The organism is Pseudomonas sp. 5Ae-yellow (assembly GCF_014077575.1).
Lineage (GTDB): Bacteria > Pseudomonadota > Gammaproteobacteria > Pseudomonadales > Pseudomonadaceae > Halopseudomonas > Halopseudomonas neustonica.
In genome coordinates this window covers 56,172-113,596 of record NZ_JACGWE010000009.1, presented here as the reverse complement: position 1 = coordinate 113,596, position 57,425 = coordinate 56,172, and the positions used below count along the sequence as shown (strand labels likewise).

Here is a 57,425-nt window from a genome sequence, read left to right as displayed (position 1 = left end):
AGTGAAGACACTGTAGCAGTTTAGCCTTTAAGTCGCTAAATCGTTTATGCATCGTTGGCACTGCTTCAACCGAGCTCTTTTTCACTATTATTGGTTGATTCAGGAAGTGATCAGATCTACGTGAATAGGGACTTTCCCGGCTTCCCCTGCAATCTCTCTGACTAAGCGTGGTACGAGATAGCCCGGCAGTCGGGTCAGTAATTGTCCAACCAGGTGTTTGGCCTCTGCGTCGCTACAGTGAAAGTGGCTAGCGCCTCGCACATGGTCAAGAAGGTGGAGATAATAAGGTAATACGCCATTGTCGCCTAGTACCTCACTCAGCGCCATCTGGTCTTCAAGTCGGTTGTTTACCCCGCGCAGCAATACTGCCTGATTGAGTAGGGTGATGTTTGCGCTTTTCAGCTTCTGCGTTGCTGCCAGCATCTGCGCATCAACTTCGTTTGCATGGTTACAGTGCAGCACCATGGTTACCGGTAATCGCGTAGCGCTGAGCGCCTCTATCAGTCCGTCAGTAACGCGCTGAGGGATGACGACTGGCAGTCTGGTGTGCACCCGTAGTCGCTTTATATGCGGGATATCCGCGATCTGACGGGTTAGCCAGGCGATGCGTCGATCATTGGCGGCCAGCGGATCTCCACCACTGTAAATTACCTCATTAATGGAGGAGTCCTGGCGAATATAGTCCAGTGCCTGCTCCCACTCGGCGGTGCTCAGGTTGTTTTCGGCGTAAGGAAAGTGGCGGCGAAAACAATAACGGCAGTTGATCGCACAGCCAGCAGTGACCACCAGTAAAAGGCGGCCATGATATTTGTGGATGATGCCGGGTTGCGCATTACTATGCTGTTCGCCCAGTGGGTCCGTTACATAGCCGGGTTGATCTTCCAGTTCCTCGCCCAGCGGCAGTACCTGACGCAATAGCGGGTCGTTTGGATTGCCTGGTTGCATCCGCAGCAGATACGGCTCAGGGACGCGCAGTGCAAACTCTCGGCCTGCTGCCAGGGCGCCTGCCAGCAGGCCAGGGTCAAGCTTTAGACGTGCGAGCAATACCCTTGGGTCGGTAATGCTGCCAGCTAGCAGATTTTGCCAGCTGGCGGACTCAACACGAACTGAAGAACCATGTATCATTGGTGTTTTTCCGCGCAAGGGTGTCAGGGTATCCGACTGGCTGCCTCCATCTGTTGTCAGAAGGCGCGTTGTCGGATTATCCGTTTAATTGAAAGTGGGAATGTGTGTATGGCCAATTATTCTACCAATGAATTCAAGCCGGGTCTTAAGGTGATGCTCGACGGCGATCCTTGTTCCATCCTGGAAAACGAATACGTGAAGCCCGGCAAAGGTCAGGCATTTAACCGCGTCAAGGTACGTAACCTGAAGACGGGTCGCGTGAACGAGCGTACCTTCAAGTCGGGCGAGTCGCTCGAAGGTGCTGACGTGATGGATCGTGAGATGGAATATCTCTATGCCGACGGTGAGTTCTGGCACTTCATGGCCACTGATGGTTCTTTTGAGCAGTATGGTGCTGATGAGAAGGCAGTTGGTGATTGCAGCAACTGGATGAAAGAGCAGGTTGTATATACGGTAACGCTATTCAATGGCGCGCCTATCGCTGTTTCTCCGCCCAATTTTGTTGAGTTGGAAGTAGTTGAAACCGACCCGGGTGTGCGCGGCGATACCTCGGGTGGCGGCACCAAGCCAGCCAAGCTGGCGACGGGTGCGGTAGTAAAAGTACCCCTGTTTATTAATACCGGCGATGTGCTCAAGGTTGATACGCGTTCTAACGAGTATGTTGGCCGCGCCTAAGCTGCTATCTGTATCGAGAAACCGGAGCCTGGCTCCGGTTTTTTGTGCCTGATTGGAGAGTGTCCATGACAGTTGACTGGAGGCCGAGCGCTTCACTTGAGGCGCTCCATCGGCGCGCCGCTATTATCAATCAGATTCGTCGCTTCTTTGCTGAGCGCGATGTACTTGAGGTAGATACCCCCTGCTTGTCAGCGGCAGCAGTCAGCGATCCGCATCTGTTTCCTTTTTCGACTGACTTTGTGCCGGAAGGGGCTGCCATAGCTCAGCGTTTTTATCTGCACACCTCTCCGGAATACCCCATGAAGCGACTACTGGCTGCCGGTAGTGGTGCCATCTGGCAGCTTTGCAAGGTGTATCGAAATGGTGAGGTGGGCAGCAGGCACAACCCTGAGTTCAGCATGCTGGAATGGTATCGCCCCGGCTTTGATCATCATCGGCTGATGGATGAGGTGGACGATCTGGTTATGCAGGTGCTCGATTGTAAGCCAGCCAGAAGGGTTAGCTATTCAGCTATTTTTGCCGAGCATACTGGGCTGGATATTTACCGCTGCTCAGATCAGCAGTTGCAACAAGTGGCGCTGGAACGCACTGGCTTTAGTGGCGAGCTGTCGCGTGATGGCTGGTTGAATCTGCTGTTCTCACATTGCGTGGAAGTCGAGCTGCTGGAACCGACTATGGTGTATGCCTTTCCCGCTTCTCAGGCGGCATTGGCGAAAGTCGTGGAGGGCGATGACCGGGTGCCGAGCGCGGCGCGCTTCGAGCTCTTTGTTGCCGGCATGGAGTTGGCCAACGGCTACTTTGAATTGACTGATGCACAGGAGCAGGCAAGACGATTTGAGGCGGACCGTCAACAGCGGCTGGCACTTGGTTATCCCGATTTGCCCTTGGATCAGCCGTTATTGTCGGCTCTAAAGTCAGGCTTGCCAGACTGTGCGGGAGTTGCCCTTGGCGTGGACCGCTTGATCATGCTGGCGCTGGGCGCCAGCCGTATTGATCAGGTCCTTGCTTTTGATTTTTCGCGTGCCTGATTACTGTTGAGCGGTGCCCATCAGTTGCCCCATGCTTACTGCACTGCCAGCTTTTAGGTCGGCATGCCAATGGGCTGCTTCGGGTCCAAACAGTACAATGGCGGTAGAGCCAAGCTTGAAACGCCCCATTTCTTCACCCTTGGCCAGGCTCGGCGCGGCCTGACCATATTCAGTAGATCGCAGTTGCCGACTGGGCGGCGCAACCAGGCCAGCCCATACGGTTTCTACCGAGGCAACAATCATGGCGCCAACGAGGACCACTGCCATGGGGCCGGCCTCTGTATCAAACAGGCAGACGACGCGTTCGTTGCGGGCAAACAGCTCAGGTACATTCTCGGCGGTCGTTTGATTGACCGAAAACAGGCGCCCGGGTACGTAAATCATCTCGGTCAGTGTGCCGGAAAAAGGCATATGTACGCGGTGATAATCGCGTGGTGACAGGTAAACAGTAGCGAACTCGCCACCCTGAAAAGCGCTGGCATGATCGGGGTTGCCGCCGAGTAGCTCGGTCACGCTGAAGCTGTGTCCCTTAGCTTGGAAAATGCGGCCGTGTTCAATCTTGCCCAGCTGGCTGATAGTGCCGTCTGCAGGGCAGAGAATACCCTTTTCAGCTGGGTCCAAGGGGCGCGCATCTGCTTTCAGGGCGCGGGTGAAGAAATCGTTGAAGCTACTGTACGCCGTAGGATTTTCCTCCTCGGCCTGGCTCATATCGACTTCATAGCGGCCGACAAACCAGTTGATAAAAGGGTTTTTTACCCAAGGCCACGTGCAGTTTGCCAGGCAACCTGCGAGGCGAGATAGCAAGTGGTGTGGCAGCAGATACTGCATCAGGATGAATAGGCGTGCGGGCATGAAGAGTCCTCAGAGTTCGATAGGGGTTTCTGGATGATTTCCCCATTCAGCCCACGACCCTGCGTAGGCTTTGACATTGGGGTAGCCGAGCAATTTTGCGGCCAGGTAGGTGAAGCCGGAACGGTGATGAGTTTGGCAATGGGTGACAATTTCCTTGTCAGCGCTGATGCCCAACGTCTGCAGGTGCTGAGCAAGATCCTCGCGCAGACGAAGGCCGCGCTCAGGGTCCATGCCGGCCGTCCACTCAAAGTTGATAGCTCCGGGAATGTGCCCGCCTTTGGCCGCAACCACTTTCTCGCCGCGGTATTCCTGCGCAGATCTTGCATCCCAAATGATCCGATCCGGATTCTGCAGATTGTTTTTAACGTTTTGTATATCTACCGTATGGTCACTATTGAGCGTGATGTCCGGTTGGCTGGGGGAGGCATGATTTGCTTGCTGCTCCAGCGCAAGCCCAGATTGCTGCCAGGCTTTCAGGCCACCATTGATATAGCTGTAGTGCGTGTGTCCTATGCTGTCCAATAGCCAGATAAAGCGCCCTGCCCATCCACCACCCTCATCGTCGTAAACGATGTAATGCAGCTGGTCATGGTGACCCAATTCGGCGAACAGTCCCTGCAATACGTCCCGTGTCGGTAATAGGCCAGGTACTGGAGCAGGTGAGGCGATTCTTGTCGGTGCTAAGTGCACTGCTCCCGGGATGTGTCCTTGCTGATATTGCTCGGTACTACACAAGTCGACCAGGCGGCAATGTCGCTGATCCTTTGGTAATTCCAGGTCCGTCGGCTCCAGCAAAAGTGGCAAGGTATTCATCGTCATATTTGGCGCCTCTGCAGACAAAGGGATGGCAAGGTTGCTGCTCAATGCGCGCATTGTAGCGGATTACTGTTGCCGGTCTATTGATCAGGCCTGGAAGGGGTCGATACGTCCTGGCCGCGTTGCTTGAAATTGAGCAAGCCCGTGACAGCGCAGGACGCGGTTTTTATCAGGGCTTTTTGCCGCTGCTGATCCATCAATCGCTGGTTTCCGGGGTTGCAAGCGAACATAAGGCCCAATACCTGGTTTTTGTGGATCATGGGTATTAACTCGAAAGCGCTATCTGGCGCCATCACCTTGAGTGCGCCCGGGAGCAGTGGTCCCAGGCTGGACAAACGTTCTTTGTCGAGGTGATGGCACGGCTCACTGCTAAGCCAGTTGCCCCAAGCTGAGCCACGCGGGTTGCCTAGTTTGGTGCCTACGGCCGTTTGGCCTGCTTCAAAGCCCAAGGCGGCGCCTACAACCAGCTGTTGCGATTTACCGTTGAATAGGGCGATCCAGCACTGCTGCAGCCCTAAGCCGTCGTGCATTGCCTTTAGCGCGCAGTCCAATAGCTGCGGCAGCGTAGTGAAAGGGCTGGGTTGCGTGTTGAGTGTGACGCACAAGTGACGCCACCGCTCCGGACGTATCGGCGCCGGTGGTGTTGGTGTCGACGGCGTGCTGGCGGGCTTGGCGGCTGGCTCTACCGCGGGAGCGTAGTCCGCTGGCCAGGGTAGCGACATTGCGGGTAGCCATGGTTGCCCTGGGCTCCTGTTGTGTTGGGCCCGCGCGCTGTTGGCGGCGCTTTCATGGCTGGTATGTTGTGCCTGAGCGACGCTGCAGCCCAGGAACAGAGCGCTGAGTTGTTGCCAGCGCAGGGTGTGGACGGCGTACCAGTTATGGTGTGATCCCAAGGCAATACCGCTAGCCATCAACAGGCTGTTGGCAGGCTGGGTTAGCCAGCGATACAGTTCGCGATCGGCATCCAGTTGCGCTTGCTGCTCCTGCGGGTTGTTGGCGTTTCGCGCAATATGCAGGGCTTTGACCATGATACGACGACTGGCATTCAGTGAGCGATAGCCTTGCAGTATCCATGGCGGTAGCCACCAATCCTGGGCGACTTGTTGCACTAACAGGAAGCCCAGTGCCGTATTTTCCGCGACCTTGCGTTTGCTCAAGTGCTTAGGCAGTAGGCCGCGATTGAGCTCGTCCCACTGGTCAAAAATATGCGGCTTGATGTAGGCCAATGCCCATAGTGGGGAAAGGAAGAGCAGCGTTGCCAGCGACATTTCATGCCACAAGCGCGCAATGCGCTGTGAGAACAGGCCTTGCGCCTGGCTAACCGCATGTTCGCTTATGCTCAATAGTTGGGTATAGGCCTTCGGCAGCTGCTCCTCTTCTAGCACCGGTATATTGCCCAGGAGGGTGCCAAGGCGCTGTGTGCCAAGCAGGCCGCAGGCCTGTTCCAGCGTAAGTATGTCAATATCTCGATTACGCGCGGCATCGCCCGCGGCACGGCAAATATGTAGCGCTGCTACCGGTACACTGAGAATTTCCTGGGTCAGTTCGCCCATGCTCAGCATCTCGCTGTTAAGCTGATCCAGTAGTCGCTTGCGCTGCGCTGGCGTGATCGGTAGCACGGTGGCATTCAGCTTCTGGCGCAGGCTGCCGATAATGTCGGTATTGCCGGTATGTGTGGGCTGGGCTGTGCTCATTAGACTCGCGGCTTTATACTTGTGGTCTACGCGACTATAACTCGAACAGCGGCTGTTTGCCGCTCCTGCATGCTACGGCATGCCTCCTGCTGCATCGGGGCACTCTGATTTATGCTGAAAATTGCTGGCTTTCTGGTTGTCATTGGCTCCGTGCTTGGTGGCTTTATGGCGTCTGGCGGTCATATAGCTGCACTTTGGCATCCCTTTGAAATTATTATTATTGGTGGCGCCGCGTTCGGTGCGTTCATGGTCGCCAACAGCGGTACCGTGGTTAAAAAGACACTCGCCGCCGGCCCCGCGATTATGTTCGGTCATAGGTTTAATAAGGCCTATTACCTCGATGTATTGGGGGTGCTTTACGAGGTGCTGAACAAGAGTCGACGCGAAGGCATGATGTCGATTGAAGCGGATATTGAAGAGCCTGCGGAAAGCCCGATTTTTAGCAAGTACCCGGCGATTCTCAAAGACAAGCAGATGACGGAGTTCATTTGCGACTACCTGCGCATCATGTCGACCGGCAATATGGCCCCGCACGAGCTGGAGGCCTTGTTCGATGTGGAGATATCCAGTCTAACTGAAGAGCTGCTTGAGCCTGCACACGCGGCCACCCGCGTTTCTGATGCTTTACCCGGTTTTGGTATTGTCGCTGCGGTACTGGGTATTGTTATTACCATGAGTATTCTTGGGGAGGCAGATAACACCGAAATTGGCGAGAAGGTCGGCACCGCGCTGGTCGGTACTTTTCTGGGTATTCTCGCTGCCTACGGGTTTGTTGGGCCTTTCTCCAGCGCGATGGAGCATGACGCTCACGAAGAAGCCAACACCTATGAAGCCATCAAGATGACGCTGGTAGCCAGTGCGCAGGGCTTGCCGCCCGCTCTGGCCGTGGAGTTTGGTCGTAAGTCTCTGCTGCCAGGGCATCGCCCCAGCTTTATGGAGCTGGAAGAGTCGGTTAAAGGCCGCTGATGCATGGATAACAATCAGCCGATTATAGTCAAGCGCATCACGCGTAAGGCTGCAGGCCATCACGGTGGCGCCTGGAAAATTGCCTTTGCCGATTTCGCCGTAGCGATGATGGCGTTCTTTCTGGTCATGTGGCTGGTTACCGTGGCAACGCCGGAGCAATTACGTGATATCTCGGGTTATTTTAATGACCCAATAGGTTTTTCTGAGGGTGGTAGTCCCTATCCGATTGATTTGGGTGGCTCACCTCAGGTCTCGCCTGAGCGCACCCTGAGCAAGGAGCAGGACCCGGAAGATCAAGACATGGTGGATGAGGCGTCGGCCAAGGAGCTGGCGGCGAAACTTGAACAGCTCGAGCTCGATATGCTGCTTCAGGAGCTGCAGAACCAGATAGACGAAGATCCTGTGTTGCAGCGCTTCAAGGACCAGATTCTGATCGAGATTACCCAGGATGGTCTGCGCATCCAGATAGTGGATGCAGAAAACCGCCCGATGTTCGCCAGTGGTAGTGCTCAGTTGCAGCCGTATTTTGAAGAGATCCTGCTGACCTTAAGCGATACCATCGCCAAGGTGCCAAAGAAAATCAGCATCAGCGGTCACACCGATGCCGAGCCTTTTCGTGGGCGTAATGGCTACGGCAATTGGGAGCTGTCATCCGACCGGGCCAACGCCGCTCGGCGGACGTTGCTGGTCGCTGGCTACCCCGAGAGTCAGGTGGCCAGGGTCGTGGGCTATGCCGACTCGGCGTTGTTTGATCGCAGTGAGCCCTTTAGTCCAACTAATCGCCGGATCGATATCATCGTGCTGAACCACCAGGCGGAGGAGCAGATGCGTGAATCGGCCGATGCGGGGTCGGATGAGACGGTGCAGGAAGGTGATAGTAATGCCTCGGCAGGGGGCAGGCTTGAGGGCGAGCCTGAGCAGGCTGCGCCAGCCGGCGCTGCCCCTGTCGATACCGATGCTGCGCCAGTCGATACTGCGCCAGCCGATGCTGCCCCCGCAAGCTCGACAGAGCGCCAACAGCAACGCAGCCTGAACTTGTTTGAGGACGCGGCTAACGCTGAATCCCGGCTGAGGCAGCAAGTCCTGCCAGAGTCACGCTGATTCCAGAGTGGAAAGGATGTACTTGTAGCTGGCCATGCGGGTTTTGGTGATTTTGCCGTCCTCAACTGCGCCAAGCAGCGCGCAGCCTGGTTCCTGTTTATGCCGGCAGTCACGAAAGCGGCACATGCCGAGGAAGGGGCGGAATTCAATGAAGCCTTCCAGCAACTCATCATGGCTGATATGCATCAAGCCAAACTCGCGAATGCCGGGGGAGTCGATCAGGTCACCACCCGCTGGAAAGTGGAAGAGCTTGGCTGTGGTGGTGGTATGCGTACCCTTGCCCGTATGCTCCGAGAGTGCGCCGACGCGCAGGTCCTCTTCTGGCAGCAAGACGTTGATCAGCGACGATTTGCCGACGCCAGACTGGCCGACGAATACGCTGATACGGTTTTTAAGGGTGGCTTTCAACTCGTCCATGCCACTGCCGTCGCCGGCTGACAGGCTGAGCACGCGATAGCCCAGAGCGGCGTAGTCGCGCAACCACTGTTGCAGCTCAAGGTGACTGTGGTCGTTGAGCAAGTCTGACTTGTTCATCACCAGCAAGGGTTCCAGTCCAGCCTGCTCGGCGGCGACCAAGTAGCGATCGATCAGGTTGGCGTAAGGCGTGGGCAGTGGCGCGAAGACAATTACTAGGTAGTCGACGTTGGCTGCTACCGGTTTCAGCTGGCCGCGATGGTCCGGCCGGCACAGCTCGGTCTGCCTGGGGCTCTGTGCCACAATAACGCCTGAACCCTGATTGTCAGCGCGCCAGGTGACCCGGTCGCCGGTGACCAGCGCGGGTAGATTGGCGCGCCTGTAACAGCGACGTATCTCGCCGGCGTTTGCACCGTCGGTCGCTTCTACGTCCATTTGCACGCCAAAGTGGGCGATCACAAGGCCGCTTTGCTCTGGCCCCAGGTCGCCACCGAGCAAGCTTTCTTCTGCTTTGTCGGCGCGCTTGTCGGCGCGTGCAGAGCGCTCGTCCTGGATTTTCTGGATGCGCCAGTTTTGGCGTCGGGTAAGGTGTCGCTTGGCCATGTAGTCGGTATCTGAAGAAACAGCCGCAGTGTAGCACGCGGCGGTTATACTAGCGGCAGTTGATCCAGCGCATGTGTTTTAGTCACGCTGGTTCTGATTTTTTTCCATCAGGCAGGCACAGGAGTCAGCATGCAGAGCCCCGATAATCTTATCTGGATTGACCTGGAAATGACCGGGCTGGACCCGGACAACGACGTCATCATCGAGATCGCCACCATAGTGACCGACTCCAATCTCAATGTGCTGGCCGAGGGGCCGTCCATTGTGGTCAAGCAGCCTGATGCGATGCTCGATGGTATGGATGAATGGAATACTCGCCAGCATGGCCAATCAGGCCTGACTCAGCGTGTACGTGACAGTCAGATCAGTATTGCCGAGGCTGAGCGCCAGACGCTGACCTTTCTTAAAGAGTGGGTGCCGGCCGGTCGTTCACCCATGTGTGGCAACAGCATCTGCCAGGATCGGCGCTTTTTGTACCGCGGCATGCGCGAACTGGAGGAGTTTTTCCACTATCGCAATCTGGATGTGTCGACCCTGAAGGAGTTGGCTGCACGCTGGGCGCCGGAAGTGAAGAAGGGCGTCAAGAAGCAGGGTAGCCATCTGGCAATGGATGATATTCGTGACTCTATTGCCGAGCTGCAGCATTACCGCGAGCATTTCATCAAGTTCTAGCCGTTTTCGGCGTTAGCGCGTCTACAGGAAGAGGGCTTTCGCTTGCGCGGTCTATGCGCCGTGTTGCGCCAACGCCCACTCCACATGCTCGCGCACCAGCTCTGAGGGGTGCGCGCGGCGTGCTTTTAGCGCCTCGATGACAGGGATGCTGGTGGTGGCGTTGCCCAGTCCTACGGCCAGGTTGCGCAGCCAGCGTTCATGGCCGATGCGGCGAATCGGTGAGCCCTCGGTATTGGCCAGAAAGGTAGGTTCGTCCCAACTGAACAGCTCGGCGAGGCTGGCTTGGTCGAGCCGGTGACGCGGGCTGAAGTCACTTTCGGTGGTTGGCTTGGCAAAGCGGTTCCACGGGCAGACCAGTTGGCAGTCGTCGCAGCCGAAAACACGGTTGCCCATGGGCTGGCGCAGGTCTTCCGGGATCGCGCCTTTCAGTTCTATGGTCAGATAGGATATGCAGCGCCGCGCATCCAGTATCTTGTCGCCGACAAAGGCTTGTGTTGGGCAGCGTTCCAGGCAGGCGGTACAGCTGCCGCAGTGTTCTTGCTCATAAGGCTTATCCACCGGCAGTGGCAGGTCGGTGTAGAGCTCGCCGAGAAAGAAGTAGCTGCCAGCCTTGCGATTGATCAGCATGCTGTTCTTGCCGACCCAGCCGAGTCCAGCGGCATTGGCCAATGCGCGCTCCATCACTGGAGCGCTGTCGACGAAAGCGCGGTAGCCAAAGGGGCCGATCAATGCCTGAATGGCATCGGCCAGTTTCTGCAGGCGGCGGCGGATCAGCTTGTGATAGTCACGCCCCAGGGCGTAGCGGGAAACATAGGCTGCATCGGGTTGACTCAGGCGCTGGGCCATTGCGCTGTCGCCGGGTAAATAGTCCATTCGAACCGAAATGACGCGCTCAGTGCCAGGTACTAGCTCGGCGGGCCGCGTTCGCTTGCTGCCATGACTGGACATCCATTCCATTTCACCGTGGTAGCCCGCTTCCAGCCATTGTCCCAGCCATTGTTCATGCTGACCGATATCAGGCGCACTGATGCCCAGCTGCTGGAAGCCGAGTTGGCTCGCTAGACTGCGGATCTGCTCTGCGAGGGCTTGATAGTCGGTTGCTTCAGGCATGGCATTGTTCGTTGTGTTTAGGTGTAAGGCGGCGGTTCTCGTATAATTGTGCCAGACATCATTGCTGGGAGCCCATTTATGCCGCATGTTTTGCCCGACAAGGTCTATACCGCAGCTCAGGTTAGAGAGCTTGATGCGCTGCTGATTGCGGCTGGCACGCCGGGTATCGCTTTGATGCAGTCTGCGGCCGAAGCATTGTGGTTGGCCATTAGTTGTCGCTGGCCAGATGATCGGCGTATGACAGTGCTCTGTGGTGGTGGCAATAATGCCGGAGATGGTTACTTGCTGGCGCTGCAGGCTTGTCTGGCTGGCTGGGAAGTTCAGGTGCTGGCGGTGGCTGACCCGACCACGCTGCAGGGTGATGCGGCCACCGCGTTCAGGCGCGCTCGCGAGCAGGGCGTCAGTGTGGGGTCTTGGCGTGATGGGGTTGAGTTGTCGGGGGTGGTGGTCGATGCCCTGCTCGGAACAGGCTTGCGCGGCGAGGTTCGTGCTCAATACAGGTCTGCGATTGACGCTATTAACGCGGCGCAGGGTCCCGTCGTCGCAGTTGATATTCCCAGTGGGCTCGATGCGGATCGCGGCGTGACGCTTGGTTGCGCGGTAACTGCGCAGCTGACGGTTACCTTTATCGGGCTGAAGCTAGGGCTATTGACCGCTAACGGCCCCGATTATGTTGGTGAGCTGGTGTTTGCTCCGCTGGCTGACAGCTCCCCTCAAGCACCGGCTGCGGCTTATGAGCGTCTTAGTATGCAAGGCTGGGCTGGAACCTTGCCGCCGCGCAAGAAGGCTGCTCACAAAGGGAGCTTCGGCCATCTGGTGGTTATTGGGGGCGGCCGAGGTATGGGCGGTGCGGTCATGCTGGCGGCCGAGGCAGCGCTGCACAGCGGAGCAGGAAAAATCAGTGTAGTTACCCGCAGTGAGCATGTTGCCCCCTTGTTGGCGCGCTGTCCGGAGTTGATGGTGCATGGCATGGATGACGCTGCTCAGTTAGAGGCTTTATTGGCTCAGGCGGATGCAGTGGTCATTGGCCCCGGCCTGGGTCGCGATGCATGGGCGCGTTTGTTATTGGAGGCTGTGATGGCGTGGCAAGGCCCCCGCGTGCTGGATGCCGACGCGCTGAACCTGCTGAGCGAGGAAAAGACGTTACCCAGCCTGGGGCGGGATACGATCATCTCGCCGCACCCGGCGGAAGCCGCTCGGCTATTATCGCTGTCCACCACCGAGGTGCAGTCTGATCGGCCTGATGCGTTGCGTGAAATGCTGGCCAGGCTGGGGTGCGCGGTTATTCTCAAGGGGGCCGGAAGTCTGGTCGACAGCGACGATCTAGAGCCACCTTCGGTGTGTAGTGATGGCAATCCGGGTATGGCGGTAGGGGGCATGGGCGACGTGCTTTCCGGCTTGCTCGGTGCTTTGCTGGCCCAGCGTGTTCCTGCCGCCCGTGCTGCGCGTTATGCTGTGCTGGTGCACGCCTTGGCCGGTGACGCCGCGGCAGCTAAAGGCGAGGTGGGTATGCGTGCGACGGACATGTTTGCCGTCATCAGAAAATACCTGAATCAACAGGAAGGGTAATGAGCTACGTAGTAGAGGTTGAAGGCGAAGCTGCGATGCACCAGCTGGGTGGTGATCTTGCTCGGGCACTTGTTGGCCATGGAGTGGTCTACCTCGAAGGTAATCTGGGTATGGGCAAAACCACACTCAGTCGCGGTATGATCCGCGGGCTGGGGCATGAAGGCGCGGTGAAGAGCCCGACTTTTACTCTGGTTGAGCCCTACGAGTTAGCTGGCGCCACGGTCTACCACTTTGATCTTTATCGTCTTGCCGATCCGGAGGAGCTCGAGTTTCTGGGTGTGCGCGATTATTTTTCCGCTGACAGTCTCTGTCTCGTGGAGTGGCCGGAAAAAGGCGCAGGTGTTTTGCCAAGACCCGACCTGACGATTACCATTAGTATTGAAGGTGAGGGTAGACGCCTTCTGCTGGCTGGCCAGACCGAACACGGTCGCGCCAGTTGCCAACGATTGCAACAAAAACGGAGTATGGCCGAGCGTGACTAGCATGACCGGGGGGAAATGCCAGATGCTGCTGCGTTGTTGCGCTGTCAGTTTATTGTGCCTTGTTACCGAGCTGGCCTTTGCGGCCGATATTCAGAGCGTTCGCCTGTGGCGTGCGCCAGATAACACGCGCTTGGTTTTTGATCTCAGTGGTCCGGCGGAGCACACGCTCTTTACGCTCTCAAACCCTGAACGCATCGTTATTGATATCAGTAATGCAAATTTCAACGCCGACACCTCAGCCCTTGCGTTGGCTAACACGCCCCTGACCGGGATGCGCTCTGCGCCGCGCAATGGTAAGGACCTGCGGGTGGTACTGGATCTGTCTTCGCAGGTTAATCCCAAGAGTTTTGTCCTGCCGCCCAACCAGCAGTATGGCAACCGCCTGGTCATTGACCTGTTTGATCAGGATGCCAGGCCGACTGCTGTTGCACCACCGCAAGCTCCTCAGGCTTCACCTCTGCCGCAGACGCCAACGCGCTCTGCGTCGGAAGCGGGTGAGCGCGATATTATTGTGGCGATTGATGCTGGCCACGGCGGCGAAGACCCGGGCGCCATTGGTTATGGTGGTGCACGTGAGAAGGAGGTGGTGCTAGCCATCGCCCGCGATCTCAAAGGCATGATTGATGCTGAACCGGGGTTTAGGGCTGAGTTGGTGAGGACGGGAGACTATTTTATTCCGTTGCGCAGACGTACCGAGATAGCCCGTCAGCATAACGCTGATCTGTTTATTTCCATTCACGCCGACGCCTTCACCCGTGCCAGCGCGAACGGTGCCTCCGTGTTCGCACTCTCGGATCGTGGTGCTACGTCCGAGACCGCTCGACTCTTGGCCGACCGAGAAAACCGCTCTGACTTGATCGGTGGTGTGGGCGGTGTCAGCCTTGATAACAAGGACCAGGTGCTTGCCAGTGTCTTGCTCGACCTGTCCATGACGGCGACGTTGTCGGCGAGTCTGGATGTGGGGCAGCAAGTGCTTTCGTCCGTAGGCCGGGTTAACTCGCTACACAAATCGCGGGTCGAGCAGGCTGGCTTTATGGTGCTTAAATCACCGGATATCCCATCTATCCTGGTTGAAACCGGTTTCATTTCCAATCCGGGTGAGGCGCGCAAGCTGGTTACGCGTAGCCATCAGCAGGCATTGGCACGCTCAATTCATTCTGGCGTAAAGAGTTTCTTTCATCGTAACCCGCCGCCCGGCACCCGTATTGCCGCACTCAAAGCCGGTGGCAAGCTTGCTCAGGGGCCTCGTGAGCATGTCGTGCGTCGTGGCGATAGCCTGTCCATGATTGCCAGTCTGTATCAGGTATCACTCAGCGGTCTGCGTAACGCCAATAATCTTTCCGACGACAATATACGAGTAGGGCAGGTACTTAAGGTGCCCGCCAGCAGCTTGCTCGTACAGAATCAAAACTGATATGACCCGAATTCAATTATTAAGCCCGCGACTGGCTAACCAGATCGCGGCGGGCGAGGTTGTGGAGCGTCCAGCCTCGGTCATCAAGGAATTGCTGGAGAATAGTCTGGATGCCGGTGCCAAGCGTATCGACATCGATATCGAGCAGGCTGGGGTCAAGCTGCTGCGGGTGCGTGACGATGGCAGCGGGATTGCTCAGGATGACTTGCCTCTTGCCCTGTCCCGCCATGCAACCAGCAAAATTCGTGATCTGGATGACCTGGAGCGAGTTGCCACTCTGGGCTTTCGGGGTGAGGCCTTGGCCTCGGTTAGTTCGGTCTCGCGGCTGACGCTAACCTCCTGTCCTGCGGGTAGCGATCAAGCCTGGCAGGTCGAGACCGAAGGGCGCGATATGGCGCCAAGCCTGCAGCCGGCTGCGCACCCGCAAGGCACCACCGTCGAGGTGCGTGATCTGTTTTTCAACACGCCAGCCCGGCGCAAGTTTCTGCGTACCGAGAAAACCGAATTCTCGCACCTTGAAGAGGTCGTCAAGCGCCTGGCGTTGTCACGTTTTGATGTGGCGTTTAGCCTCCGGCATAACGGCCGCAGTGTGTTCAGTTTACGGCCTGCGCATACCGAGCAAGAGGCGCGGCGACGCGTGGCTACCGTCTGCGGGCCGGCCTTCGTTGAGCAGTCGCGCTCTATCGATAACGAGCGCGCTGGGCTGCGGCTTTGGGGCTGGGTTGGGCTGCCTACCTTTTCTCGCAGTCAGGCGGATTTGCAATATTTCTTTGTCAACGGACGCATGATCAAGGACAAGCTGGTCGCGCATGCTGTGCGTCAGGCCTATCGTGACGTGCTATTCAATGGCCGTCATCCCACCTTTGTGCTGTTTATGGAGCTTGATCCCGGGGTGGTCGACGTCAACGTTCATCCGACCAAGCACGAAGTGCGTTTCCGTGATGGCCGCATGGTCCACGATTTTTTGTTTAGTACGCTGTATCGCGCACTGGCAGATCAGCGGCCCGGTGACGAGCCTGAGCAGGCAGATGCGTCATCCTCTGTCTCAGGGTTGACGTCACCGCCGGCTGCGCCTGCGACGAGCGGGCTGGACGCGGGCGTGTTTTCCGGGCAGCAATATATGTCGCTGAATGAGCCCTCTGCCGGCTGGCAGGCTGACAAGGGGGCAGTGCAGGGCGTTGGTTATGCCGCGCCTGCGCCGCCGCCCGCTGGCGCTGTTGCCGCCTACGCCAGCTTATATGGCGCTCAGCCGGGCGGCGAAAAAATGCCGGAACAAGCAGAGGGCGATATTCCGCCTCTGGGGTATGCCGTTGCTCAGCTGCATGGGGTTTATATTCTGGCGGAAAACAGTGCCGGTATGGTGGTAGTTGATATGCACGCCGCGCACGAACGTATCACTTATGAACGGCTCAAGCTGGCGATGGATCAGGAAGGTCTGCGTAGTCAGCCGCTGCTGGTGCCTGAAAGTCTGGCCGTCAGTCAGCGTGAAGCGGATTGTGCAGAAGAGCACGCAGACTGGTTTACCCGTCTGGGCATGTCGCTGCAGCGCGTGGGGCCGGAGTCGCTGGCGATTCGCGAAGTGCCGGCGCTGCTGCGGCAGGCACATGCAGAGCAGCTGGTGCGTGATGTTCTGAGTGATCTCCTGGAGTACGGCACCAGTGATCGTATTCAGGCACATTTGAACGAGTTGCTGGGCACTATGGCCTGTCATGGCTCAGTGCGGGCTAATCGGCGTCTGACGCTGGCCGAAATGAATGGGTTGCTGCGTGATATGGAGCAGACCGAGCGCAGCGGTCAGTGCAACCATGGGCGTCCCACCTGGACCCAAATGAGTATGGTGGAGCTGGATAAACTCTTCCTGCGCGGTCGGTGAAAAAAGTTGATGAGAGGAGGGCTCTGTGGCGTCCGCTAAGTTGCCGCCGGTCATGTGTCTGATGGGGCCTACGGCTTCTGGCAAGACCGAGTTGGCCATGCATTTGTATGACCATTTCCCCTGTGAGCTGGTAAGTGTGGATTCGGTATTGGTTTATCGTGGCATGGATATCGGCTCGGCTAAGCCCGATGCGCAGACCCTTGAGCGTTATCCACACCACCTGATCAATATTCTTGACCCTGCAGAAGCCTATTCAGCGGCCCGTTTTCGTGATGAGGTCACGCCGTTGCTGGCCGATATCACCTCACGTGGTCGTATCCCTTTGCTGGTTGGCGGCACCATGCTGTATTTCAAGGCGCTCGCCGGCGGCTTGGCGCAAATGCCGTCGGCTGATGCCGAGGTGCGAGCGCGGATTGCAGCGATGGCGCAGTCCGGTGGCTGGGAGTCTGTACACGCCGAGCTGGCGCGGGTTGACCCGGTGGCCGCAGAGCGCATACACCCGAATGACCCGCAGCGGATACAGCGTGCCTATGAGGTGTTTCTGCTAACTGGTATTACACTGTCACAAATGCATGCGGGCCAAGCAGCAGAAAAAGGCGGTGGTGACCGGTCGAACACGGCGGTTTTGCCTTATACTATGCACTATATGGCCGTTGCTCCGCAGGATCGATCTGTGCTGCACGAGCGAATTGCCGAACGTTTTGTCTTGATGATGAAACAAGGGCTGATTCCCGAGGTCGAATCTTTGCGAAATCGGGGAGACCTGAATTCCTCCATGCCGTCTATCAGAGCCGTTGGTTACCGACAGGTCTGGGACTTTCTGGATGGCAAGCTGGACGAAGCAGAGATGGTTGAACGGGGCATTATTGCGACGCGGCAATTGGCTAAGCGTCAGTTCACCTGGCTGCGTGGCTGGCACGCTGAAATCGATTGGCTTGATAGTTTGGATCCGAAAAGATTCGAGCTGGCCTTGAAAGCACTGAAAGAGGCCGCAATATAGAGTTCATCGGTGCTGATGCCCTGGATTTTGCAGTTAACTTGCCTGCTCGTCTTTTGGATAATGGACAAGCCGGCCAAATCGCATTATTACAATGCTTACAATTATTCGGTTTCCATTAAAGGAGTGAGGCAATGTCAAAAGGGCATTCACTACAAGACCCTTACCTGAACGTTCTGCGCAAGGAACGTGTCCCGGTATCCATCTATCTCGTTAACGGCATCAAGTTGCAGGGCCAGATCGAGTCATTCGACCAGTTTGTTATTCTGTTGAAAAATACAGTTAGCCAAATGGTGTATAAGCACGCGATCTCTACTGTTGTCCCCGGTCGTCCGGTACGTTTGCCGGTTGCTGCCGGTGGTGACGAAGAGGCTGAGGCCAGCAATCCCTGATGCTACAGGAGTTCTGATTGTTTTTTGAGCGGCATGAAGGGGGTGAACGAGCCGTTCTCGTTCACCTCGAAGGCCTGGATGACCAGCGCCGTGAAGACCCGCAGGAATTTTTAGAGCTGGTGCGTTCAGCCGGCGCTGAAAATGCGGCATTTATGACTATCCCTCGGCATCAACCGACACCCCGTTTCCTGATAGGTAGCGGCAAGGTGGAAGAGTTGCGGGCGCTGGTCAAGGCCAACGAAGGTGACGTGGTCATCTTCAATCATACCCTGACACCAAGTCAGGAGCGCAATCTTGAGCGTGAGCTGGAGTGTCGAGTAATCGACCGTACCGGCCTGATTCTGGATATTTTTGCGCAGCGCGCACGAACCCACGAAGGCAAGTTGCAGGTTGAGCTGGCACAGCTCGATCACCTAAGCACGCGTCTGGTTCGGGGTTGGACTCACCTTGAGCGTCAGAAAGGGGGTATCGGCCTGCGTGGTCCTGGTGAAACCCAGCTTGAGACGGATCGTCGTCTGTTACGGGTGCGTATCAAGCAGATTACCAAGCGGCTGGAGAAGGTGCGCAGCCAGCGCGACCAGGCGCGCCGCGCCAGGCGTCGGGCGGAAATTCCGGTGGTATCACTGGTTGGTTACACCAACGCGGGTAAATCGACGCTGTTCAATAAGCTCACCACGTCTGATGTTTATGCGGCGGATCAGTTGTTCGCGACGCTTGATCCTACGCTGCGGCGCGTTGAGTTGCCGGATATCGGGCCGGTCATTCTGGCTGATACCGTAGGCTTCATTCGCCATCTTCCGCACAAGCTGGTGGAGGCGTTCAGGGCCACGCTGGAGGAGTCCGCGCAGGCTGATCTGTTGATGCATGTCATTGATGCTGCAGATGACGATCGGCAGGAGAATATTCAGCAAGTGCATTCTGTGCTGGGTGAGATCGGCGCGATCGAGCTGCCCATGCTGGAGGTGTACAACAAAATCGATCTGATTGATGGTTTTGAGCCACAGTTGCAGCGCGATGAAGGCGGCAATATTGTCAGGGTCTGGATTTCAGCGCAGAAAGGGCTGGGGCTGGATCTGCTTGAGCAGGCGATTGCTGAACGTTTGGGTAACGATTTGGTGCAGGAGCGTGTCGTACTTGAGCATGCCGAAGCGCGATTGCGTGCCCAGTTCTACGCGGCGGGTGCGGTGCTCGGTGAGCAGACAGCAGACGATGGTCGTCAGCAGCTAGATCTGCGTCTGCAGCGTAGCGACTTCAATCGCTTGCTCAAACGTGAGGGTTGGTTACCAGAAGCATTTCTTCAGCAACATACTTTGCAATGAAAGCTTCCAGCTATGGTTCGCGCATGGCTGCTGGTTTACGGTAGGATTGCATCCTGATCTGGTTGTCCTTTAGGCAGCTGGAGCTTCGAACGGTTACAGACAACGGAGAACGCTATGGCCTGGAATGAGCCTGGTGGCGGAAATAATTCAAACGACCAGGATCCCTGGGGTAGCGGCGGCGGCAAGCGCGGCGGCAAGCAAGGTCCGCCGGATCTTGACGATGCGCTGCGCAAGTTGCAGGACAGCCTGAATAGTCTTTTCGGCTCCAGCAAGCGAGGCAGCGGCGGTAATGGTGGCGATCGCATTGGCGGTGGTGGCGGTATTCCCAAGGGGCTTTGGGCTATTGCTGGGCTGGTTGTGCTGGGCGTCTGGCTGTTTAACGCCGTATATATGGTCGATGAGCAGGAACAGGCGGTCATTCTGCGTTTCGGCGAATATGATCGTACGGTAGGTTCGGGTCTACACCTTTACTTCCCGCCCGTTGAACGCAAGTTTCAGCGCAACGTGACCCAGGTTCGCTCCTATCGACAGCAGGGGCAGATGCTGACTGAAGACGAGAATATCGTTGAGGTCCCGGTTGCCATTCAGTACCGCATCTCCAATCTGGAGAACTTCGTACTAATGGTTGAAGATCCTGAGACCAGCTTGCGTCATGCGACCGAAAGCGCGGTTCGTCACGTAGTGGGTTCTACGCCGATGCACCAGGTGCTGACCGAAGGGCGTGAGCAAATGGCGGTGGAAGTCACCGAGCGTTTGCAGCGTTACCTGGACAGTTACAACACCGGTATCGCGGTGACTCAGGTCAATATCGAAAATGCTCAGGCGCCAGCTGAGGTGCAGGACGCGTTTGATGACGTGATTCGCGCCAAAGAAGACGAGGTTCGCGAGCGCAATCAGGCAGAGGCTTACGCCAATGGCGTGATTCCTGAGGCGCGAGGCAAGGCTCAGCGGATGCTGGAAGAGGCCAATGGTTATCACGATGAAGTGATTGCCCGTGCAGAGGGTGAGGCTAAGCGCTTTGATCTGCTGGTTGAGCAATACCGCATCGCGCCGGAGGTACTGCGTGAGCGCATGTATCTCGATACGATGCAGGATGTGATGAGTAATAGCAGCAAGATTCTGGTTTCTGGCGGGGAGGGTAATAATAATCTGCTTTATCTGCCCTTGGATAAGCTGATGCAGCAATCGTCTGCTACTAGCTCCGCGTCTGGCGCTAGCGCGCCGACGATGAGCCAGAATGACTCGTCTCGTTCCAATTCTTCACAGCAGCGCGATCTGCGTTCCAGGGAGTCCCGCTGATGAGTAATAAATCCTTACTTGGCATCATTGTGCTGTTGGCTGCGCTGATTGTTGGTTGGAACAGCTTCTTTGTGGTGAATCAGACTGAGCGCGCCATAGTGCTGCAGTTTGGGCGAGTGGTAGACAGTGATGTGGCGCCCGGCCTGCACTTCAAGTTGCCCTTTGTGCAGGAAGCGCACCAATTTGATGGTCGCCTGTTGACGCTCGATACAGCTACCCAGCGTTATCTGACGCTGGAGAAGAAAGCGCTGATGGTGGATTCTTACGCCAAGTGGCGCATTGCCGATGTGCAGCGTTTTTACACGGCAACTTCTGGGTTGCGGGCGATTGCGGAAGAGCGCCTGTCCCGACAGCTCGAATCAGGTTTGCGTAACGAAGTCGCGCGCCGCACCTTGCATGAGGTGGTGTCCGGTGAGCGTGATCAGCTGATGGCCGATATTACTGCGACATTGGATGAGAGTGCGCGTCGTGAATTGGGCATCGAAGTGGTTGATGTGCGGGTTAAGGCGATTGATTTGCCTAACGAAGTTAACCGCAGCGTATTTGACCGCATGAGCACCGAGCGTGAGCGTGAGGCGCGCGAGCATCGCGCCAAAGGTCGGGAGCTGGGTGAAGGTATTCGTGCTGATGCTGACCGTCAGAAACGGGTAATCATTGCCGAAGCCTTCCGTGAATCGGAGAAAATACGCGGTGATGGTGATGCCAAGGCGGCAAAGATCTATGCCGAAGCCTACACCAAAGATCCTGAGTTCTACGCGTTTTCTCGCAGTCTGCAAGCCTATCGCGAAAGCTTTGCCAGCAAGTCTGATGTGCTGGTGCTTGATCCCGAAAGTGATTTCTTCAAGTACCTGCAAGGTAAGTCTCGCCAGCCCTGAGGCGAGACTTAAGCAAAGGGGCGTCCACTGAGTGGATCGCCCCTTTTTTCTTGTCTGGATGGTGAGGTTGGGCAAGTAAAGCCACGGGTGTCGTGACTATAAAACGTGTTACACTTGCGCAGCCGGGAATTCCCGGCTTTTTTGTGACCGGCCTATTCTGTTTGGTGCTGCCGATCGTCTATGCGAACGGCGGCTTTTATATCGCTGGTCACGGGGCTTGAGCTACAGACTCAAGTCAGACCGCAAGCCTAGTTCACTGTGTATGAAAAGGTTGTCAAAATGCCGACTGTAGATCGCTGGCTGTTGCCGGATGGTATTGACGAGGTGCTGCCCGCGGAGGCCGCCCGTATCGAAGCTGCCCGCCGACAGTTGCTTGATCTGTTCTCCTGCTGGGGTTATGACCTGGTCATTACACCGCACATCGAATATCTGGAATCCCTGTTGACCGGTGCCGGTCACGACCTCGAACTGCAAACCTTCAAGATGACCGACCAGCTGTCCGGTCGGATGCTTGGGCTGCGTGCCGATATTACACCGCAGGTTGCGCGCATTGACGCGCATACCCTGGGCGCAGAAGGTCCGTCGCGCCTGTGTTATTGCGGTAGCGTGCTACATACCTTGCCGCGGCCGTTATCGACCGCGCGTAGCCTGATTCAACTGGGTGCAGAGCTGTATGGTGATGCCTCCAGCACCAGCGATATAGAAGTGATTTCGCTGATGCTGGAAACTCTTTCCAGTTGTCAGGTAGAAGGAGTGCATCTGGATATCGGTCATGTCGGTATCTATCGCGGCCTGGTTCAGGCCGCAGGTGTTGGCGAGGCTACCGAGCGTGCCTTGTTTGATGCGCTGCAACGCAAGGCGGTAGATGAGGTTAATCAGCTGGCTGCGGGTATTGAGCAGTCTTCGCTGGCGGCCATGCTTTGCAGCCTGGTTGAGTTGTCCGGTGGTGTTGAGGTGCTGGATCGTGCGCACGCTCTGCTGGATGGTGCGCCGGAGTCGGTCATGGCTGCGCTGGATGATCTGGCTGAAATTGCCCAGGTATTGGCGCGTCGTTACCCGCATATTCCACTGTACTTCGACCTGGGTGAGTTGCGTGGCTATCATTACCACACGGGTGTGGTGTTTGCCGCGTTTGTGCCGGGTGTTGGCCAGAGTGTCGCCCAGGGTGGTCGTTACGACGATATCGGCAGCGATTTTGGGCGCGCGCGCCCGGCTACTGGTTTTTCTACCGATCTGCGTTGCCTGGTGCAGCGCGGCAGTATCGGGCTGGCTCAAAAAGGCTCGGCCATCTGGGCTCCTCACAGTAACGAAGCTGGGCTGCATGACAAGATCGCAGTGCTCCGTCAGCAGGGTGAGCGAGTGATAGTGGCGCTGCCGGGCCAATCAAGTATCGAAGCGGCTGATTATGGCTGTGATCGCGTGCTCGCCTTTCAGGTGGGTTCGTGGTCAGTAACTGAATTGAATTCGTGATTCCCTGGCCGCAAGGCCAATTAATTTCTAGCGAGGCATGGGCTGAACATGGGTAAGAATGTTGTCATCCTGGGTACCCAGTGGGGCGATGAGGGCAAGGGCAAGATTGTTGACTTGCTGACTGATCAGGTTGCTGCGGTAGTGCGTTATCAGGGAGGTCACAATGCTGGCCATACCCTGGTTATTGATGGTGAGAAGACCGTACTCCACCTGATCCCCTCCGGCATTCTGCGCGAGAACGTTCGCTGTTTTATCGGTAACGGCGTTGTGCTTTCGCCTGAGGCATTGCTGAAAGAGTTGAAAGAGCTCGAGGCCAAGGGTGTTCCTGTGCGTGAGCGCCTGCGTATCAGCCCTGCTTGTCCGCTGATTCTGCCTTATCACGTTGCACTGGATCAGGCGCGTGAGAAGGCGCGTGGTGAGGCCAAGATCGGGACCACTGGTCGCGGTATCGGGCCAGCCTATGAGGATAAGGTGTCTCGCCGTGGCCTGCGTGTAGCGGATCTTTTTCATCGCGAACGCTTTGCTGCCAAGTTGGGTGAGGTTCTGGATTACCATAACTTTGCGCTCCAGCATTATTACAAGGTTGAGCCGGTCGACTTCCAGAAGACGCTGGATGAGGCTCTTGGGTATGCGGACTGGCTTGCGCCACTGATGACTGATGTGACGGCTCGTCTGCATGAGTTGCGTCGCGAAGGCGCGAATATCATGTTTGAAGGCGCGCAAGGTTCGTTGCTGGATATCGACCATGGTACCTACCCCTTTGTAACCAGTTCCAACACTACCGCTGGTGGTACGGCTACCGGCTCTGGCTTTGGTCCGCTCTATCTCGACTATGTGTTGGGTATTACCAAGGCGTATACCACTCGTGTGGGTTCGGGTCCTTTCCCTACCGAGCTCTTTGATGCTGTGGGTGCGCGTCTGGCTGAGCGTGGTCACGAGTTCGGTTCGACTACCGGGCGGGCGCGGCGCTGTGGTTGGTTTGATGCGGTTATCTTGCGTCGGGCAATGGAGATCAACAGTATCAGTGGTCTGTGTCTGACCAAGCTGGATGTGCTGGATGGTTTGGATGTTATTCGCATCTGTGTTGGTTACCGTAATGAGCATGGCGATGTGATCGAAGCGCCTACCGATGCTGATAGCTATATCGGGCTTGAGCCGGTCTACGAGGATATGCCGGGCTGGGAAGACTCTACCCTGGGTGTCAGGACGCTTGAGGGTTTGCCGGCTAATGCGCGCGCTTACATCACGCGTATTGAGGAGTTGGTAGGGGCGCCGATCGATCTTATTTCGACTGGGCCCGACCGCAATGAGACTGTTATTTTGCGTCAGGTCTTTGCTGACTGATGAAAATGCGGTAAAGAAAAGGCGCCTGAGGGCGCCTTTTTTTGTGTCGCCTGTTTATGAGTGAGGCGGCGAGGTAGGGTTAAATCATTTATTTCAGGCATAAAAAAACCGAGAATAATCTCGGTTTTTTTGAATTGGTGCCCAGGAGAAGACTCGAACTTCCACGGCCGTAAGGCCACTAGCACCTGAAGCTAGCGTGTCTACCAATTTCACCACCTGGGCATGTCTTGCGAATCTGCTGCTATGCTGAACCTGTGGTTCTTGCTGCTGCCGTTTCGTGCTGCTGCCGTTTCGTGCTGACGGCGCGAATATTACGTAGGCAGAATGATCTTGTAAACCCCTGGCGAGAAAAAAATTTATTGGAGGAAACAGGTGCATATAGACTTGATTCGCGGTTCAATAGGCGTCTATGACGAAAAAAGATCAATCCAAAGCCTCGGCCAAGCCGTCGAGCAAATCTACACCTTCCCAGGCCACTTCCATGAATAATGAGTGGATCCAGCAGGATCCGGAAGCTCGGCGCGAAGCGGAAAAATACGACAACCCCATCCCTAGTCGTGAGCTTATCCTGCAATTGCTGGAGACCCGTGGCGCGCCCGCCACGCGAGCTCAGTTGCAGCAGGAGTTCGCTCTGCAGGATGAGGATAGCATCGAAGCGCTGCGCCGCCGCCTACGTGCCATGGAGCGCGATGGGCAGCTTATTTACACCCGCCGGGGCGCGTATGCGCCAGTCGATAAACTCGACCTGATCCGCGGTCGCGTGCAAGGGCATCGCGACGGGTTTGGTTTTCTGGTGCCTGATGAGGGGACTGAAGACCTGTTTCTTGGGCCCTCGCAGATGCGACTGGTATTCGATGGTGACCGGGTTCTGGGTCGCGTTACCGGCGTTGACCGTCGCGGTCGCAGCGAAGGCGCGGTCGTTGAGGTGTTGGAGCGTGCTCATGAAATTCTCGTGGGTCGCTATTACGAAGAAAACGGCATCAGCTTCGTTGTTGCCGATAATGCAAAAATAAATCAGGACGTGCTGATTCCGCCGGGCGCCAATATGGGTGCCAAGCACGGTCAGTATGCGGAAGTGCGTATCACCCAATGGCCTACGATGAGTCGGCAGGCGCAGGGCGAGGTAATTGAGGTGGTGGGCGACTACATGGCGCCCGGTATGGAGATCGAGGTCGCGCTGCGTAGCTACGATATTCCTAGCGAATGGCCGCAGGCGGTTATTGACGAGGCTAGCAAGCTCAAAGACTTCGTCGAAGAGAAAGACAAGCAAAAACGTGTTGATCTGCGCCATTTGCCGCTGGTTACTATCGACGGCGAAGATGCGCGTGATTTTGATGATGCGCTCTATTGCGAGCCGCATAAGCCCAGTGGCTGGCGTTTGTTTTCTGGTGGCTGGAAGCTCTATGTCGCCATCGCGGACGTCTCACACTATGTCCCGCTTGGGTCGGCGCTGGACGAGGAGGCGGAGTTGCGCGGTACCTCTGTCTACTTCCCAAGCCAGGTTATTCCCATGCTGCCAGAGGCCATCTCCAATGGTCTTTGCTCGCTTAATCCGCATGTGGATCGCTTGGCGATGGTCTGTGAGATGACGCTGTCCAAGGCCGGTGAGCTCACTGATTATCAGTTTTATGAGGCGGTAATCCACTCGCATGCACGGCTGACCTATAACAAGGTGTCTTCCATGCTGGAGCATGGCCGTAGTCGTGAAGGCAAGGCTTTGCGTGAAGAGTATTGTGAAGTAGTGCCGCATCTTGAGAGTCTGTACGAGCTTTATAAAGCTTTGGCTAAGGCGCGCCAGGGGCGTGGTGCCATCGACTTTGAGACCACTGAAACGCGCATGATCTTTGGTGATGATCGCAAACTGGTCGATATCAAGCCGACTACTCGCAACGATGCTCACAAGATCGTTGAGGAGTGCATGCTGAGCGCCAACGTGGCGACTGCGCGCTTCCTGCAGGATCTTGAGTTGCCGGGCTTGTATCGTGTGCACGATGCGCCGCAAGCGGAGAAGGTCGAGCGTTTGCGCCAGTTTTTGAATGCGCAAGGTCTGAGTTTGACGCGCAAGAAAGGTGATCCCACACCGGAAGACTACAGTGCGGTTCTGGCCAAGGTGCAAGGTCGGCCTGATGCGCAGTTGATTCAGACAGTGATGCTGCGCTCGCTTAGTCAGGCGGTTTATAGTCCGGATAATGCAGGGCACTTCGGCTTGAATTACGAGGCCTATACGCACTTTACGTCACCCATCCGACGCTATCCCGATCTCCTGGCGCACCGCGCCATTCGCAGTGTCGTGCGTTCACGGCGCACCACCGATCTGGTCAAGCGCTGCGGCGCGCCGGTTGTGCCCAAGGCAAAAGTCTATCCTTATGATCACGCGCGCCTGACGGAGCTTGGCGAGCAGTGCTCTAAGCACGAGCGCCGGGCGGACGAGGCTTCGCGCGATGTTGTCAGCTGGCTCAAATGTGAGTTCATGCAGGACCGAGTCGGTGAGTCATTCGATGGTCTGGTGACAGCTGCTACCAGCTTTGGTCTGTTCATCGAGCTGACCGATATTTACGTTGAGGGCTTGCTGCACATCACGGCACTGCCGGCAGACTATTACAACTTTGATGCTGTGCATCACTGTTTGACTGGTGAGCGTTCTGGTCGCAAGTTCCGGCTTGGCGATCCTGTGCGGGTGCAAGTGGCTCGTGTCGACCTGGATGAGCGCAAGATTGACTTCGAAATGGCGGCGGATCAGTCGCAGCCTGAGCCTGATCGCAAGGTCTCTGCCAGTCGCGCTGTGCGCGAGAAGCTGCTTGCTGAGGCGCGTCAGGCCTCGGGCGAGGGCAAGAAGAAGGCCAAGTCCGCTGGGCGTGGCCCGTCCAGCAAGCCTGCTGGAGGTGCTCCTCGGAAATCAGCCAAGCCGGCCGGAGACGTTAAGGCGCCCAGCGGTAAGACTGAGTCTGCTTCGCGCGGTCCGCGCAAGCGTAAGCCGAAGCAGTGAGTGAGAGTGTGGTATGAGCGATCTTGAGCAGGTTTTTGGTGTTCATGCGGTGCAGGCTTTGCTGGAGCGCAGCCCAAAAAGGGTGAGGCGGCTATTGTTGCCGTCTGGGCGTCTCAATGAGCGGCAGCAGGCGCTGCTGGAGCAAGCAGGTTCCGCGAGTATTGCTGTCCAGCGCGTCGCCGCTGATGAGCTGGGTAAGCTGTCTGAAGGCGTGCATCAAGGTGTGATAGCCGAGGTGACCGCCAGTCAGGTGTGGTCAGAGGAGATGCTGACGCACTTGCTCGACCGGTTGGACGGTGTACCTTTGTTGTTGGTGTTGGACGGTGTGACCGACCCGCACAACCTGGGTGCCTGTTTGCGCAGTGCCGATGCGGCGGGCGTGCAGGCGGTGATTGTGCCGCGTGACCGCTCTGCCAGTTTGACCCCGGTGGTGCGTAAGGTTGCCTGTGGTGCTGCCGAGACCGTACCTCTGGTCGCGGTCACCAATCTGGCGCGCACGCTCAAGCAGCTGCAGCAGCGTGGTCTCTGGGTTGTTGGTACCGCTGGCGAGGCGCAGCAGTTTATCTATCAGGTTGATCTCAAGGTGCCCTCGGTGATTGTGATGGGTGCAGAGGGCGCAGGCATGCGCCGTCTGACCCGCGAGAACTGTGACTATCTTGCGCGTCTGCCCATGGCTGGTGCCGTGAGCAGTCTCAATGTGTCTGTTGCTGCGGGAGTCTGTTTGTTTGAGGCGGTCCGTCAACGCTTGCCAGCCTAGTATCTGCACCCGGATTGCATGCTCTGGTCCGGGTTTTGCAATTAATTCCCTTTTAGCTTGCCTCTGACAGGCGCCTTCACTAGAATGGCCGCCCCAAACCTATGTTCCACTCCTTGCCAGACCATATTTGGATGGCTGGCTATAACCCGTAAGGAGCTTTTATGCGTCATTACGAAATCGTTTTTCTGGTTCATCCAGACCAGAGTGAGCAGGTTAACGCGATGGTTGAGCGTTACACCAAGCTGATCGAAGAAGACGGCGGCAAAATGCACCGTCTGGAAGATTGGGGCCGCCGTCAACTGGCTTACCCTATCGACAAGATCCACAAAGCACACTACATCCTCATGAATGTTGAGTGCAGCGCTAAAGCGTTGGAAGAACTGACTGAAAACTTCCGTTATAACGATGCCGTTATCCGTAACATGGTAATGCGTCGCGATGAAGCGGTTACTGAACAGTCCGACATGCTCAAGTCTGAAGAGAGTGGTCGTGGTGAGCGTCGTGAGCGTCGTGAGCGCAGCGATGACAACGACGACAACAGCTCCAACGATGACGCTGATAACAGCGACGACACCGATGATAACGGTGACGACGAGTAAGTTTTCCCAGTTCACATTCCAGAATTAAGGAGACGCTGCCATGGCACGTTTTTTCCGTCGCAGAAAGTTCTGCCGTTTTACCGCTGAAGGCGTTAAAGAGATTGATTACAAAGATCTCAACACTCTGAAAGCCTATGTCACCGAGACCGGCAAGATCGTTCCTAGCCGTATTACCGGTACCAAGGCCAAGTATCAGCGTCAGCTGGCTGTTGCTATCAAGCGCGCCCGCTACCTGGCACTGCTGCCTTACACCGACGGCCACGGTCGTTGATTGGTAGTCAAAAGTAAGTAATCAGGAAGCGCGATCCAAATGCAGGGCTTGGCGGAATACATAATGCGCGGCCGTCGGCAGGCAACCCTAGTGGTTGGTCTGTCGGTCGCAATTCCCCTGTTGTTCTGGTTTGGTGCAGTGGTGCTGGCGCTGGTCATCCTGCGCCGCGGCCTGTCGGAAGGTGCCCCGGTTGTAATCTGGGGTGGTTTACCGGCTTTGGCTTGGGCGATGTTGGGCGATCCTACACCCTTGTTGTTGGTGTTAGGTACAGCGCTGCTGGCCAGTCTGTTGCGCGAGCGCAATGATTGGTCGCTGGTCGTATTGGCCGCCGCACCCTTGGGGTTGATATACGCGCTGATATTGTTGGCGATGTTGCATGAGCCCATGGTGGTTCTGGCTAACGAGCTGCAAGGTATGATGCCTAAGGTACTTGGCGAGCTGGGTAAGGATTTGAGCGAGGCCGATATGGCCCGTCTGCAGAGTCTGATGTTGCCCATACTTGCAGGTTTGACTGGCGCTGTTCATGCTTTGTTGACGTTGGCTAGTTTGATTCTGGCTCGTGCATGGCAGGCAAGACTGTTTAATCCGGGTGGATTTCGCGAGGAATTTCATCAGTTGCGGTTGAAGCCCTGGATGGCGGTCAGTCTGTTGTTGCTGGTCTTTGTCGCACCGCAGTTTGGCGACATGGCGGTAGTGGCGCCGGTTTCGACCGTGCCTTTGCTACTGGCTGGACTGGCCTTGATACACGGCATTGTCGGTATCAAGCAATTGAGCCTGGCCTGGTTGATAGCGATGTATGTCGCACTGCTGTTTGCCTCGCAAGCAGCAGTGCCCCTGATTATGCTTTTGGCGTTTATTGATAGTCTGTTTGATTTCCGCTCTCGCCTGAAACCGGAAAACGGTTTAGGTGGCGACGACGAATCAAACGGTCAAGGTTGAATTTAAGAGGTCATCGCAATGGAAGTTATCCTGCTCGAAAAGATCGCGAATCTGGGTAACCTGGGCGACAAGGTCGCTGTTAAGGCTGGTTACGCTCGCAATTTCCTGCTGCCTTTTGGCAAGGCTACTCCGGCTACTGCAGCCAACGTAGAAGCCTTTGAAGCGCGCCGCGCTGAGCTGGAAAAAATCGCTGCCGAGAAGAAAGCTGGAGCCGACGCGCGCGCCGCCAAGCTGGCTGATCTGTCAGTTACCATCACTGCCAATGCTGGCGAAGAAGGTAAGCTGTTCGGTTCTATCGGTACTCGTGATATTGCTGACGCAGTGACTGCGGCTGGCGTTGAAATCGAGAAGAGCGAAGTTCGTCTGCCTGAAGGTCCGCTTCGTAATGTCGGTGAGTTTGATGTTGTTGTGCAACTGCACAGCGATGTTGAAACCACCGTCAAGCTGATCGTCGTCGCTGGCTAACAGCGGCTGCAGCGCGTGTTCGAGGCTTTACGGTCTCGGATGCTTTAACCGCGCTTTGCAGTTAGACTTGTCAACACGGCGCTTGTCTCCGACAGGCGCCGTGTTGTTGTTTTTGTCTATGCCGTCCTGAGCCCAAGTCCATGACCGAATCGCAATACTCCGCACGTCCCGAGCTGGATCTACAGACCTCCGCGTTGAAGATTCCGCCGCACTCCATTGAGGCTGAACAGGCCGTATTGGGTGGCGTGATGCTGGAGAACACAGCCTGGGAGCGCGTGGCTGAGCTGCTTACCGAAAGTGACTTTTATCGCCATGATCACCGGTTGATCTTCAAGGCCTTGAAACGTCTGGCAGACCGTAATCAGCCGTTCGATGTGGTTACCCTAGCAGAGGATCTGGACAAGGAAGGGCTAAACGACCAAGTCGGTGGTTTGGCGTATCTCGGGCAGCTGGCGAAGAACACGCCCTCAGTTGCCAATATCAGTGCTTATGCGCAGATCATTCGTGAGCGTTCCACGCTACGACAGTTGATCAGCGTGAGTAGTGATATTGCCGACACGGCATTCAACCCCAAGGGAATGCAGTCCAGCGAAGTGCTGGATGAAGCCGAGCGCAAGATTTTTTCGATCGCTGAAAGCCGTCCAAAAACGGGTGGCCCAGAGGGCGTTAACGCGCTGCTGGCCAAGGCGATCGATCGTATTGATACGCTGTTTAACAGTGAAGGCTCTATTACCGGGCTATCGACCGGGTTCACTGATCTCGACAACATGACCTCAGGCTTGCAGCCCTCCGATCTGATTATCGTCGCCGGTCGTCCCTCTATGGGCAAAACCACCTTCGCGATGAATCTGGTCGAGAACGCGGTCATGCGTAGTGAAAAAGCGGTGCTGGTATTCTCGCTAGAGATGCCAGGTGACTCGCTGATCATGCGTATGTTGTCGTCTCTGGGTCGTATTGATCAGACCAAAGTGCGGTCCGGTCGTTTGGATGATGAGGATTGGCCTCGGCTCACGTCTGCGGTCAATATGTTGAATGATCGCAAGCTCTTCATCGACGATACCGCGGGCCTTTCGCCGATGGAAATGCGCGCTCGGGCTCGTCGTGTTGTGCGTGAACACGGCGATCTCGGGTTGATCATGATCGATTATCTTCAGTTGATGCGCATCGGTGGCGCGTCTTCTGAGAACCGTACTAACGAGATTTCGGAAATCTCGCGCTCGCTGAAGGCTCTGGCCAAGGAATTCAACGTCCCTGTGGTCGCGCTTTCGCAGCTTAACCGCTCGCTTGAGCAGCGCCCAAATAAGCGTCCTATCAACTCTGACCTGCGTGAGTCTGGTGCAATCGAGCAGGACGCCGACGTCATCATGTTTGTTTATCGGGATGAGGTTTATCACCCTGATACGCAGGACAAAGGTATTGCCGAGTTGATTATCGGTAAGCAGCGTAACGGTCCTATCGGTACCGCACGCATGGCGTTTCTGGGCAAATACACCCGTTTTGAAAACCTGGCGCCCGGCTCATATTCCGGCTACGGGGATCTGGAGTAATCATGTCGATCACCATTCCGGTGGCCAAGCAGCAACTGTTCGATCACCCGCGATACTGGGCCGAGTGTTTTGGTCCGGCGCCTTTTCTGCCGATGTGCCGGGAGGAAATGGATCAACTGGGTTGGGATAGCTGCGACATCATCATTGTGACCGGTGATGCCTATGTCGACCATCCGTCTTTTGGTATGGCTATCATTGGCCGATTGCTGGAAGCGCAAGGCTTTCGCGTTGGTATCATCAGCCAGCCAGATTGGCAGAGCAAAGATGATTTCATGAAGCTGGGCAAGCCGAACCTGTTCTTTGGTGTGGCTGCTGGCAACATGGATTCAATGATCAATCGCTACACGGCGGATCGTAAGGTGCGCTCTGATGACGCTTACACGCCAGGTGGCAAGGGTGGTAGCCGACCTGATCGTGCCAGTCTGGTTTACAGTCAGCGCTGCCGTGAGGCATTCAAGGATGTGCCACTGGTGCTCGGTGGTATCGAGGCATCGTTGCGCCGGATTGCACATTACGATTACTGGCAGGACAAAGTTAGACATTCGCTGCTGATTGACTCCAAAGCCGATATTCTTCTTTACGGTAACGCTGAGCGTGCTGTGGTTGAGGTTGCGCATCGCCTTAGCCGCGGTGAGCTGATTCAGGATATTACCGATATCCGTGGCACGGCCTTCGTACGTCGTGACACGCCGGAGAACTGGTTTGAGCTGGATTCGACGCGTATTGATCGTCCCGGCAAAGTCGACAAGATCATCAACCCTTACGTGAACACCCAAGACACCAGTGCGTGTGCGGTTGAGCAGGCCAAGGGCCCCAGTGAGGATGAAGGCGACGAGGGTGTGCAGGTTGTACAGCTGTTGCCGCACCCACGTCTGGAGCGTGATCATACGGTGATCCGCTTGCCGTCGTTTGAAAAGGTCAAGAGTGATCCGGTGCTATATGCCCACGCCAACCGTGTGCTGCACCTGGAGACCAATCCTGGCAACGCCCGCGCGCTGGTTCAGCGTCATGGTGATCGCGACGTATGGTTCACGCCGCCGCCGATTCCGCTGTCGACTGAAGAAATGGACTATATCTTTGGCCTGCCTTATGCGCGCATTCCGCATCCGGCTTATGGTGATGCCAAAATTCCGGCTTACGACATGATCCGTTTTTCGGTCAATATCATGCGTGGCTGTTTCGGTGGTTGTACCTTCTGTTCGATTACCGAGCATGAAGGGCGAATTATTCAGAATCGCTCGCACGACTCTATCATCCGCGAGATAGAAGAGATTCGCGACAAGGTGCCCGGTTTCACCGGTGTCATTTCCGACCTGGGTGGCCCTACGGCCAACATGTATCGCATTGCCTGTAAGAGCCCGGAGATCGAAGCGGCATGTCGTAAGCCGTCTTGCGTGTTTCCCGGTATTTGCGAGAACCTGAATACTGATCACTCATCCTTGATTGGTCTGTATCGCAAGGCGCGCGAGCTACCTGGCGTTAAAAAGATTCTTATCGCCTCCGGGTTGCGCTATGACCTGGCCGTGGAGTCTCCCGAGTATGTGAAGGAACTGGTCACCCACCACGTCGGCGGTTACCTCAAAATTGCTCCCGAGCACACCGAGGATGGTCCACTGACCAAAATGATGAAGCCGGGCATCGGCTCTTATGACCGCTTCAAGCAGATGTTCGAGAAGTATTCCAAGGAAGCAGGCAAGGAGCAGTACCTGATTCCTTATTTCATCGCAGCTCATCCGGGCACCACCGATGAAGATATGATGAATCTGGCGCTTTGGCTCAAGCGCAACGGCTTCCGCGCAGATCAGGTCCAGGCGTTCTATCCTTCGCCGATGGCTACCGCGACGGCCATGTACCATTCCGGCAAGAATCCGCTACGCAAAGTGACCTACAAGAGTGATGGCGTGAATATCGTCAAGGGCGAGCGTCAGCGCCGCCTGCATAAGGCCTTTTTGCGTTATCACGACCCCAAGAACTGGCCGTTGTTGCGCGAGGCGCTAAAGGAAATGGGGCGCAGTGATTTGGTGGGTAACGGTAAGCAGCAGTTGATTCCGACCTTCCAGCCTGCTGTAGAAGGCTATCAGAGCGCCCGGCGCAAGAACTCTACCCCTACAGGTAGCAAGAAAGCGGGCAGGGTGCTTACCCAGCACACCGGGCTGCCGCCGCGTGAAACGGGGGCTGCGCGTAAAGGTGCTCGCAAGGGCAGCCGCACGACGCGCTGAAGCTAATCGCTATCAGGCTTATACAGCTTATCTAATGGCCTGTCTGCGTGGCCTCAACTAGTCTTTACAGATACCCGGTTCGCGCCGCGCGAACCGTGTCTAAGACGAGGGGTCTCCCATGCGCACATACACATATATTCTTTACTGCTGGCTGAGTGATTACGCTGCCGCTGCTGGAGGTTATCCTAAGCCGGCGTTTGCATCAGTCAGGACAGATTAACTGCCTGCTGCCTGATTGGCTTTTTGATCGCGCCAGTGCTGTATCTGTTCGCGCAACTGGTTTAACTCAACGGGTTTAGCCATGTGCCCGTTCATACCGGCCTTACGCGCTCGCTCACGATGTTCCGGCAATATGTGGGCGGTGAGAGCAATGATGGGTACCGGGTGGCTCCCTTGCCTGGCTTCCCAGGCGCGGATCTGCTGTGCAGCCGTGAAGCCGTCCATTTCGGGCATCTCACAATCCATCAGAATTAGATCAAACTGCTCTTGTTGCGTGGCTTCGAGCGCACGTTTGCCGTTGTCAACGCTGCTGACTCCTACGTTCAGCTTTGCCAGCATACCCTGAATGACTTTAGTGGAAATGGCGTTATCCTCCGCTACCAGTACGCGGAAATCACCTGCCACGATCGTTTTTGCCGCAGTCGGCTCTGCTGCGTTGTGATGTTCTGTGTCTACTGCCGAGGTATTGCGTAGCTGACTCCACTCATCAATTAGCGTAGTGCGCAGTGTGTAACCTGCTACGGGCTTGCTGAGGATGCGACGAATGCCCGCGTTACGCGCAATGACGCGACTGGGTACCTGGTTGATGCCGGTCAGCATGATAACCAGCAGGTCGTTGTGCAGCACAGGATCATCCTTTATGCGAGTGGCTAGCTCGACGCCGCTCATCCCGGGCATGGATTGATCCAGTAGCAGTATTTCGAACGGAGCGCCCAGGTTGGCTTGAGTTCGCAGCATAGCCAGAGCCTCCCGTCCGCCTGCTGCGCATTGGCTACGCATGCCCCAAGCGGCAGCTTGCTGCTGCAGTACCTTGCGGCAGGTTGCATTATCGTCGACGATCAATACATTGCGGTCCTGCAGGCAGAGTCCGTTAGGGTCTGCGGTAAGACTGTTATCAAGCTTGGCTGCGGGCAGGCTGAACCAGACGGTAGTGCCAGTGCCTTGCTCGCTGCCGTATTTCATCCCCAGGGTGCCTTGCATCATGGCGATAAGTTGCCGAGCGATCACCAGCTGTAGGTAGCCATCATTATCTGAGTGCTCCAGCAGTCTGGCGGTACTGAGATCCTTGCTCAGCAGGTTTTCACGGGCATCGTCCGGCATGCCAACGCCGGTATCTTGAATCGCAAAGCGCAACCTTTGATCACGCTCTTTGCGTTCCAGGCCCACTACCAGGACGACTTCACCCTCCTCGGTGTATTGCAGGGCATTGGCCAGCAAATTCATCAGGATCTGTCTTAGCCGTGTGGGGTCGCCTTGCATAGTGCGGGCAACGTCGGGATGAACGAATCCAATCAGTTCTATGCCTTGGTTCTCTGCTCTATTGCGGTAGATGTCCAGACAGTCGTTGACCAGTGCATGCAGGTCAAATTGGACCTCTTCTAGCAGCAGTTGGCCTGATTCAAGGCGTGAGACATCCAGAATTTCATTGATCAGGTTCAGCAGATCATTACCCGAGCCATGGATGGTTTGCACGTAGTCGCGCTGTTTGGCCGAGAGCGCTGTATCCAGCAGTAGCTCGCTCATGCCCAGCACGCCGTTCATGGGCGTGCGTATTTCATGGCTGATACGGGCAAGAAACTCGGCTTTGGCACGCTGTTCCGCCTGTGCCGTGGCGGTATCCTGGCGCTGGCGGATACGCTGGCTCAGTTTCCCCTGCAGGCGCTTGTACAGGCTCCAGGTATAAGCGACAAGCCCGCTCCAGAGCAAGATGTCAGCCAGGTAGGCGTAGGATGGAAGGTCGTCCAGATAATGTTCTACCAGGGCGTTGCTCAGCAACAGTAAATGGCCGATGCAGAAGGGCAGGTTGAAGTGAGTCCCCTGCATTCGCAGATGAATGGCCAGTGCCAGCCCAAACAAGGGTAAGCCAAAACGCAGTAGATCAGACGCCAGATGGAATTGGGCCGGGAAACTTGCAGCGATGGCCAGCAGCACAGTTGCAACCACGCTAAAGCCTACAACGACCCTACGCTCGCTGTTGCAGTGCTCAGTAGGTAGGCGACTTAGTAGTAGTAGCGCGAGCAAGGGATAGGCGCATAGTGACAACACTTGAGCGAGGTAACCGTGCACTGTAAAGGGACTTTTTGCGGCCCAGCTGAGGCTGTCCAGGCCGCTGAGCGCAAGAATCAGGCTGATGCCAGCCAACACCAGGTGATAAGGGTCGCGCCCGAGTGAGCCCTGTAGCGCGCCGTGCAGGAACAGCGCCAATAGCAGGCCGATCAGGATCCCCTGAATACTCTGCTGGAACGCGTGCTCGGAAGCCGCGCTGCGGGCGTCGATGACGCCAATACGAGTGGTGACAGGATAATCGTTACTTAAGCGCACGAGCAGCTTTACGCTTTCGGGCGGCAATTGCACGAGCGGCAAAGCCAGGCCTTTATAAGGCAGTGGTCGCGCAGCCGGAGAACCAAGTTGTCCGGTTTGGTACAGAGGAGTAGCGCCCTGTATGGTCAAACGATACACAGCTACATCCGCGATGGCTGGATTGCTAACGGTGAGGAGCTTGTCTTGAGACTGGCTTAACGTGAGTTCGACCCAAAGCACTGCGCCTTTGCCTGGCAGCGTTAGCGGTGCATCGAGAGCGGGTATAAAGCGGTTGGCGTAACGATTTGACAGTATGTCGTCCAGCTCGAGTTGGCCGGTGGGGTCGACGAAGGTTTTATAGTCAGGCGTTATGGCGTCAGCGGAGGCAACCCAGCTCGAGAGTGTGAAAGCTAGGCCCGTGAAAAGAGCGAGCAGTAGCGAGCTAATGTGCTTCACAATCGATTATGTCCTGTCCTTGGGCGATGATGCTAACGTGCTTGCTGTCTCAATAAATCACCGATGCAGTATAGACCAAGGTCTTTGTCGCTGAAACGGTCCATGCGGGACAGCAAGGTGTCCCGCATGGACTGATTGGCTTATTACTTCCGCCCGATGGCGCGATAGCCGATGTCTGAGCGGTAAAAGCTACCTTCCCATTGTATTTGCTCTGCCAGGCGATAGGCTGCCTGCTGTGCGGCCAGCACGTCATCACCGAGCGCGGTTGCGCAGAGCACGCGACCGCCACTGGTGACTACCTGGTTGCCTTCCAGCGCTGTGCCAGCGTGGAACACTTTGCCATCGCTGGCCTTTGCCTGATCGAGACCGGTGATTGGCAGACCTTTGGCGTAGTTACCGGGATACCCCCCGGCGGCCAATACGACTCCCAGACTCGGACGCGGGTCCCAGCGTGCTTCAATCTGATCCAGTGTTCCTGCTTCGGCAGCTTCAACCAACTCAACCAGACTGGATTGCAGGCGCAGCATGATGGGCTGGGTTTCCGGATCGCCGAAGCGGCAGTTGAATTCGATTACCTTTGGGTTGCCGGCGGTATCTATCATCAGGCCCGCATAGAGAAAGCCTGTATATCGGTTACCTTCGGCAGCCATGCCTTTAACGGTAGGCCAGATCACTTCATCCATGACCCGCTGGTTTACAGCGTTGGTTACGACCGGTGCCGGTGAGTAAGCGCCCATACCACCGGTGTTAGGGCCAGTATCGGCATCACCGACGCGTTTGTGATCCTGGCTGGTAGCCATGGGGAGTACATGTTCGCCATCGACCATGACGATGAAGCTGGCTTCCTCACCATCAAGAAACTCTTCGATCACGACACGAGATCCGGCTTCGCCGAAAGCATTGCCAGCCAGCATGTCGCGTACGGCATCCTCTGCTTCCTGCAGCGTCATGGCGACTATCACACCCTTGCCCGCTGCCAGGCCGTCGGCTTTGATAACGATAGGTGCGCCGGTTTGCTGCAGGTACGCCAGTGCTGGTTCGATTTCAGTGAAGTTCTGGTAGTTAGCCGTCGGGATCTGATGGCGAGCCAGAAAGTCTTTGGTGAAGGCCTTGGATCCCTCCAGCTGTGCGGCACCCGCGGTAGGGCCGAAGCAGGGCAGCTGATGTTCACGGAAGCGGTCGACCACCCCTGCGACCAGCGGGGCCTCGGGGCCAACGATAGTAAGGCTGACATTGTCGCGGGCAAATGCCACCAACTTGTCGATCGCCAATACGTCGATATCGACGTTCTCGCACTTTGCCTCGATGGCGGTGCCGGCGTTACCGGGTGCAACAAAGACTTTTTCGACGCGGCTGTCCTGTGCGACTTTCCAAGCCAGCGCGTGTTCGCGTCCGCCACTGCCAATAATCAGTACGTTCATTTTTCTCTCCTTGGGAGAGAGCGGCAAGCTTCAAGCTTCAAGCTGCAAGCGGCGCTGTTGGGGCGTTTCGCTTGCGGCTACGGCTTACGGCTTGCGGCTCAGAGTTTAGTGACGGAAATGGCGCATGCCGGTGAAAACCATTGCCATACCCGCTTCATCCGCTGCTGCAATAACTTCTGCATCACGCATGGAGCCGCCTGGCTGGATGACCGCACTGATGCCATTTTTTGCTGCGTTATCGATGCCGTCACGGAACGGGAAGAACGCGTCTGAAGCCATTACCGCGCCTGGCACCTGCAGCCCTGCGTGCTCAGCCTTGATGGCGGCGATGCGGGCTGAATTCACGCGGCTCATCTGTCCTGCGCCAATGCCCACTGTTTGCCGTTTGCTGGCATAAACGATGGCGTTGGACTTGACGTATTTGGCCACTTTCCAGGCAAAGACCAAGTCGTTGATTTCCTGTTCGGTGGGCGCGCGTTGAGTGACTACCTTGAGATCTTCTGCGGTGATCATGCCAATGTCGCGGCTCTGTACCAAAAGACCGCCATTAACGCGTTTAAAGTCCCAGTCAGCCAAACGTTCGCTGGCCCAGTCGCCACATTCCAGCAGGCGTACGTTAGCTTTGGCAGCAACCACTTCGCGGGCAGCGACACTGATGCGCGGCGCGATAATGACTTCGACGAACTGACGATCAACAATGGCTTTGGCGGTATCGCCATCAAGCTCGCGGTTGAAGGCAATAATGCCGCCAAATGCGGATTCGCTATCGGTGGCGTAGGCCAGCTCATAGGCTTGTCTGATACCGCCTTCGGCGTCAGGCACCACGGCAACACCGCATGGGTTGGCGTGCTTGACGATCACGCAGGCAGGCTTGGTGAAACTCTTGACGCACTCCAGTGCCGCATCGGTATCGGCCACATTGTTGTAGGACAGTTCTTTGCCTTGTAACTGGGTGGCGGTGGCAATACTGGCCTCGGCGGGCGTGGCTTCTTTGTAAAAAGCCGCCGCCTGATGCGGGTTTTCACCGTAGCGCATGTCCTGCGCCTTGATGAACTGGCTGTTGAAGGTACGCGGGAAAGTACTGCGCTCTTCGGTGCTCAGGGTGTCCCGGGTCTGCTCGATAGTGCCAAGATAGTTGGCAATCATGCCGTCATAGGCAGCGGTATGTTCAAAGGCTTTAAGCGCCAGGTCGAAGCGCTGTGCATACGTCAGACCGCCTTGCTTGAGGCTGTCGAGGATGCTGCTGTAATCATCGGCGTTGACCACGATAGCTACGTCTTTATGATTCTTGGCTGCGCTGCGCACCATGGTTGGGCCGCCGATATCGATGTTCTCGATGGCATCGGGCAGGCTACAGTCTGGCTTGGCTACCGTTGCGGCGAAGGGGTATAAGTTGACCACAACCATATCGATCGGCTGAATGCCATGCTGCTGCATGACGTCACCGTCCAGGTCACGACGACCCAGAATGCCGCCGTGAATTTTGGGGTGTAGGGTCTTTACTCGACCGTCCATCATTTCCGGGAAGCCGGTGTAGTCGGCTACTTCCACCGCAGCAATGCCCTGTTCGCGCAGTAGCTTGAAGGTGCCACCGGTTGACAGGATTTCAGCACCCAGAGCGCTAAGTTCGCGGGCGAATTCTACAACGCCTGTTTTATCGGACACGCTGATCAAGGCTCGACGTACGGGCAGACGAGTGGTTTGGTCGGTCATCTTGGATCCAGTTTCAAGGTGGTGGGTATTTGGTTGAGTCTGCCGGCTCTGCAGTGTCGAGCCGGCACAGTCGGACATCGCGTTAGAGAAGTCCGTACTGCTTGAGTTTCTTGCGCAAGGTGCCACGATTCAGCCCCAGCACTTCGGAGGCGCGGGTCTGGTTACCTTTGACGTAGTTCATGACGCTTTCCAACAGCGGCGCCTCTACCTCGGACAGCACCATGTTATAGACATCGGTGACGTCCTGGCCTTCAAGGTGCTGAAAGTAACTGCGTAACGCCTCGTCTACGCTGTCGCGCAGAGGGCGTGGGTGTCGCGCTTCGTCGCTGCCGGTGGCAGGAAGGGGGGATGGACTGCTGTTGCTCACGGTGGGATTTCCGTCAAAAAAGGTAGAGGTTTCGAGGTTCATGCTGCTAGATCTCCTTCCAGCAGGCGGCTGAAATACTGATTTATTGCGTGGTGTTGCTGATCTGCACAGGTCAGTGCGTTAAAGCTGCGGCGAAATTCGCTCGCGCCGGGCAGTGTTTGCAGATACCAGCCGACGTGTTTGCGCGCGATACGGGCGCCATGCTCGGCACCATAGAACTGGTGCAGTGCTGCCAAGTGTTCACTGAGAATCGATTGCTGAAGCGCGAGGTCTGGAGCCGGCAAGTGGGTACCGGTGCGCAGGAAGTGATCAATCTCTCGAAAGATCCAGGGGCGACCTTGCGCGGCACGGCCAATCATGACGGCGTCAGCCCCGGTTTGCTGCAGCACATCCCGCGCTTTCTGCGGGGTTGTGATATCGCCATTGGCAATGACCGGAATAGAAATGGCCTGTTTGATGGCTGCTATGGTGTCGTATTCGGCGTGACCGGTGTACAACTCTGAGCGAGTTCGGCCGTGCACTGCCAGGGCTTGAATGCCGCTAGCCTCGGCGATTCTGGCGATATTGACGCCGTTGCGATTGGTCTGATCCCAGCCGGTCCGAATCTTCAAGGTGACAGGTACCTGGACGGCGGCTACCACGGCTTCGAGGATCTCGGCGACCAGAGCTTCATCGCGCAGCAAAGCTGAGCCGGCGGCCTTGTTGCAGACCTTCTTTGCCGGGCAGCCCATGTTGATATCAATGATTTGTGCGCCAAAATCCTGATTCATCCGGGCTGCGTCAGCCATCATCTGTGCATCGCCACCGGCGATTTGTACCGAGCGTGGTTCTGGCTCACCGGTATGGTTGAGGCGTAACTGTGATTTGCGAGTGCCCCACAGGCGACTGTCGCTGGTGACCATCTCGGACACCACCATGCCCGCACCGAGCTTGCGGCACAGCTGCCGAAAGGGCTGGTCGGTCACTCCGGCCATGGGGGCGAGAATGACAGGGTTAGGTAATTGGTAAGGTCCAATGCTGAGCACTTACAGGTCCATCCCTGTGCTGTCCGGTCACTTGTCCGGCTGTCTGTTCTGCGGAGTCACTTCACCCGCGCCGAGCCATTGGCTCAGTCGCAGATAAGAAGTGTGAAAAGGGCGAACATAATACCTGCAAAGCATGACTGGTTAAAGACTGATCTGGCTGTTTTTTGTACAGTTTCGCATTGACTAATTAGCCAAGAACAACTATGGCCGCGGGCGATCAGGGGCTGAGAAAATCCAGGTTGTAGCTAGTTGCTTTGGGGCCGGGAGCAACCATGCTGAGCGCAATGTGGATAGGGGTTTGTGGTGGCATCAGGTTACGCCCGGCCAGTTCTCCACCCAGGTATTCTTCTGGCCGAAAGCGTTTCTCGCTGACGCTATCACCACGATTGTCGCTGAAGGTCATGCGCACAACAGGAAAAGGTTGTGGGTAATCAGCGCGGTTATAAATGATGACGTCAATAGCTACTGCATTGGGGAATTCGGGATGTGGCCGAACCAGCAAATTACTACTACGAACCAGGCTAATATCGACGCGAACCGGAAGTTCACAACCAGCCAACAGGCAGATGCTTTCCAGCATGGGGCGCAAGCGGGCATCGCGGGCCCAGGCATCAAAGTTGTAGGTGACAGCCTGAGCCACCAGGGCGACTACTGCGAGCAGGCACAAGGGTGTCCAGATCCAGCTTTGGCGGCGGCGGGGCGGGTATCCGACTTCATCCAGCAGTAGTGGCTCGTCCTCCAGTTCGGGGAGGGTTAGGTTACCATCGAGGCTTGGTTCGCTGCGGGTTTTACTGCTCTTGCTCTGATGTTGCTCTTCAGTATCACTGGGTTCTGCTGGCGCGGGCTCAGCCGAGAGACCTGTTTCTAGTGTTGCCTGGTCGTCTTTTTCAACCGGTGTGCCAGCAGGCTTGCCGCGCATAAAGATTCCGCCGGGCACTGTTTCATCTTGCAGAGGCAGCAGGCGTGCCTTGGCTGGAGTCGTATCTTGCGCGGCTTTATGTGTCTGGCTTTCGGGTTCTGCGGGGGGGGGGCTGGTTTTCTGTGCTTGCAGCGCTGGTGCTGGCGCAATGGCCAGAAAATCGTCGTGCAGATCCAGCCCGCTGTCATCGCTGCTGTGGGGTTCGCCAACAGTGGTGTCATGTTCAGGGAGTGGTGATTGATCCGGCACTATTGGTGAGATCTGCTGTTCGGGTTCTCTTTGTTCTGGCGCTTGCGGCTGCTGCGTGCCCATGGTGGCCCGCGACTGCTCCGGCTCGCGGCTGGCTGATAGTGGCGGGTTGACCTCCTCGACAATGGACTCGTCCAGCCCCAGAGCTTCCAGGTCGAGGTCGTCCAGCTCGAGGTCATCGTGAATCAGCAGCTCGCCTGCGGCGTTGTGACGCTCGGCTGGCGTTGATGTTGCAGGCGCTTTGGTATCGCTGTTATCCAGTGCATTGAATACCTTGAGGCAGGCACCACAGCGAACATTCCCGGCGGCTGCGCTCAGTTGTTCCTGAGACAGGCGGAAGTGAGTTTTGCAGTAAGGGCATTGCGTTACCTGCAGTTCGCTCATGGTGTGCCAGACATCCTGTACGTGTGACGGACTCGAGTGGGTATTTTGCCTATAAGCGGGTCAGGCTGTCACTGCCTGCGACGACCACTAACACGTATCCAGCCATCCTGCTCGGCGACCGGGTCCAGTTCAAAGAAACCTTGATAAGCCGTTAGGATCTCATCGGTTTGTTCGGCCAAAATACCGGATAGAGCAATCAGTCCGCCGGGCTGCACCAGGCTGGCGAGTTGCGGCGCCAGGCTTACCAGTGGACCCGCTAGAATATTTGCAACGACCACGTCGGCTGGTTGCTGGGGCATATCTTCTGGCAGGTAAAGGCTGAAGTGCTGGTCGGCGATCTGGTTGCGCTGCGCATTGTCCCGGGAAGCTTCCAATGCTTGCACGTCAATATCGGTTCCGACGGCGTGACTTGCGCCAAGCAACAGGGCTGCGATGGCCAGGATGCCTGAGCCGCAACCAAAATCGATAATCTGCTTGTCGGCTAGTTGCTGGCCGTCGAGCCAGGCGAGGCAGAGTGCGGTTGTCGGGTGAGTGCCGGTACCAAAAGCCAGGCCTGGGTCCAGCAACAAGTTAACCGCTTCCGGCTCGGGCGCAGCGTGCCAGCTTGGCACAATCCACAGGCGCTGACCAAAGCGCATGGGATGGAAATTATCCATCCAGCTACGTTCCCAGTCCTGATCCTCGATTTGCTCTAGCTCATGGGCAGGTAGCTCGCCCTGATGCAGCAGCTTGAGGTGCTGAATTAGTGTGTCAGAGTCAGTGTCTGCTTCAAATAGCGCGAGCAGATGGGTATTGGACCAGAGCGGGGTTGTACCCAGGTCTGGCTCGAAAATGGGTTGGTCCTCGGCATCCATGAAGGTTACCGATACCGCACCAAGTTCCAGTAATTCGTCCTCCAGACGTTCGGCCTGCTCTGGGGTAATGGCGAGACGCAGTTGCAACCAGGACATGATTTACCTCAAAAGCTGGAAGCTTATAGCTTGAAGCTGAAAGAAAAACCGGGATGCGATACTTCGCATCCCGGTGTGGGGCAGTACTGCTTGCCTCTGACTGGGCTATTTCAAACCCAGCTTATGCTCCAGGTAGTGAATGTTAACGCCACCTTCACAGAAACCAGGATCACGAACCAGCTCACGGTGCAGCGGTGCGTTGGTCTTGATGCCATCAACTACCAGTTCATCGATTGCGTTGCGCATGCGCGCCAGTGCTTCATCGCGGGTAGCACCGTAAGTGATCAACTTGCCGACCAGAGAATCGTAGTAGGGCGGTACTTTGTAGCCACTGTACAGGTGCGAGTCAACGCGCACGCCGTTGCCACCGGGGGCATGGTAAAAGGTAACCGTGCCAGGGCTTGGCATAAAGGTTTTGGGGTCTTCTGCGTTGATCCGGCATTCGATGGCGTGGCCACGAATGACGACGTCGTCCTGGGTGAAGCTCAGTGGTTGGCCAGAGGCCACCAGGATCTGCTCCTTGACGATGTCGATACCTGTGACCATCTCGGACACCGGGTGCTCGACCTGTACGCGGGTGTTCATCTCAATGAAATAGAACTCACCATTCTCGTACAAGAACTCGAAGGTACCTGCGCCGCGGTAACCCAGATCGATACATGCCTGCACGCAACGGGCCTGCACTTCAGCGCGGGCCTTTTCGTCGATACCGGGTGCCGGTGCTTCTTCAATGATTTTCTGGTGACGACGCTGCAAAGAGCAGTCGCGGTCGCCCAGATGAATGGCATGCCCCTGGCCATCAGACAACACCTGCACTTCGACGTGGCGAGGGTTGGTGAGGAATTTTTCCAGGTAGACCATCGGGTTGCCGAAGGCAGCCCCTGCTTCGGTGCGGGTGAGCTTGATTGACTTGATCAACTCGGCTTCATCGTGCACTACACGCATGCCGCGCCCACCGCCACCGCCAGCCGCTTTGATGATGACCGGGTAGCCGACGCGTTGACCGATGCGCAGGCACTCTTCATCGTCATTTTCCGGTAGCGGGCCGTCTGAGCCAGGCACAGTTGGTACACCGGTCGCCTTCATGGAAGCAATGGCCGATACTTTATCGCCCATCAGGCGAATAACCTCAGCACTGGGGCCGATGAAGGTAAAGCCGGAATTCTCGATCTGCTCGGCGAAGTCGGCATTCTCAGCCAGGAAGCCATAGCCGGGATGAATGCCATCGGCTCCGGTGACTTCGGCCGCGCTGATGATTGCGGGAATGTTCAGGTAGGAGTCAGTTGCACTGGGTGGGCCGATACAGACGGTTTCGTCCGCCATTGCCAGGTGCATCAGCTCGCGGTCAGCGGTGGAATGCACCGCTACGGTCTTCAACCCCAGCTCCTTGCATGCGCGAATAACGCGCAATGCAATTTCACCACGGTTGGCTATTAGTACTTTATGCATCGAAGGCTCCGGGCCGGGCTCAGGCGATGCTGAACAGGGGTTGATCGAATTCCACCGGCTGGCCGTCATCTGCCAGGATGGACTGAACCACGCCGCTCTTGTCGGCTTCAATGTGGTTCATCATTTTCATGGCTTCGACAATGCACAGCACGTCGCCAGCTTTGACGCTCTGGCCTACTTCAACGAAAGAGGCAGCGGCCGGTGAGGGCGAGCGATAGAAAGTGCCGACCATGAGCGAACGTACCAGATGACCGGATGGCTCTGCCGGTGCTGCTTCTACAGCAGGTGCAGCTGGCGCGGCGGCAGCTGCTGGAGCAGGTGCGGCTGCAACCGGCGGTGCGGCGTAATACTGTGGTGCAGCGGGTTGCTGGCTGTGGCGGCTAATGCGAACGGATTCTTCACCTTCGTGAATTTCCAGCTCGTCGATGCCGGACTCTTCCAGAAGCTCGATTAGTTTTTTGACTTTGCGAATATCCATTGATGCTTGCACTCCAGAGCAGGGTTAATCGTATTCAGGATTGTTCTATTTTGTGTATTGCTGCCTGCAGGGCCAATTCGTAGCCCTGGGCGCCCAACCCGCAAATCACGCCTTCGGCAACGTCCGAAAAATAGGAGTGATGACGGAAAGGTTCGCGTTTATACACGTTGGATAAGTGAACTTCGATAAATGGGATGCTCACTGCGAGCAATGCGTCACGTATTGCGACACTTGTGTGTGTAAACGCGGCTGGATTGATCAGGATGAAGTCGATGGCCTCATCGCCGGCGGCGTGAATACGCTCGATCAATTCATGCTCGGCGTTGCTTTGCAGGCTCAGCAGATGGTGGCCGCGTTGGCTGGCAAATTCGCGCAGATGCTGGTTGATCTGCTCCAGCGTAGTGGCGCCATAGACGCCGGGCTCGCGGCTGCCGAGGCGATTGAGGTTGGGTCCATGCAGGACCAGTATGCTGGCCATTAACGTTTATTCCGTTGCTGAGTCCGTGTGACTAGGCAGTCAGTGAGTTAGTCGGCAGTTTGCCGGAAACAGATTGCACTGTCCATAACCTGAAGGTTAGCACCAAATGCCAGCATGATGCCCGCATTAAGGCGTAATGTTGCCGGAGGCGGCCTGTTGCAGTACACCCATGAATTCAGCTTTGTTTACTTCACCCTGAATTCGCAGGTCAGTCAGTTCGCTGCCAGAAGGGCTGAAAAACAGGTAGGCCGGAGGGCCAAAGAGCTGATGGTCAGTGAGCCAGGTGCGCTGCGCTGTTGTGTTCTCAGTCAGGTCGAGCTTGATTCGGGCGTAGCCTTTCAACGCTTCGCGTACGTCAGGCTGGCTCAATATCTCGCGCTCCATGATTTTGCAGCTGATGCACCAGTCAGCATAAACGTCGATGATGGCCGGCTGTTGTTGCGCGGCCGCAGTGCGCAACGCTTGGTCGAGCTGCGCAGGGTCGTCGACAGTGACGAACCAGTCAGTACTGACTTTATTGTCTGAGGCTCCGCTGAAGGGCTGTAACGGGCGCAGTGGGTCTTCACCGCCGGCGAGCGCGCCGAATAGCGCGGCGCTGGCATAGAGTGCTACCAGTAGGGCGAGCGTGCGTCGCAGGTGGTTGCCATGGTCGGCGCTGAATAAGCCGATACGTACGGCCAGCCCGGCAGCTAGCGCCGCCCAGAGCGCCAAACTCAGGGTGCCTGGCAGTAAGCGTTCCAGCAGCCAGATAGCGACTGCGAGCAAACCAAAGCCAAACAGATGTTTCACCGTGTTCAGCCACGGGCCGGAGCGTGGCAATAAGGCGCTGCCAAACAGGGCGACCAGTAGCAATGGAACGCCCATGCCCAAGCCGAGAGCGAAGAGTTTGAAGCCACCGCCCAGCGCATCGCCGGTAGTGCTGATGTAGACGAGTGCGCCAGCCAGCGGTGCCGAGATACAGGGTGATACCACCAAGGTGGATAGCACGCCCATGCTTGCCGCTCCGGCCAGCGAGCCACCCTGGGTACGGTGATGCATACGCTCAAGGGGCTCGCGCAGAAAACGCGGAAGGTTGAGATCAAAGTGACCGAACATGGCCAGGGCAAAGAGGGCAAAGAAGGCGGCGAAAGCGCCGAGAACCCAAGGCGACTGCAGGCGGGCTTGTATATTCAGCGCTGCACCGAAGCTGCCAATCAGGGCACCAACAATGGCTAGCGTGACTGCCATGCCGAGCACATAGGCCAGCGCCAGGGTAAGTGCGCGGCCACGGCTGATGCTTGCGCGTCCCAACACGAGGCTCGACAAAATGGGCAGCATGGGTAGTACGCAGGGAGTGAATGTCAGCCCCAGACCCGCGACAAAAAACAGCAGCAAGGCCAGTCCGCCGGATTCCTGGTCCAGGAGTTGGCTAAAGCCGATTGTTGTCACCCTTGAGTCAGAGGTACTGGCGGCGCCAGAGTCCGGCAGCTCCAGGGTAACGACTTCGGGTGGGTAGCAGAGTCCGGCGTCTGCGCAGCCCTGAAAGCCCACAGTGAGTTGATTGGCGCCTGCTGCCAGCGCACTGACGTCGAGCACTACATCAAGCTGGTTGTAATACACCTCTACGTCGCCAAAGAACTCGTCAGTTTTGTGCTTTCCCTCGGGTAGCTGGGGCGTCAGCTCCGCGCCGTGCAGGGTAAAATGCAGACGGTGGCGATAGAGGTAGTAGCCGGGGGCTATATCGAATATGACGCGAATCTGCTGGTTGTTGGCATCCAGCAAACCGGGTCGAAAGGCTTCATGTACTGGCAGGAAGTCGGCCTGGTTGCTGCTGCCTTGAAAGGAGCTGGTCAGCGAGCCAGAGGCGTTGCTGGATGTGTTCGGGAACGCTGCCTGCGCGTTGCCCGCTACTAGCAGACACAGCAGGATGAAAAAACGGAACAGTCGCATCGTGCACCCGGCCAAATAAGGGACAGCCATCATAATGGCTGGTTGGTCCGGGGGAAAGGGCGGGTGGCCGCGCGCGCTGAAGGATTCGTTGCTGAATCCTTCAGCGCTCAGATTTTAAACCCGGATACGGCAGATACCAGGGCATCACTGCGCAGGCCGATCTGCTGAGTGTGCTTTTGGGTCTCGCCCACCATGCTCAGGTTTTGCTCGGTTAGCTGGCGAATTTGCTGGCTGTTTTCACGGATGGTGCGCACCTGGTCTGACTGGGTATCAGTGTGGTTTGCGATGTGCTCGGCTAGTTCGCTGATGCGCAGTATTACGCGCACGATGTTATTCAGGGCGGCTTCTGCACGCTGGCCCTGTTGGGCAGTATGTTGGGCGTGTTGTACCTGCGCGGTCATTTGCCTGGCTGATTGCCGGGCGACGTTTTGCAGGCTCTCAATCAACTGTTGGATTTCCTGGGTGGAGCCGGCTGTGCGTCTGGCCAGTTGCCTGACCTCGTCGGCAACCACGGCAAAGCCACGGCCCGCTTCACCGGCACGCGCGGCCTCAATGGCAGCATTCAGCGCCAATAGATTGGTTTGCTCTGCGATTCCCTGAATGACCTGCAGCACGCTGCCTATGGTCTCGGATTCGCTGACCATACGATCAATCGTACTCGCAGTGGCTTCCACGTCACCGACCAGCTGCTGCATTTGTACTATGGTGCCGCCAATAACTTCTTGGCCATCATGCACCTCCTGGTTGGCGGAGCGGGCCAGTTCGGCACTCTCGGCAGCGCTAGTCGCTACCAAGCGTACAGCGTCCTCCATGCTGCCAATATCCTGCGTTATCTCCTGAGTGTCCCGTTGTTGCTGAGCCGCGCGGTCATGGGTTGCGGCAGAGAGCTGCTGCAAATGCAAGCTGGTGCCGCTCAACGCCTCAGCCTGCTGATTGATTGTGGTGACCAAGTTGATCAGGTAGCTGCGTAGTTGGTTGGCCGAGAGCTCCAGCTGCACCAGTTCGCTGGTTTTGCTCTGGGTTTGTACCGGTTCGCGCAAGTCGCCGCTGGCGAAGGTAGTCAGCGCTGGTGCGAAATGGTTTATGGCGCGAGCGACAGAGCGCTGGATGTGGTCGATGATGAGTGCAATGACAATAATAAGAGCGATGATGGCAAGCTGCACATTACGTATCTGATGAGTAATGCTGTCGCGTTCGGCCGTCAGCGCCGGACGGATAAGGTCGGCGCCTTCCTGCAGCTTGGTGATTTGCTGGCGGGTTATGTCCTGTAGTCTGGCGCGCTGTGCAATCAACTCGCCGGTGCGCTCAAGCTCAGTGGGATATCGTGCCAGCAGGGAGGTCAACGCCCTTTTGTAGTCTTCTCCGGGGTCGCTCTGGGTGCTTTTGACGCTACTGTCTATGCCCAGCAGGGAGGCGAAGGGGTCTTGGTTGTCATCGCTTTCGCTAACGACGCCCAGCAGTGGCAAGGTCTGAAGCTCTTGCACCTCTTTCTGTGCTCCGGCTATTAGGCGCTTCAGGTTCTCAAGCAGCGATGGGTCGTCCTGACTGAACAGGCGTGCGCGGGCCAGGCTGATGCGCAGCAGGTCGTGCTGCAGATTATCCAGTATTCTGATGTAGTTCAGCGCCTGTCGGTTGTTTTCCAGCGCGCTAGCATTGGCGTAAAGGGTCAGGTTGTGTAGTTCGCCCAGTATTTCCCGTTCGGCCTGCACCAGCAAGGCTTGTGGGTCGCCGGCCAGCTTGCCCACGGCGAGCAGGTCGCCACCGACAAATGTGGTGAAATCGGCAAGCGGTTGTTCCAGTGGCTGGCGGATGCGGGCAGGCAACTGCAGGAGGCTGTTTGCCAGTTCGGTCGCGGTGTTTTGCGCCTGCTGATGACGCAATGCATCACCGCTGCGGCGGTAAGCTTCGGTGTCGCGCTGCAGGCTTTGTACTTGAGCGACTATATTCAAGTAGGTGTCCATCAGCCCGTAGGGTGCTTTCAGCGCGTTTTGTGACCACCAGAGGCTTGCGCCTAGGGCTATACCTACAGCGACTAGCAATCCGGTGTTAAGAAAGGTGAGTGTTTTTAGGCGCATGGCAGACCCGCTGATGCTGGAGTGGGGATGGGCGAGCCTGCGAGCATAATGTCATTTGTGTTGCAGATTGATGAATGATGGCTATATGCCTTGCTTGTTCGGCGGTCGTACTGGCCTCGCCCGCATCCGCCCGTGATATGCTGGGTGCAGATTTGAAACAGGAGTGCAGACATGAGATTCGGAAAGCGCACGGAGCTGAGTGGCGATAGCAGCATGACCGGTTCGATGGTCGGTAAGATCGTTTTGGTGGTCCTGCTGGTATATCTGCTGATATGCCTGGTGGTAGGTTGGTATTGGAGTCGTGAACCTGATCTCGGCCCCTTGGTTGCCAGTCCCGAGCAAAACCAGATGGTGACCGGGGAGTACACCGCGCGCACGCTGGACTCGCTCATGGTTGAATTGTTGAATAAACCCGGCGGCTATCTCAGTAATGATCGTTTTCCACCCGGACTATGGCTCGACAATATGCCGAGCTGGGAGTTTGGGGTGCTGGTTCAGGTGCGTGATATGAGTCGTGCGCTGCGCCGAGATATGGCGCGCTCGCAGTCGCAGTCGACTGAGGATGCCAATCTGGCCAAGGCAGAGCCTCTGTTCAGCACCAATAACAACCGCTGGATGTTTCCCTCCAGCGAGAGTGAATACCGCAAGGGCATGAAGCAGCTGGAAAGCTATATCACCCGTCTGCACCAGGGCGATGCTCAGTTTTATGCTCGTGCCGATAATTTGGCGAGCTGGGTAGGTGATGTCAGCACGCGGCTGGGATCTCTGTCGCAGCGTCTGTCCGCTAGTGTCGGACGTGCACCTTTGATCGAAGGCGGCAAGCTGGGTAACACGACTCCTTGGCTGGAAATCGACGATGTGTTCTATGAGGCGCGCGGTACCTCTTGGGCGCTGGTCTATTTGCTGCGTGCGGTCGAGCATGATTTTCACGACGTGCTGGCGAAAAAGAATGCGTTGATCAGCCTGCAACAGATTATTCGTGACCTGGAAGCAACTCAGGAAACGCTGTGGAGTCCCATGGTGCTGAACGGTGGCGGCTTCGGTGTACTGGCAAACCATTCACTGGTAATGGCTAATTACTTGTCACGCGCAAACGCAGCGATGATCGACCTGCGTCGGTTGCTTGAACAGGGCTAGTCAGTGAATAAATCGGCAATAGAGGCGTATCTCGCGGCATCTGCGGCGGAGCTCGTAACCTATGTTGACGAGAACGACCGGCCGCTAGGTGCAGTGAGTCGTGGTGACGCGCAGGTGCGCGGGCTAATTACCCGCTGCACCTTTATTTTTGTATTCAATTCCAGCGGCCAGCTCTGCCTGCATCAACGTACCAACCACAAGCGTTTGTATCCGGGCTTTTGGGATGTTGCGGCAGGTGGTGTGGTGGCAGCGGGTGAGAGTTATGCGCAAGGCGCTGAACGGGAGTTGGCTGAAGAATTGGGCGTGTTTGGTGTCGAGTTGACCGAGCACCTGCGCTTTTATTTCGAATCCTCCGACAGCCGGCTTTGGGCGGGTGTGTTCAGCTGTTGCTGGGACGGTCCTTTGGTTTTGCAGCCTGAAGAAGTGCAGGATGTGCGCTGGATAGATCCGCATAGTCAATGGCAGCGTGACGGCGAACAGTATGCGCCAGACTCGCTGGATGCCCTGCAGCGGTTGCTGAAACAAATTTCTGTGGAATAGCATGATGAAAAAGAATGGCCTGCAGGCCTTGGGTGGCCTGGTCTACTCAACCGAGACCGGACGTATGTGCCCGGATTGCAGTCAGCCCCAGGCTGAGTGCCGTTGCGCCGAGCCAGCCGTGCCGGAGGGCGATGGTGTTGTGCGTGTGCGGCGCGAGACCAAGGGGCGTGGTGGTAAGACCGTTACCAGTGTGTCGGGTGTGCTGCTCGCTGCTGATGAGCTGAAAACACTGGCAAAGAAACTAAAGAATCGCTGTGGCTGTGGTGGTTCGGTCAAGGATGGTGTGATCGAAATTCAGGGAGACAAGGCCGAGTTACTGGTTGAGTTGCTTACGCTCGAGGGTTTCAGGGTTAAGCGAGCCGGTGGCTAGCGCGTGGTGCAGCGCGGTAACCTATTGACGCTATGGCGCGATATGCCTACCCACAAACGGGTCTGGGCTATCGCGCTGCCGATGATACTGTCCAATATCAGCGTGCCCCTGGTTGGTCTGGTCGATACGGCGGTTGTCGGCCACCTTGACGGTGCCCACTTTCTTGGCGGTGTGGCCGTTGGTAGTACTCTTTTTACGTTCGTTCTATGGGCTGCCGGCTTTCTTCGTATGGGCACTACCGGCTTCGCCGCGCAGGCCTGTGGTGCGGAAGATGGCACGACGCTGCGCCGCGTGCTGCTTCAGCCGCTCTGGTTGGGGTTGCTGATCTCTCTGGCTGTTTGGCTGTTGCAACAGCCATTGATTGATATGGGGCTGTATTTTCTGGATAGCAGCCAGGCGCTGCTCGATCAAGCGCGGCTTTACGTCGGCATCCGGCTTTACAGTCTACCCGCTGCTCTGGCCAACTTTGTTTTGATTGGCTGGTTTATTGGCGCTCAGAATAGTCGCTTCCCGTTTTTACTTCTGCTTGCGGTCAACCTGAGTAACGTGCTGCTGGATCTGCTGCTGGTAGTCGTTTTGCAATGGGGTGTGGCTGGCGCGGCTTGGGCTACGGTGTTTAGCGACTGTCTCGGCCTGCTGCTGGGGCTTTTTCTGTTGCGTCCAGTCCTGTTGCGTTACCCGGGCCGGTTTGCCTGGCTGCAGGCGCTGCGTCTACAAGGTGCTGCGCCGTTGATTCGCGTAAATCGCGATATTCTCATTCGCACCCTGGCGCTGGAGTCGGTTTTCTATCTGTTGGTTGTACAGGGCGCGCGGTTGGGTGACGAAGTGGTTGCCGCCAACGCGGTGCTGCTCAATTTTCTTTTGCTGACCTCGCATGGCCTTGACGGTTTAGCACACGCGCTGGAAGCCTTGGGTGGACATGCGCTTGGTCGGCGAGATCCACAAGCACTGCGCAAGGTGTTGGTGGTGGCGACGTTATGGTCGCTAGTGCTCAGTTGCATTTTTGTGCTGCTGTTTCTACTGTTGGGTCAGCCGATCATCAGCTTGCTTACCGATTTGCCTGACGTCAGACGTCAAGCGTCGATATACCTCCCCTGGATGGCGGTTATGCCGCTAGCTGCTGTGTGGAGCTATTTGTTGGATGGCTTGTTTATCGGAGCTTCTCGCGCACGCGCCATGCGTAACGCTATGCTGGCAGCTCTGCTGCTGTATCTGCCATTGGCCTGGAGTCTTCAAGGACTGGGCAACCATGGCGTATGGCTAGGCTTTTTCTGTTTCATGTGGCTGCGTTCGATACTGCTGGGGGGCTGGTTTGTGTATCTGTGGCGGCGCGACCGCTGGATAGTCTGATACTCACAGCGGTGATTCGCTGATGAGAGGCTATGCTATGGGTACTAGAGGAGCTATTGATGATTGAGCCTGATCTACCTGCTGATGAAGTGTCGCGGCTGGCCGCGCTGCACGAACTCTTCTTGCTGGACACGCCGCCGGATCCTTATGTGGACGCCTTGTTGCGTATTGCCAAAAGTGCGTTTGGGGTAAGGGGCGTGTTGGTCAGCCTGATAGACTCTGAACGGCAATGGTACAAGTCTCGTATCGGTATTCTTTCTCTGGAAGGTCCCAGGTCTACCTCTTTTTGCGGGCACGTTATCCTCAGCGATGAGCTCATGGTGGTTAACGATGCGCTGCAGGATGTTCGCTTTGCCGACAACCCGATGGTCGTCGGACCGCCTGAAGTGCGTTTCTATGCCGGTATGCCCTTGCATGCGCCGGATGGTAGTCGTATTGGCACCTTTTGCCTGAATGACCCCCAGCCGCATACGCTGACGGATGAGCAGATGCAGCTAATGAAAGACTTTGCGAAGCTGATAGAGGGGCTTTTTGCCGCACATCAGCTCAGGTTCGAAAAGCAGGGATTGCTGGAGGCTTTGGGTCATGCGGAAAGACGAGCCTTGATTGATCCCCTGACACAGCTGTGGAATCGTCAGGCGCTGCAGCAGATTTCGCCTTCATGGCACCGACGGGCTGTTCGTGACTCTTTGCAGGTGGGCTTTATTTACGGCGACCTGGATTTTTTCAAGCGGATAAACGATGAGCATGGCCATGGTATCGGCGATGACGTTTTAGTGCAGGTGGGGCAGCGCTTGACTGCGGCGATAAGGCCCGACGACGTTGCATTTCGCTTGGGTGGTGAGGAGCTTGGGGTATTGGCGCTGGTCGAGAGTCAAACGGAACTGGTTGCCATTGCTGAGCGCGTTCGGAAGGCTTTTTGCGACAGTGAGTTTGTCGTGGACGGGCAGCGTCTTGCGGTCACCATCAGCCTGGGAACGGCGATTGGTAGCGATCCGCTTGCGGATGATATTGACGACCTGGTCGAGCGCGCTGACGCGGCACTCTATGCTGCTAAAGGTAATGGACGCAACCGTGTGGAGAACGGCTAACGGGGTGCTGGTTGTAGCCACCAATGCAGATAGCGGCCAAGGTGACTATAGGCCGGGTGTTGGCTGTAATGCAGCTCCTGATCTATCAGGTCTTCGAGACTGGACTGGCTCTTGAATGGCTCGGGCATGTAGTCATAAAAAACGCGCACACCGCTACTGGCATTGATCGAGAGTTGTGCTGCAGAACTCCATAGCGCCATCTCACGTGGGTCCAGTGGTTGCTGCGGCGTTAGGCTGCGCTTTCCCTGTCCGGCCAACTGGTTGGCTCTCAACTTATGGAATTGGCCCTTGATCAGGTTCTTGTAGGCCAGCGCGTCACGGTTGTAGAAAGCCAGTGAAATAGCGCCTGATGGTGCGACTAGCTGCGAAAGCAGCTGCAGAGCGGCGGCGGGGTCGGCTAACCATTCCAGTACCGCATGGCAGATTACCAAGTCGTACTGCTCTGAACGTTGCGGTAGTGCCTGCAGTGGCAATTGCAGATAAGTAACATTGGACGCGGCTGTTATCGACTCGAGCCTTTCGCGGGTAGCCTCGAGCATTTCCTGTGAGGGCTCGCTGACCGTTAGGTGATGTCCGCGCAACAGCAACCATTCGCTGACATGGCCCAGGCCTGCGCCTACATCCAGGATGCGCAGCGGCCGGTCATTGCTGCTCAACCCCTGCATCCATTGCTCAAGGTCGCGGGTCAGCACCGCAAGGCGAATAGCGCCTTTGGGGCTGGCGTAGATTTTGCGCGCAAAGTGAGCGCCAATCTGATCGAAGTAACGGTCGGTCATGCAGGTAATCCGGGCAGAGGGGATACAAGGCTGATGCACGGGCATAAAAAAAGCCAGCTTGTGGCCGGCTTTTTAACAGGGCGAAACGCTTATTTTTGGTAAGCGTTTACAGCCTTAACAATTTCCGCACGGGCTTCGTCGGCGTTGCCCCAGCGGTCAATCTTGACCCACTTGCCTGCTTCCAGATCTTTGTAGTGTTCAAAGAAGTGCTTGATCTGTTGGATCAGCAGCTCAGGCAGATCAGTGTATTCTTTAATATCACGGTACTGAGTGCTCAGTTTGTCGTGAGGTACCGCGATTACCTTGGCATCGCCACCACCATCATCGGTCATGTGCAGCACGCCAACCGGGCGCGCGCGAATGACAGCGCCTGGCGCAACGGGATGCGGAGTAACCACTAGCACGTCGAGCGGGTCGCCGTCGTCGGCCAGAGTATTGGGGATGTAGCCATAGTTCGCCGGGTAGAACATCGGCGTCGCCATGAAACGGTCAACGAACAGTGTGCTGCTGTCCTTGTCGATCTCATATTTGATCGGCGCGTGATTGGCTGGAATTTCAATGGCGACGTAAATGTCGTTGGGAATGTCTTTGCCTGCGGGGATCTGGTCGTAGCTCATGGTTTACCTGATTCGGCCATAGTTGAAAACTGGCCGGCATTATAGGCGCTTAGGCCGACGATACCAAGCAAAACCCAGTGTACCTTGGTCTTAGACGAGCAAATGCTCGCGCGAGACATCGGCCGGCCATGATTGCCTCCGGCCGACGGTTCTCAGCTGAGTTTGAGCGCGAAATACATAAAGTCGTGATCATTACTAAAGCCGAGGGAGCGATACAGACTTTGCGCCGCCATATTATCTTCGCCGGTCATGACCGTCATGCGATCAACGCCCGCCGCTTTGGCCAATTCCTTGGCATGGTTGATCAGTCGGTCAGCAACCAGCTGCCGGCGCGCCTCTTCGGTGACATAGATGCCTTTGAGGACCCAGGCTGCCGAGAGCGTAAGCGCCGAGAAGCTGGGAATGAACTGGCAGAACCCCATGGCTTTGCCGGTGTCCTCGTCTTCTGCTATCAGGATGATCGCCTGCTCGTGTATCAACCTGGCTTCTAAAAAACGGCGTGAGGCCTCGGGCTTGGGCAGTTGCCCGTAATATTCGCGGTACTTGATGAACAGGGGCGTTATTTCATCTAGGCGGTCTACATCTGCCTGAATTATGCGCATACGGTTACCCACAATTGGTCATTAAATGGCTATGAGGTTTTCTTTGGTCGATCACTTCATCCTGCATCAGCATGAGACAATCTGCAATCAGGCACCCAAAAAAAACCGCCGCACCCAAAGCGGGTTGCGGCGGTTTTTTACGCAAAGACGTTAAACCGTGAAGGGGGGCAGCTTTTTAGCGACCGTTTGGCGCTTGAGCGTAACGTAATGCGGCATACCGTTTTTGAATGGCGGGAAGTCTTCACCCTGAATTAATGGTGAGAGATAGTCGCGGCAGGCCTGGGTAATATGGAAGCCGTCTTCGGTGATGAAGTCCCGGGGCATGAATTTCTCGACGTTGGCCACATCTTTCAGTGGTGCTTCGATGATATCCCATTCGTAAGGCGCGTCCTGCAAGCGTCGAATCGCCGGCATGATCGAATTTTTGCCTTCCAGCGCGATCTTCACTGCGGCCTGACCCAATGCGTAAGCCTGGTCCACATCTACCTTGGAAGCGATATGGCGTGCTGAGCGCTGCAAGTAGTCTGCTACCGCCCAGTGATATTTATAGCCCAGTTCTTCTTGTACCAGTTTGGCGATGGTGGGGGCTACGCCGCCCAATTGAGCATGACCGAAAGCATCGGTCAGGCCGGACTCGGAGAGGAACTTGCCAGCAC

Annotated in this window: 50 protein-coding genes, 1 tRNA gene and 1 pseudogene (1 of these 52 only partly in view); 29 read left to right on the top strand and 23 right to left on the bottom strand. The window is 56.6% G+C overall.

Translation table 11 applies throughout. From position 1 onward, the window contains the following. Positions 1-99: 99 nt before the first annotated feature. Positions 100-1,125: an EF-P beta-lysylation protein EpmB gene (gene epmB, locus H4J77_RS08190; RefSeq protein ID WP_123887634.1), complete on the bottom strand. Its 1,026-nt coding sequence runs from the start codon at positions 1,123-1,125 to the stop codon at positions 100-102. Positions 1,126-1,233: 108 nt separating this feature from the next. Here epmB and efp point away from each other — a divergent pair, with 108 nt between their 5' ends. Together efp and epmA are read left to right on the top strand one after the other, a co-directional pair. After that, the gene (gene efp / locus H4J77_RS08185; protein ID WP_123887635.1) at positions 1,234-1,800 is read left to right on the top strand and encodes an elongation factor P; all 567 of its coding nucleotides are present in this window, start codon (positions 1,234-1,236) and stop codon (positions 1,798-1,800) included. Positions 1,801-1,865: 65 nt separating this feature from the next. Further along, complete coding sequence (gene epmA, locus H4J77_RS08180) at positions 1,866-2,828, top strand: elongation factor P--(R)-beta-lysine ligase (protein WP_123887636.1); 963 nt, start codon at positions 1,866-1,868, stop codon at positions 2,826-2,828. On the opposite strand, the gene asd is transcribed toward epmA, so the two are convergent. The 3 genes from asd to H4J77_RS08165 form a co-directional block, all read right to left on the bottom strand. Continuing rightward, positions 2,829-3,680, bottom strand: coding sequence for an archaetidylserine decarboxylase (gene asd / locus H4J77_RS08175; protein WP_123887637.1), 852 nt, complete (start codon positions 3,678-3,680; stop codon positions 2,829-2,831). Between the two features lie 9 nt (positions 3,681-3,689). Then, complete coding sequence (locus H4J77_RS08170) at positions 3,690-4,499, bottom strand: rhodanese-like domain-containing protein (RefSeq protein ID WP_123887638.1); 810 nt, start codon at positions 4,497-4,499, stop codon at positions 3,690-3,692. A gap of 77 nt (positions 4,500-4,576) precedes the next feature. Continuing rightward, on the bottom strand, positions 4,577-6,190 hold the full coding sequence (locus H4J77_RS08165; protein WP_123887639.1) for a hypothetical protein: 1,614 nt from the start codon (positions 6,188-6,190) through the stop codon (positions 4,577-4,579). Positions 6,191-6,301: 111 nt separating this feature from the next. Here H4J77_RS08165 and motA point away from each other — a divergent pair, with 111 nt between their 5' ends. Both motA and motB read left to right on the top strand, forming a co-directional pair. Further along, positions 6,302-7,156 (top strand): flagellar motor stator protein MotA, encoded by an 855-nt coding sequence (gene motA / locus H4J77_RS08160; RefSeq protein WP_123887640.1) that lies wholly within the window; start codon positions 6,302-6,304, stop codon positions 7,154-7,156. Positions 7,157-7,159: 3 nt separating this feature from the next. Continuing rightward, entirely contained in the window at positions 7,160-8,257 is a 1,098-nt protein-coding gene (gene motB, locus H4J77_RS08155) for a flagellar motor protein MotB (RefSeq protein ID WP_123887641.1), read from the top strand. On the opposite strand, the gene rsgA is transcribed toward motB, so the two are convergent. Further along, positions 8,249-9,274 carry a small ribosomal subunit biogenesis GTPase RsgA gene (gene rsgA / locus H4J77_RS08150; protein WP_123887642.1) on the bottom strand — a complete coding sequence of 342 codons (1,026 nt, stop codon included), beginning with the start codon at positions 9,272-9,274 and terminating at the stop codon, positions 8,249-8,251. The genes motB and rsgA overlap by 9 nt on opposite strands. A 129-nt stretch (positions 9,275-9,403) precedes the next feature. Between rsgA and orn the strand changes: the two genes are divergently transcribed. Then, on the top strand, positions 9,404-9,946 hold the full coding sequence (orn, locus tag H4J77_RS08145; RefSeq protein ID WP_123887643.1) for an oligoribonuclease: 543 nt from the start codon (positions 9,404-9,406) through the stop codon (positions 9,944-9,946). Positions 9,947-9,997: 51 nt separating this feature from the next. Here orn and queG read toward each other — a convergent pair whose 3' ends face one another. After that, on the bottom strand, positions 9,998-11,056 hold the full coding sequence (queG, locus tag H4J77_RS08140) for a tRNA epoxyqueuosine(34) reductase QueG (RefSeq protein ID WP_123887644.1): 1,059 nt from the start codon (positions 11,054-11,056) through the stop codon (positions 9,998-10,000). A gap of 78 nt (positions 11,057-11,134) precedes the next feature. On the opposite strand from queG, the gene H4J77_RS08135 reads away from it, so the two are divergent. The 11 genes from H4J77_RS08135 (at position 11,135) to H4J77_RS08085 (ending at position 24,090) form a co-directional block, all read left to right on the top strand. Next, complete coding sequence (locus H4J77_RS08135) at positions 11,135-12,625, top strand: NAD(P)H-hydrate dehydratase (RefSeq protein ID WP_182247821.1); 1,491 nt, start codon at positions 11,135-11,137, stop codon at positions 12,623-12,625. Beyond that, a complete protein-coding gene (gene tsaE / locus H4J77_RS08130) occupies positions 12,625-13,107 on the top strand; it encodes a tRNA (adenosine(37)-N6)-threonylcarbamoyltransferase complex ATPase subunit type 1 TsaE (RefSeq protein WP_123887646.1) in 483 nt (160 codons plus the stop codon). The genes H4J77_RS08135 and tsaE overlap by 1 nt, the downstream gene beginning before the upstream one ends. A gap of 1 nt (position 13,108) precedes the next feature. Beyond that, on the top strand, positions 13,109-14,521 hold the full coding sequence (locus H4J77_RS08125) for an N-acetylmuramoyl-L-alanine amidase (protein ID WP_218565688.1): 1,413 nt from the start codon (positions 13,109-13,111) through the stop codon (positions 14,519-14,521). Between the two features lies 1 nt (position 14,522). After that, positions 14,523-16,394 carry a DNA mismatch repair endonuclease MutL gene (gene mutL / locus H4J77_RS08120; protein ID WP_123887648.1) on the top strand — a complete coding sequence of 624 codons (1,872 nt, stop codon included), beginning with the start codon at positions 14,523-14,525 and terminating at the stop codon, positions 16,392-16,394. 61 nt (positions 16,395-16,455) lie between these two features. Further along, positions 16,456-17,394 (top strand): tRNA (adenosine(37)-N6)-dimethylallyltransferase MiaA, encoded by a 939-nt coding sequence (miaA, locus tag H4J77_RS08115; protein WP_218565687.1) that lies wholly within the window; start codon positions 16,456-16,458, stop codon positions 17,392-17,394. A gap of 131 nt (positions 17,395-17,525) precedes the next feature. After that, complete coding sequence (hfq, locus tag H4J77_RS08110; RefSeq protein WP_123887649.1) at positions 17,526-17,783, top strand: RNA chaperone Hfq; 258 nt, start codon at positions 17,526-17,528, stop codon at positions 17,781-17,783. Positions 17,784-17,800: 17 nt separating this feature from the next. Beyond that, complete coding sequence (gene hflX, locus H4J77_RS08105; RefSeq protein WP_123887650.1) at positions 17,801-19,102, top strand: ribosome rescue GTPase HflX; 1,302 nt, start codon at positions 17,801-17,803, stop codon at positions 19,100-19,102. 114 nt (positions 19,103-19,216) lie between these two features. After that, a complete protein-coding gene (hflK, locus tag H4J77_RS08100; RefSeq protein WP_123887651.1) occupies positions 19,217-20,401 on the top strand; it encodes an FtsH protease activity modulator HflK in 1,185 nt (394 codons plus the stop codon). Continuing rightward, positions 20,401-21,276: a protease modulator HflC gene (gene hflC, locus H4J77_RS08095; RefSeq protein WP_123887652.1), complete on the top strand. Its 876-nt coding sequence runs from the start codon at positions 20,401-20,403 to the stop codon at positions 21,274-21,276. Before hflK ends, hflC begins: the two co-directional genes overlap by 1 nt. 279 nt (positions 21,277-21,555) lie before the next feature. Beyond that, complete coding sequence (locus H4J77_RS08090) at positions 21,556-22,746, top strand: ATP phosphoribosyltransferase regulatory subunit (RefSeq protein WP_123887653.1); 1,191 nt, start codon at positions 21,556-21,558, stop codon at positions 22,744-22,746. Between the two features lie 48 nt (positions 22,747-22,794). Continuing rightward, the gene (locus H4J77_RS08085) at positions 22,795-24,090 is read left to right on the top strand and encodes an adenylosuccinate synthase (protein ID WP_123887654.1); all 1,296 of its coding nucleotides are present in this window, start codon (positions 22,795-22,797) and stop codon (positions 24,088-24,090) included. A gap of 135 nt (positions 24,091-24,225) precedes the next feature. Here the strand turns inward: H4J77_RS08085 and H4J77_RS08080 are convergent. Next, positions 24,226-24,312, bottom strand: a tRNA-Leu gene (locus H4J77_RS08080). Positions 24,313-24,571: 259 nt separating this feature from the next. On the opposite strand from H4J77_RS08080, the gene rnr reads away from it, so the two are divergent. From rnr to H4J77_RS08040, 8 genes and pseudogenes are all read left to right on the top strand, one after another. After that, positions 24,572-27,076, top strand: a complete 2,505-nt coding sequence (gene rnr / locus H4J77_RS08075) for a ribonuclease R (protein ID WP_123887655.1) — start codon at positions 24,572-24,574, stop codon at positions 27,074-27,076. Between the two features lie 13 nt (positions 27,077-27,089). Continuing rightward, positions 27,090-27,833 (top strand): 23S rRNA (guanosine(2251)-2'-O)-methyltransferase RlmB, encoded by a 744-nt coding sequence (gene rlmB, locus H4J77_RS08070; RefSeq protein WP_123887656.1) that lies wholly within the window; start codon positions 27,090-27,092, stop codon positions 27,831-27,833. A 161-nt stretch (positions 27,834-27,994) separates the two neighbouring features. Beyond that, positions 27,995-28,432 carry a 30S ribosomal protein S6 gene (gene rpsF, locus H4J77_RS08065; protein WP_123887657.1) on the top strand — a complete coding sequence of 146 codons (438 nt, stop codon included), beginning with the start codon at positions 27,995-27,997 and terminating at the stop codon, positions 28,430-28,432. Positions 28,433-28,472: 40 nt separating this feature from the next. After that, complete coding sequence (gene rpsR, locus H4J77_RS08060) at positions 28,473-28,703, top strand: 30S ribosomal protein S18 (protein ID WP_083723771.1); 231 nt, start codon at positions 28,473-28,475, stop codon at positions 28,701-28,703. Positions 28,704-28,766: 63 nt separating this feature from the next. Next, positions 28,767-29,642 carry a hypothetical protein gene (locus tag H4J77_RS08055; protein WP_123887658.1) on the top strand — a complete coding sequence of 292 codons (876 nt, stop codon included), beginning with the start codon at positions 28,767-28,769 and terminating at the stop codon, positions 29,640-29,642. An 18-nt stretch (positions 29,643-29,660) separates the two neighbouring features. Beyond that, positions 29,661-30,107 carry a 50S ribosomal protein L9 gene (gene rplI / locus H4J77_RS08050; RefSeq protein WP_123887659.1) on the top strand — a complete coding sequence of 149 codons (447 nt, stop codon included), beginning with the start codon at positions 29,661-29,663 and terminating at the stop codon, positions 30,105-30,107. Positions 30,108-30,247: 140 nt separating this feature from the next. Further along, a complete protein-coding gene (gene dnaB, locus H4J77_RS08045) occupies positions 30,248-31,654 on the top strand; it encodes a replicative DNA helicase (protein WP_123887660.1) in 1,407 nt (468 codons plus the stop codon). Between the two features lie 2 nt (positions 31,655-31,656). After that, positions 31,657-33,837 (top strand): annotated as a pseudogene (locus H4J77_RS08040) (YgiQ family radical SAM protein); the annotation flags it as partial. Between the two features lie 252 nt (positions 33,838-34,089). On the opposite strand, the gene H4J77_RS08035 reads toward H4J77_RS08040, so the two are convergent. From H4J77_RS08035 to H4J77_RS20320, 12 genes are all read right to left on the bottom strand, one after another. Beyond that, the gene (locus H4J77_RS08035) at positions 34,090-36,849 is read right to left on the bottom strand and encodes a response regulator (RefSeq protein WP_123887662.1); all 2,760 of its coding nucleotides are present in this window, start codon (positions 36,847-36,849) and stop codon (positions 34,090-34,092) included. 143 nt (positions 36,850-36,992) lie between these two features. Next, positions 36,993-38,270: a phosphoribosylamine--glycine ligase gene (gene purD / locus H4J77_RS08030; protein ID WP_123887663.1), complete on the bottom strand. Its 1,278-nt coding sequence runs from the start codon at positions 38,268-38,270 to the stop codon at positions 36,993-36,995. Between the two features lie 105 nt (positions 38,271-38,375). After that, positions 38,376-39,983: a bifunctional phosphoribosylaminoimidazolecarboxamide formyltransferase/IMP cyclohydrolase gene (gene purH / locus H4J77_RS08025; RefSeq protein WP_123887664.1), complete on the bottom strand. Its 1,608-nt coding sequence runs from the start codon at positions 39,981-39,983 to the stop codon at positions 38,376-38,378. Between the two features lie 82 nt (positions 39,984-40,065). After that, positions 40,066-40,392, bottom strand: a complete 327-nt coding sequence (gene fis / locus H4J77_RS08020; RefSeq protein WP_123887665.1) for a DNA-binding transcriptional regulator Fis — start codon at positions 40,390-40,392, stop codon at positions 40,066-40,068. Next, on the bottom strand, positions 40,389-41,324 hold the full coding sequence (gene dusB, locus H4J77_RS08015) for a tRNA dihydrouridine synthase DusB (RefSeq protein WP_235869606.1): 936 nt from the start codon (positions 41,322-41,324) through the stop codon (positions 40,389-40,391). Before dusB ends, fis begins: the two co-directional genes overlap by 4 nt. Positions 41,325-41,592: 268 nt before the next feature. Continuing rightward, a complete protein-coding gene (locus tag H4J77_RS08010) occupies positions 41,593-42,927 on the bottom strand; it encodes a zinc-ribbon and DUF3426 domain-containing protein (RefSeq protein ID WP_123887666.1) in 1,335 nt (444 codons plus the stop codon). A 68-nt stretch (positions 42,928-42,995) separates the two neighbouring features. Continuing rightward, positions 42,996-43,877 (bottom strand): 50S ribosomal protein L11 methyltransferase, encoded by an 882-nt coding sequence (gene prmA, locus H4J77_RS08005; RefSeq protein WP_123887667.1) that lies wholly within the window; start codon positions 43,875-43,877, stop codon positions 42,996-42,998. Between the two features lie 105 nt (positions 43,878-43,982). Continuing rightward, positions 43,983-45,326 carry an acetyl-CoA carboxylase biotin carboxylase subunit gene (gene accC, locus H4J77_RS08000; protein ID WP_123887668.1) on the bottom strand — a complete coding sequence of 448 codons (1,344 nt, stop codon included), beginning with the start codon at positions 45,324-45,326 and terminating at the stop codon, positions 43,983-43,985. Between the two features lie 19 nt (positions 45,327-45,345). Beyond that, positions 45,346-45,804: an acetyl-CoA carboxylase biotin carboxyl carrier protein gene (gene accB / locus H4J77_RS07995; protein WP_123887669.1), complete on the bottom strand. Its 459-nt coding sequence runs from the start codon at positions 45,802-45,804 to the stop codon at positions 45,346-45,348. 34 nt (positions 45,805-45,838) lie between these two features. After that, on the bottom strand, positions 45,839-46,282 hold the full coding sequence (gene aroQ, locus H4J77_RS07990) for a type II 3-dehydroquinate dehydratase (RefSeq protein ID WP_123887670.1): 444 nt from the start codon (positions 46,280-46,282) through the stop codon (positions 45,839-45,841). Positions 46,283-46,408: 126 nt separating this feature from the next. Next, a complete protein-coding gene (gene dsbD, locus H4J77_RS07985; protein WP_372237832.1) occupies positions 46,409-48,205 on the bottom strand; it encodes a protein-disulfide reductase DsbD in 1,797 nt (598 codons plus the stop codon). Between the two features lie 113 nt (positions 48,206-48,318). Beyond that, positions 48,319-49,023 carry a methyl-accepting chemotaxis protein gene (locus tag H4J77_RS20320; RefSeq protein ID WP_148079638.1) on the bottom strand — a complete coding sequence of 235 codons (705 nt, stop codon included), beginning with the start codon at positions 49,021-49,023 and terminating at the stop codon, positions 48,319-48,321. Between the two features lie 1,434 nt (positions 49,024-50,457). Between H4J77_RS20320 and H4J77_RS07975 the strand changes: the two genes are divergently transcribed. The 5 genes from H4J77_RS07975 to H4J77_RS07955 are packed head-to-tail and all read left to right on the top strand — an operon-like array spanning position 50,458 to position 54,774. Next, a complete protein-coding gene (locus H4J77_RS07975) occupies positions 50,458-51,423 on the top strand; it encodes a DUF2333 family protein (protein WP_123887673.1) in 966 nt (321 codons plus the stop codon). A 3-nt stretch (positions 51,424-51,426) separates the two neighbouring features. Continuing rightward, positions 51,427-51,963, top strand: a complete 537-nt coding sequence (locus tag H4J77_RS07970) for an NUDIX hydrolase (RefSeq protein WP_123887674.1) — start codon at positions 51,427-51,429, stop codon at positions 51,961-51,963. A 1-nt stretch (position 51,964) separates the two neighbouring features. After that, positions 51,965-52,333, top strand: coding sequence for a translation initiation factor Sui1 (locus H4J77_RS07965; protein ID WP_123887675.1), 369 nt, complete (start codon positions 51,965-51,967; stop codon positions 52,331-52,333). A 42-nt stretch (positions 52,334-52,375) separates the two neighbouring features. Continuing rightward, positions 52,376-53,683 carry an MATE family efflux transporter gene (locus H4J77_RS07960; RefSeq protein ID WP_123887676.1) on the top strand — a complete coding sequence of 436 codons (1,308 nt, stop codon included), beginning with the start codon at positions 52,376-52,378 and terminating at the stop codon, positions 53,681-53,683. A gap of 59 nt (positions 53,684-53,742) precedes the next feature. Next, positions 53,743-54,774 carry a sensor domain-containing diguanylate cyclase gene (locus H4J77_RS07955; RefSeq protein ID WP_158611213.1) on the top strand — a complete coding sequence of 344 codons (1,032 nt, stop codon included), beginning with the start codon at positions 53,743-53,745 and terminating at the stop codon, positions 54,772-54,774. On the opposite strand, the gene H4J77_RS07950 is transcribed toward H4J77_RS07955, so the two are convergent. The 4 genes from H4J77_RS07950 to H4J77_RS07935 form a co-directional block, all read right to left on the bottom strand. Beyond that, positions 54,771-55,550, bottom strand: coding sequence for a methyltransferase domain-containing protein (locus tag H4J77_RS07950; protein WP_123887678.1), 780 nt, complete (start codon positions 55,548-55,550; stop codon positions 54,771-54,773). The genes H4J77_RS07955 and H4J77_RS07950 overlap by 4 nt on opposite strands. Positions 55,551-55,639: 89 nt before the next feature. Next, a complete protein-coding gene (ppa, locus tag H4J77_RS07945) occupies positions 55,640-56,167 on the bottom strand; it encodes an inorganic diphosphatase (protein ID WP_123887679.1) in 528 nt (175 codons plus the stop codon). A gap of 152 nt (positions 56,168-56,319) precedes the next feature. Then, the gene (locus tag H4J77_RS07940) at positions 56,320-56,769 is read right to left on the bottom strand and encodes a GNAT family N-acetyltransferase (protein WP_123887680.1); all 450 of its coding nucleotides are present in this window, start codon (positions 56,767-56,769) and stop codon (positions 56,320-56,322) included. 150 nt (positions 56,770-56,919) lie between these two features. Further along, positions 56,920-57,425, bottom strand: the end of a protein-coding gene (locus H4J77_RS07935) for a 6-phosphofructokinase (RefSeq protein ID WP_123887681.1). The gene runs 754 nt beyond the window's last position; 506 of the gene's 1,260 nt are visible here — the last part of the coding sequence; the start codon falls outside the window, past its right edge; the stop codon is at positions 56,920-56,922.

Excerpts from the sequence above, each read along its gene's own strand:
- epmB (WP_123887634.1), bottom strand. The coding sequence starts at position 1,125 with ATGATACATGGTTCTTCAGTTCGTGTTGAGTCCGCCAGCTGGCAAAAT.
- efp (WP_123887635.1), top strand. The coding sequence starts at position 1,234 with ATGGCCAATTATTCTACCAATGAATTCAAGCCGGGTCTTAAGGTGATG.
- epmA (WP_123887636.1), top strand. The coding sequence starts at position 1,866 with ATGACAGTTGACTGGAGGCCGAGCGCTTCACTTGAGGCGCTCCATCGG.
- asd (WP_123887637.1), bottom strand. The coding sequence starts at position 3,680 with ATGCCCGCACGCCTATTCATCCTGATGCAGTATCTGCTGCCACACCAC.
- H4J77_RS08170 (WP_123887638.1), bottom strand. The coding sequence starts at position 4,499 with ATGACGATGAATACCTTGCCACTTTTGCTGGAGCCGACGGACCTGGAA.
- H4J77_RS08165 (WP_123887639.1), bottom strand. The coding sequence starts at position 6,190 with ATGAGCACAGCCCAGCCCACACATACCGGCAATACCGACATTATCGGC.
- motA (WP_123887640.1), top strand. The coding sequence starts at position 6,302 with ATGCTGAAAATTGCTGGCTTTCTGGTTGTCATTGGCTCCGTGCTTGGT.
- motB (WP_123887641.1), top strand. The coding sequence starts at position 7,160 with ATGGATAACAATCAGCCGATTATAGTCAAGCGCATCACGCGTAAGGCT.
- rsgA (WP_123887642.1), bottom strand. The coding sequence starts at position 9,274 with ATGGCCAAGCGACACCTTACCCGACGCCAAAACTGGCGCATCCAGAAA.
- orn (WP_123887643.1), top strand. The coding sequence starts at position 9,404 with ATGCAGAGCCCCGATAATCTTATCTGGATTGACCTGGAAATGACCGGG.
- queG (WP_123887644.1), bottom strand. The coding sequence starts at position 11,056 with ATGCCTGAAGCAACCGACTATCAAGCCCTCGCAGAGCAGATCCGCAGT.
- H4J77_RS08135 (WP_182247821.1), top strand. The coding sequence starts at position 11,135 with ATGCCGCATGTTTTGCCCGACAAGGTCTATACCGCAGCTCAGGTTAGA.
- tsaE (WP_123887646.1), top strand. The coding sequence starts at position 12,625 with ATGAGCTACGTAGTAGAGGTTGAAGGCGAAGCTGCGATGCACCAGCTG.
- H4J77_RS08125 (WP_218565688.1), top strand. The coding sequence starts at position 13,109 with ATGACCGGGGGGAAATGCCAGATGCTGCTGCGTTGTTGCGCTGTCAGT.
- mutL (WP_123887648.1), top strand. The coding sequence starts at position 14,523 with ATGACCCGAATTCAATTATTAAGCCCGCGACTGGCTAACCAGATCGCG.
- miaA (WP_218565687.1), top strand. The coding sequence starts at position 16,456 with ATGGGGCCTACGGCTTCTGGCAAGACCGAGTTGGCCATGCATTTGTAT.
- hfq (WP_123887649.1), top strand. The coding sequence starts at position 17,526 with ATGTCAAAAGGGCATTCACTACAAGACCCTTACCTGAACGTTCTGCGC.
- hflK (WP_123887651.1), top strand. The coding sequence starts at position 19,217 with ATGGCCTGGAATGAGCCTGGTGGCGGAAATAATTCAAACGACCAGGAT.
- hflC (WP_123887652.1), top strand. The coding sequence starts at position 20,401 with ATGAGTAATAAATCCTTACTTGGCATCATTGTGCTGTTGGCTGCGCTG.
- H4J77_RS08090 (WP_123887653.1), top strand. The coding sequence starts at position 21,556 with ATGCCGACTGTAGATCGCTGGCTGTTGCCGGATGGTATTGACGAGGTG.
- H4J77_RS08085 (WP_123887654.1), top strand. The coding sequence starts at position 22,795 with ATGGGTAAGAATGTTGTCATCCTGGGTACCCAGTGGGGCGATGAGGGC.
- rnr (WP_123887655.1), top strand. The coding sequence starts at position 24,572 with ATGAATAATGAGTGGATCCAGCAGGATCCGGAAGCTCGGCGCGAAGCG.
- rlmB (WP_123887656.1), top strand. The coding sequence starts at position 27,090 with ATGAGCGATCTTGAGCAGGTTTTTGGTGTTCATGCGGTGCAGGCTTTG.
- rpsF (WP_123887657.1), top strand. The coding sequence starts at position 27,995 with ATGCGTCATTACGAAATCGTTTTTCTGGTTCATCCAGACCAGAGTGAG.
- rpsR (WP_083723771.1), top strand. The coding sequence starts at position 28,473 with ATGGCACGTTTTTTCCGTCGCAGAAAGTTCTGCCGTTTTACCGCTGAA.
- H4J77_RS08055 (WP_123887658.1), top strand. The coding sequence starts at position 28,767 with ATGCGCGGCCGTCGGCAGGCAACCCTAGTGGTTGGTCTGTCGGTCGCA.
- rplI (WP_123887659.1), top strand. The coding sequence starts at position 29,661 with ATGGAAGTTATCCTGCTCGAAAAGATCGCGAATCTGGGTAACCTGGGC.
- dnaB (WP_123887660.1), top strand. The coding sequence starts at position 30,248 with ATGACCGAATCGCAATACTCCGCACGTCCCGAGCTGGATCTACAGACC.
- purD (WP_123887663.1), bottom strand. The coding sequence starts at position 38,270 with ATGAACGTACTGATTATTGGCAGTGGCGGACGCGAACACGCGCTGGCT.
- purH (WP_123887664.1), bottom strand. The coding sequence starts at position 39,983 with ATGACCGACCAAACCACTCGTCTGCCCGTACGTCGAGCCTTGATCAGC.
- fis (WP_123887665.1), bottom strand. The coding sequence starts at position 40,392 with ATGAACCTCGAAACCTCTACCTTTTTTGACGGAAATCCCACCGTGAGC.
- dusB (WP_235869606.1), bottom strand. The coding sequence starts at position 41,324 with ATGGCCGGAGTGACCGACCAGCCCTTTCGGCAGCTGTGCCGCAAGCTC.
- H4J77_RS08010 (WP_123887666.1), bottom strand. The coding sequence starts at position 42,927 with ATGAGCGAACTGCAGGTAACGCAATGCCCTTACTGCAAAACTCACTTC.
- prmA (WP_123887667.1), bottom strand. The coding sequence starts at position 43,877 with ATGTCCTGGTTGCAACTGCGTCTCGCCATTACCCCAGAGCAGGCCGAA.
- accC (WP_123887668.1), bottom strand. The coding sequence starts at position 45,326 with ATGCATAAAGTACTAATAGCCAACCGTGGTGAAATTGCATTGCGCGTT.
- accB (WP_123887669.1), bottom strand. The coding sequence starts at position 45,804 with ATGGATATTCGCAAAGTCAAAAAACTAATCGAGCTTCTGGAAGAGTCC.
- aroQ (WP_123887670.1), bottom strand. The coding sequence starts at position 46,282 with ATGGCCAGCATACTGGTCCTGCATGGACCCAACCTCAATCGCCTCGGC.
- H4J77_RS20320 (WP_148079638.1), bottom strand. The coding sequence starts at position 49,023 with ATGGAGGACGCTGTACGCTTGGTAGCGACTAGCGCTGCCGAGAGTGCC.
- H4J77_RS07975 (WP_123887673.1), top strand. The coding sequence starts at position 50,458 with ATGAGATTCGGAAAGCGCACGGAGCTGAGTGGCGATAGCAGCATGACC.
- H4J77_RS07965 (WP_123887675.1), top strand. The coding sequence starts at position 51,965 with ATGATGAAAAAGAATGGCCTGCAGGCCTTGGGTGGCCTGGTCTACTCA.
- H4J77_RS07960 (WP_123887676.1), top strand. The coding sequence starts at position 52,376 with ATGCCTACCCACAAACGGGTCTGGGCTATCGCGCTGCCGATGATACTG.
- H4J77_RS07955 (WP_158611213.1), top strand. The coding sequence starts at position 53,743 with ATGATTGAGCCTGATCTACCTGCTGATGAAGTGTCGCGGCTGGCCGCG.
- H4J77_RS07950 (WP_123887678.1), bottom strand. The coding sequence starts at position 55,550 with ATGACCGACCGTTACTTCGATCAGATTGGCGCTCACTTTGCGCGCAAA.
- ppa (WP_123887679.1), bottom strand. The coding sequence starts at position 56,167 with ATGAGCTACGACCAGATCCCCGCAGGCAAAGACATTCCCAACGACATT.
- H4J77_RS07940 (WP_123887680.1), bottom strand. The coding sequence starts at position 56,769 with ATGCGCATAATTCAGGCAGATGTAGACCGCCTAGATGAAATAACGCCC.